The organism is Streptomyces sp. NPDC024632, from assembly GCF_055559175.1.
On sequence record NZ_JBVHLD010000021.1, the window covers coordinates 1 to 57,336 of the forward strand.

Here is a 57,336-nt window from a genome sequence, read left to right on the forward strand (position 1 = left end):
GACTTTTGGCACGCTGTTGAGTTCTCAAGGAACGGAAGCTTCCTTCAGACCGTTTCACCGGCCCTCCGGGCTTTCCCTTCGTCGTGTCTCCGACTTTAGCAGAAGCTATTCGGTCGGAATTACCAACCCCGTTCCGAGCACACACGTTTCCGCGGGTCTCGTCGAGGCGGTTGTGCCAACGTACTGGACTCCCCCGCTCGGAGCAAATCGACCGCGGCCGTTGCGGTCGCGGTGACAGTCACGGTGGCTGAGGGTGGCCGGATGACAGACTTCCGATCGGGAAGGGTCATCATGTGGTCGCTTCCGCTCGGGCGGAATCCATACTTGACATGACTTAGGCTGCTCTCGCGGCCTCGCCGTCCGGTGACAGGCAGTGACGGCGTCTTGAGCTCCGCATATAGGAGGCTTCCCATGACGACCGTTTCTTCTCCGCTGGCCGGACGGGCCATCGGGCTCGCGGCAGTGCCCGACCCCGTGTTCTCCGGCGCCATGGTGGGACCGGGTACGGCCATCGACCCCGTGCGCGAGTCGACGGTGGCGGTGTCCCCGGTGGACGGAGTCGTTGTTTCTCTGCACCCGCACGCGTTCGTCGTCGTGGACGACGAAGGGCACGGAGTACTGACGCACCTCGGCATCGACACCGTTCAGCTCAATGGCGAGGGATTCGAGTTGCTGGTGTCCAAGGGCGACACCGTCAGCCGCGGCCAGGAGGTCGTCCGGTGGAATCCGGCGGCCGTCGAGGAGGCCGGGAAGTCGCCGGTGTGCCCCGTGGTCGCGCTCGAGGCCACGGTGGAAGCGCTCGGCGAGGTCGCGGAGAGCGGCGAGATCGAAGCGGGCGGCACTCTCTTCACCTGGAAGTAGTCCCGCGCTCCGCCAGGAGTCAGGCCAGCGGGGGCACGCAACCTAAGCGGCGGCGTCATCGACCCGCCGCATCGACCGGAGACGGGTGAGATGGAGACAACGCTGCGAGGCGTCGGTGTCAGCCACGGTGTGGCGATCGGCGAGGTACGGCACATGGGCACCGCTGTTCTGGAGCCGCCCGCCAAGCAGATCCCGGCGGACGACGCTCCGCGCGAGCAGGGCCGGGCGCGGCAGGCCGTCGAGGCGGTGGCCGCCGATCTGACCGCGCGTGGACATCTCGCGGGCGGCGAGGCGCAGGCGGTGCTTGAGGCGCAGGCGCTGATGGCGCAGGACCCGGAGCTGCTGGCCGACGCCGAGCGCCGGATCGCGGTGGGGAGTACGGCCGAGCGCGCGGTGTACGACGCTTTCGCCTCCTACCGGGCGCTGTTGGCGGGCGCTGGTGAGTATCTGGCCGGTCGGGTCGCGGATCTGGACGACGTGCGGAACCGGATCGTCGCGCGGCTGCTGGGTGTGCCGATGCCAGGTGTGCCGGACAGCGACGAGCCGTATGTGCTGATCGCGCGTGATCTGGCGCCTGCGGACACGGCGCTGCTCGACCCTGCGTTGGTGCTCGGTTTCGTCACCGAGGAGGGCGGGCCGACCAGTCACAGCGCGATTCTGGCGCGGGCGCTCGGGGTGCCGGCCGTGGTGGCGCTGCCTGGTGCGGGTGAGCTGGCCGAGGGGACGCTGATCGCGGTCGACGGCAGCACCGGTGAGGTGTTCGTCGAGCCGGACCAGGAGAAGCGGACCGCGCTGTCCGAGGCGGCGGCGGCCCGGAAGGCGGCGCTGTCGGCGTCGTCGGGTCCTGGTGCGACGTCGGACGGGCACAAGGTGCCGTTGCTGGCGAATGTCGGCGGGCCGGCCGATGTGCCCGCGGCGGTGGCGGCGGGGGCGGAGGGCGTGGGTCTGTTCCGTACGGAGTTCCTGTTCCTGGACGACTCCTCGAAGGCGCCGACGGAGGACAAGCAGGTTCAGGCGTACCGCCAGGTGCTCGAGGCGTTCCCCGAGGGCCGGGTGGTGGTGCGCGTGCTCGACGCGGGCGCCGACAAGCCGCTGGAGTTCCTGACGCCCGCGGACGAGCCCAACCCGGCGCTGGGTGTGCGGGGGCTGCGGTCGCTGCTCGACCACCCGGAGGTGCTGCGGACGCAGCTCACCGCGCTGGCGAAGGCGTCGGAGGGGCTTCCGGTGTATCTGGAGGTCATGGCGCCGATGGTGGCGGACCGTCAGGACGCGAAGGCGTTCGCGGACGCGTGCCGTGCGGCGGGGCTGCGGGCGAAGTTCGGCGCGATGGTGGAGATTCCGTCGGCTGCGCTGCGGGCGCGGTCGATTCTCCAGGAGGTCGAGTTCCTGTCGCTCGGCACCAATGACCTGGCGCAGTACACCTTCGCGGCGGACCGGCAGGTCGGTGCGGTGTCGCGGCTTCAGGACCCGTGGCAGCCCGCGCTGCTCGACCTGGTGGCGGCGTCCGCGGACGCGGCTCGGGCCGAGGGCAAGAGCTGTGGTGTGTGCGGTGAGGCGGCGGCGGATCCGCTGCTCGCGTGTGTGCTGACGGGTCTGGGTGTCACCAGCCTTTCGATGGGTGCGGCGTCGATTCCTTATGTGCGGGCGACGTTGGCGAAGTACACGCTGGCGCAGTGCGAGCGTGCGGCTGCCGCGGCTCGGGCGACCGACAGCGCCGATGATGCGCGGCGGGCGGCGCAGGGCGTGCTGTCCGGCGAGTGAGCCGACGACGGCTACGACGGCGGTCGGGCCGGTTGGCGGAGGGCGTTCCACCCGTGCGGGGTGGGGCGCCCTCCGCCGTTTTGTCATCGGCCCGGTGTTCCGCGCTAGCCGGTCCCGTACTGCGGCCTCTCCCTCATGTGAGGGGTCCGAAGGGACCCGTCGGGCCGATGCGGTCGACGGGCGGTGGCGGCAGGGGGAGTCCCGCGCGGTAGACGACGCCGTGCTCGGGCGGTACGGGGTCGCCGGTGGCGGCGTCGGTGCAGTAGGCGTTGAAGACCTCCGCTTCGGTGAGCGGGTGGAGGTGGCCGTCGCGCAGGGACCAGCCGCGTACGGTGTCGGGCCGTTCGTCGTCGTGGGTGGTGCGCAGGACGACGCCTCCGGTCCGGCCGGTGGCGGTGCTGGCGGCCATGACGGTGCAGAGCACGAGGGCGTCGTTCTCCGCGAGTTCGATCGTGTCGTCGGTGTCGGCGTGTACGTGGACGGCGGCGAGCAGTGGGCCGTCGTCGGCGGGGAGGCTGCACACGACGTGGTGGGTGCCGGGGCCGACGGTCTCGATGAGGCGCAGCAGGGTGTCGGAGGCGCGGTCGAAGGCGCAGTGGGCGAGGTCCTGTCCGCAGTCGGGGCAGGTGCCGGCCCGGGTGAGGGCGTCGGTGGCGCTCTCCCAGGTGGCGCGGCGGTCGGCTTCGTGGGCGAGTTGGGCGCGCAGCAGGGTGAGGGACTGGCGGGTGTAGGCGATGGAGGGGCCCGCGGCGGTCGCCTCCGCGGTGTAGTGGGTGCGGGTGGTGGCGCTGTCCGGGGGCTGGCGGGTGGTGGTGCAGTAGTCGGCGTAGGCGTCGGGGTCGAAGAGTGTGACGGCGATGTGGTGGCCCTGGGCGTGCAGGTGGCGGAGGAAGGCGTCGACGGCGTGCAGATACTGTGCGTAGTTGTCGAAGGCGAAGCTGCGGTGGTCGGTCAGGGCCGCGAAGTCCTCGTCGTCCAGGAGCAGGGCGACGACGGTGGGGGCTTCGCGGCGCAGCGCCCTGCGGTGGGCCGCGCGGTGCCGGGGCGGGCGTTGTGCCTGGTCGGCGCGGGCGTGGCGGTTCTTGCGGTGGGTGGTGCGGTTCTTGGTGCTGGACATGCTTCCCCCTCGGTGTGGCACCGGGGTCCCGATGACCCCTAGTGCTCACTCACCGTAACCGGGGGCACTGACAACGGCGGTTCTGCGGCGGTCGGGTGCGGTCGGTCGAGGCGGCGCAGGACCAGGCGGCGTTGCAGGAGCGCTGCGGCGGCGAGTACGGCGCCGAGCGCGATCCAGCCGGTCGGTCCTGTGGCGATGACGACGGAGGTCATGAGCAGCGGGCCGACGCAGCGTGAGGTGGACTGGGCGAGGCCGTGCACGCCGACGTAGCTGCCCTGTGCGTCGTCGGGTGCGAGGGCGACGGACAGTTCCCAGGAGATGGCGGACTGGATCATCTCGACGACGGTGAAGGCGATGGCGGCGGCGAGGATCGCGGCGGTCGCGGCCCATCGCGTGTGGACGACGGCGACGGCCGTGGCGGCTCCGGAGAGCAGGAACCATACGGCGACCCGGCGCAGGGAGTCGGCGGCGACGCGTGGGGTCCTGCCGTGCCGGGAGAGCCGGACCTGGAAGGCGACCACGATGACGGTGTTGACGACGAAGATGGCGGCTGCGAGGCCGTGCGGGGCGTCGGTGCGGGTGATGATCCACAGCGGCATGCCGACGCTGAGCGCGCAGCCGTACAGGAACATCGCCGAGTCGAGGGCGGCGTAGAGGAGGTATCCGCGGTCCCGCCAGGGGTTCGAGGGGGCGCCGACTTCGCGGTGCGGGAGGGAGGTTGTGGCCGTGGTGGCGGTCGGGGCGGTGTGGGCGGCGACGGTTCTGCTGGCCGAGGGGGGTTCGGCGCAGCGGGCGACCAGGGCGGCGACGAGGACGAAGGACAGGGCGTCGCCGAGGAGCAGGCCGCGGTAGACCGCGCTGGTGCCGATGGCCAGGGCGGCGGAGGCGCCGAGGCCGCCGACGGTGTAGCCGACGTTGACGACGGTGCGCTGTACGGCCTGGTAGCGGGCGCGGTCGGGTCCCGCGACGCGGGCGGCGAAGAGTTTGGTGAGGACGGAGGCGGAGCGTTCGCCGAAGCTGCCGAGGGCGACCAGGGGCAGCAGTTGCCAGAAGCCGTGGGCGAGCAGGAGCAGCAGGCTGGAGGCGCCGCGCAGGAGTTGGACGGCGAACAGCACGCGGGTGAGCGGCACGCGGTCGGCCAGGCGGCCCGCGACGGGCGCGCCCGCGATGCCGGCGGCGCCGCCGAGGCCGAGCAGCAGTCCGGCCTGGCCGGTGCTGAGTCCGCCGATGAGGACGAAGTAGAGGGCGGTGACGGCGACCCAGAGTCCTGAGCCGGTCTTGTCGATGAGGTTGATCCAGAGCATCCGCCGCCCGTCCGGGCCTCCTGGTATCGGCGGTATCCGCATCGTGTCCGCTCCCCCTCGTCACCGGGTTCGTTCGCCGCTCGTCCGCCACGTACTCGCTTGCCGTACGGCTTTGTATTGGTACATACTCATGTATGTGGCAACACAATATGCGATCAGCGGTGCGACGGCCAGGGAGATTGCCGCGTCGGCCGAACGGGCGGTGACCGAAGGGCGGTTGCGCCCGGGGGACGCGCTGCCGCCGGTGCGGACGCTGGCGGACGGACTCGGCGTCAGTCCGGGGACGGTGGCGACGGCGTACAAGGAGCTGCGGCGGCGCGGGATCGTGGTGACGCGCGGGCGCGGCGGGACGGTGGTCGCGTCGGCGCCCTCGGTGGCCTCGCGGCGTCCGCCCCGGGTGCCAGAGGGGCTGCGGGATCTGGCGGGCGGCCATCCGGACCCGGCCTTCCTGCCGGATCTGGTGCCGCCGGGACGGCTGTCGCCCGGCGCGCGTTCGCACCGCGCCTCGCCCCGGCTGCCGCAGTTGGAGGAGCTGGCGCGGGCGTGGTTCCGCCGGGACGGGGTGCCCGACGGGCAGGTGACCTTCGCGCACGGCGCGCTGGACTGCGTCGCGCGGCTGCTGTCGGTGGAGCTGCGACCCGGCGACGCGGTGGCCGTCGAGGACCCCGGCTTCCACCATCTGCTCGATCTCGTACCGGCGTTGGGGCTGCGGACGCTCGCGGTGGCGGTGGACGACGAGGGGATGCGGCCGGAAGCGCTGCGGTCGGCGCTGCGGGCCGGCGCGCGGGCGGTGGTGCTGTGTCCGCGCGCGCAGAATCCGTACGGGTCGCGGGTGTCGGAGGCGCGCCGGGAGGAGTTGCTCGCGGTGCTGGCGGGGTCGCCCGAGGTGCTGGTCGTCGAGGACGACCACAGCGCGGACACGGCGGGCGGTCCGCTGCACTCGCTCACCACGGCGGGGGCGCGGGGTCCGGGGCGATGGGCGCAGATCCGTACGGTCTCCAAGCATCTGGGCACCGATCTGCGGTGGACAGCGATGGCCTGCGACCCCGTCACGCTCGCCCGGCACGACGGCCGGATGCTGCTGACGTCGGGCTGGGTCAGCCATGTGCTCCAGGAGACGGTGGTCCGGCTGATGACCGATCCGGCGACGGCGGAACGGGTCGCCGCGGCGGGGACGGCGTACACCGAGCGCCGCGAGGCGCTGATCGCGGCGCTCGCGGAGCACGGGATCACCGGGGCCGCGGTGAGCGGTCTGAATGTGTGGGTGCCGGTGCGCGACGAGGCCGCGGTCGTCAACGGCCTGCGATCGCAGGGCTGGTGGGTGGCGGGCGGGTCGCGGTTCCGGATCGGTGCGGGTCCGGGCGTACGGATCACCGTCGCGGACCTGCGGGTGCCGGAAGCGGCCGTGCTGGCCGCCGACTTCGGTCGCGTGCTCGCCGACTCCGCGAGCACGTACGGGGGTTGAGGCACCGCACCGTGACGGGGGTGGTCAGTGAGGTGCCAGCGGCGCTATTGACGGGGGCGGCGCCGGTCAAGTATCCAGATCCTGGGCGGCATTGGTACAGACCAAATGGGAGTCCGGCATGCGAAGATCCCTCACACTCCTCCTCGCGCTCTTCGGCACGCTCGTCCTGTTCCTCGTTCCTCCCGCCTCGGCGGCCGGCGGCGTCGGCGCGGCCTTCGCCAAGACCTCGGACTGGGGCAGCGGCTACCAGGCGCAGTACACGATCACCAACGGCAGCGGTTCCGCGATCAGTTCCTGGAAGGTCGAGTTCGACCTGGCCTCCGGCAGCAGCGTCGGCAGCTACTGGGACGCGCTGCTGACCCAGTCCGCCACGTCCGGCGGCACGCACTACACGTTCACCAACCGCGACTACAACGGGACGCTCGCGCCGGGCGCCTCGGCCGTCTTCGGCTGGGTGGGTTCGGGAACCGCCACCCCGGCCAACTGCAAGCTCAACGGGGCTTCTTGCGACGCGGGCGGCGGTGGCGGCGGTTCCGACACCACGCCTCCGACCGTGCCCGGCGGCGTCACCGTGGGCTCGCCGACCAGCTCCTCGCTGACGGTGAAGTGGAACGCCTCGACCGACAACTCCGGTTCCGTGGCCGGTTACGAGGTCTCACGCAACGGCGGCACGCCGGTCGCCGTGACCGGCACCTCGTACACCGCGACGGGTCTCGCGGCGTCCACCGCGTACTCCTTCCAGGTCCGCGCCAAGGACGCGGCGGGCAACTACTCGGCGTACAGCGCGGCCGTCAGCGGCGCCACGAGCGCGACCGGTGGCGGCGGGAATCCGAGCCCCGGCGTGATCCGTACCGCGCCGTACGTGGACATGGGCGCCTGGCCGACGCCGAGTCTCACGGCGATGTCCCAGGCGAGCGGCGTGAAGAGCTTCACGCTCGCCTTCGTGACCTCGGCGGGCTGCAAGGCGTCGTGGTTCAACGCCTATGACCCGCGCCAGGCGTGGGCGAAGGACCAGATCGACGCCATCAGGGCGGCCGGCGGGGACGTGAAGGTCTCCTTCGGCGGCGCGAGCGGCATCGAGCTGGCCCAGGCGTGCGGTTCGGCCAGTGCGCTGGCCACCGAGTACGGCGCCGTGGTCGACGCGTACAACCTGTCCTACGTCGACTTCGACATCGAGGGCTCGGCGGTCGCGGAACCCGCGTCGATCGCCCTGCGCTCACAGGCGTTGGCGCTGCTCCAGCAGTCCCACCCGAATCTGCGGATCTCGCTGACCCTGCCCGTGCTGCCCAACGGTCTCGACGCGAACGGGCTGAACGTGGTCACCTCCGCGAAGAACGCGGGCGTCAACCTGGACATGGTCAATGTGATGGCCATGGACTACTACCAGAGCGTCGACTACGGCGACGCGGCGGTCCAGGCCGCCAACAGCCTGTTCGGACAGCTCAAGCCCCTCTATCCGACCAAGTCCGACGCGCAGCTCTGGGCGATGGTCGGCGTGACGCCGATGCTCGGCCAGAACGACGACGGACACGTCTACGACCAGGCCGACGCCCGTCAGCTCGTCGCCTTCGCGCAGAGCAAGCACCTGGGCATGCTCTCGTTCTGGGAGGAGGGCCGGGACGCAAACGCGTGCACCGGCGCCACCTACAAGTGCACCAACATCTCGCAGACGCCGTACGAGTTCTCGAAGATCTTCGCGGCGTACACCGGATGACGGCGGCGCGGACGTGACCGTCGGCACCTGAAGTGACCTTCTACGAGCGGCCCTTCGCGCGTTCGGCGGCGAGCCGCTCGTAGAAGCGCAGCACCCCGAGGTCGTCCACCGAACCCGGGTTGACGGCCTTGTCGAGGGCGGTGCCCTGGAGGAGCCGTTTGACGGGGACCTCGATGCGCTTGCCGGTGAGGGTGTGGGGGACGCCGGGGACGGCGATGACCTCGTCGGGTACGTGGCGCGGCGAGAGCTGGGCGCGGATCGCGGTGCGGATCCGGTCGCGCAGCGCGTCGTTCAGTTCCGCGCCGTCGGCGAGCTGCACGAACAGCGGCATCCAGTAGCCGCCGTCGGGCTGTTCGATCCCGATGACCAGCGACTCGCGGATCTCCGGCAGGCGTTCGACGACCTCGTAGATGTCGGAGGAACCCATGCGGACGCCCTGGCGGTTGAGGGTGGAGTCGGAGCGGCCGTGGATGACGACCGTGCCGCGCGAGGTGAGGGTGATCCAGTCGCCGTGCCGCCACACGCCGGGGAACATCTCGAAGTAGCTCTCGCGGTAGCGGGCGCCGTCCGGGTCGTTCCAGAACCTGATGGGCATGGACGGCATGGGGTTGGTGACGACCAGCTCGCCGACCTCGTCGACGACCGGGCGGCCCTGCGCGTCCCACGCCTGCAAGTCGGTCCCCAGGCACGGCGCTTGGAGCTCACCGATGTGCACGGGGAGGGTGGGGACACCGCCCGCGAAGCAACTGCACACATCGGTGCCGCCGCTGACCGACGCGATCCACAGGTCTTCCTTGACCTCGTCGTGCAGCCAGCGGAAGCCGTCGGGCGGCAGCGGCGAGCCGGTGGTGGCCACGCACTTGACGGCCGACAGGTCGACGTCACGGCCGGGGTGGATGTCCGCCTTGCGGCAGGCGATCACATACGCGGCGGAGGTGCCGAAGACGGTGGTGCCGGTCTGTTCCGCCACCCGCCACTGGGCGGCGACGTCGGGGTAGCCGGGGCTGCCGTCGTAGAGCACGACGGTGGAACCGGCCAGGAGCCCGGAGACCAGGAAATTCCACATCATCCAGCCGGTGGAGGTGTACCAGAAGAAGCGGTCGTCCGGGCCGAGGTCAAGGTGGAGGCCGGTCTGCTTGAGGTGTTCGAGCAGGATGCCGCCCTGGGACTGCACGATGGCCTTGGGCAGTCCCGTGGTGCCGGAGGAGTAGAGCACCCACAGCGGGTGGTCGAAGGGCACGGCCTCGTACGCGGGCGCGGTGTCATCGGCGGTCAGATCCGCCCAGTCCAGGGCGCCTTCGGGGGCGGGCGTGCCGAGCAGCGGGATGTGCACGGTGGCGCGCAACGAGGGCAGCCCTGCGCGCAGTTCGGTGACGACGTCGGTCCGTTCGTGCCGCTTGCCGCCGTAGCGGTAGCCGTCCACGGTGAACAGCACGACGGGCTCGACCTGTTGGAAGCGGTCGAGGACGCTGCGGGCACCGAAGTCCGGGGCGCAGGAGGTCCATACGCCGCCGACGGCCGCGGTGGCGAGCAGCGCGACGACGGCCTGCGGGATGTTGGGGAGGTAGCCGCTGACGCGGTCGCCGGGGGTGACGCCGAGGCGGCGCAGGGCCGCGGCGAGCGAGGCGACCTGGAGGCTGAGTTCGGCCCAGCTCACCGTGCCGGTCTCATGGCTCTCGTCCAGGTGCAGCAGGGCGGGGGTGTCCGCGCGGGCCGGGTCGAGGGCCGGGCGCAGCGCGTGCTCCGCGTAGTTGAGGGTCCCGCCGGGGAACCAGCGGGCGCCGGGCATCGAGGCGTCGGCGAGCACCGTCTCGTACGGGGTGCTGAAGCGGACGTCGTACCACTCGGTGATCGCGCGCCAGAAGGCGTCGGGGTCGCGGACCGACCAGGCGTGCAGCGCGTGGTAGCTCGCGGCGGGGTCGCCGGGCACGGCTGCCGGGGCGCCGTACCGCTCGGCCGTCCAGTCCTGGAACCGGGTCACCTGCGCGCGGGCGATCCGCTCGGGTCCCGGCGTCCACAGGGGCTCCGGGCTGTCGGCGGGCTCGGGCGTGGTGCTCATATGGGCGGCTCCCCGGACGGTACGCGTCGTCGCGTATCTGCGGCTGGTCCCCTGCGGGCGGAATGTCCCGCCCCGGGCCTGGGCAGGACGATGCCATGTGATCGTCTTCGGCGCCAGGGCGGGGTGGCCCACGGGTCGCGCGGCGGGGGTCGGCGGGGGCTCTGACGAGGGGTTCCGAGGGGGTGGTCCGGGCGGCGGGGCGGCGACGGGGTGGCTCTGTTTCCGGCTCCCGCCGGGGTTCCCGCCAAGATCCCTGGGAAGATCACTCACCGGGCCCGCGCGGGCCCGGCCCCGCCGCCGGGAGGGCACGGGCGCGGGGTGCGGTCCGGGTCGGCGGCGCCGGCGACCGGCGCGGGTCGCGCACCGCCCCCTCCAGGTGAACGGTGGCTGAACGAGCGGCGCGACCGGCGGTTTCGATGGAAGGGTGGGGGCATGGACGCTCGGGACCTGCTGCGGTCGGTGCGGACGGCGGGTTCCGCCGAGGGCCGGCGTGCCACACGCTCGGCCTGGCGGCGGCAGCGCACGGACGCGCGGGATCTGCCGCGGCGCGGCGCCGAGCGCGCCCGGGTGCCGGGCGCCGCGCAGGAGGTGGAGCCGCTGCCCGGCGGCGGCCGGGTGCGGTTCGCGCGCTCCGTGCTGCGGGTACGGGTGGCGATCGGCGGCGCTGTCTTCTGCGGCTGGGACGGCGCGGATCCCGACCCGTCGTACGCGCTGGCCGGCGGGCGGCCCGAGGCGGATCTGCGGGCGATCCTCGAACCGGACAAGGACGGCTGGCGGGTGGTGTCCGAGCGCGTCACCGTCCTGGTGTCGCGGCACGGCGCGGTGGAGATCCGCACGCCCGGCGGCGTGCTGCTGCGCAGGGAGCTGCCGCCGCGCTGGTGGGAGCCGACCGGCGGTGAGCCGGGGGTGGGCGCGCGCTGGGTGCAGCGCTCGGAGACCCCGGCCGACGCGCGGGTGTACGGGCTCGGCGGTCGGGCCGTGGGACCGCGGCTGCCCGCGGGCGGCTACCGGCTGTGGAACACCGACCCCGACGGCTCCTTCGAGCCGGGCGACGACCCGCTGTACATCACCATGCCGGTGCAGCTCGTGGTCGCCGACGCGGGCTGCCACCTGGTCTTCCACGACAACACGTGGGACGGCAGGGTGACGCTGCGGGACGGTGAGGAGGGCGCGGGCTCGGGCCACGACCGGCCGGGCGGCTGCGAGCTGCGGATGGACGGCGGGCCGCTGCGCTACTGGGTGATCACCGGTACACCGTCGCGGGTGCTCAACGGCTGGACGGCGCTGACCGGCAGGCCCGCGCTGCCGCCGAGCTGGGCGCTGGGCCACCACCACTCGCGCTGGGGCTTCGGCAGCGAGCGGGAGGTGCGGCGGGTCGTGGCGGGCTACCGCGAGCGGGAACTGCCCCTGTCGGTGCTGCATCTGGACATCGACCACTTCGACGGCCACCAGGTCTTCACCGTCGACAAGGGCCGGTTTCCCGATCTGCCCGGTCTGGCCGCGGAGTTGGCCGAGTCCGGGATCCGGATGGTGTCGATCGTGGACCCGGCGGTGAAGGCGGAGCCCGGTGTGGCGGTCTACGACAGCGGCACCGAGGAAGGCGCGTTCGTGCGGGACGCGCGGGGCCGGGAGGTCAACGGCGTGGTCTGGCCGGGCGATGCGGCCTTCCCCGACTTCACCGACCCCCAGGTGCGGGCGTGGTGGGGCCGGTTGTACGCCGAGCGCCTCGATCAGGGCTTCTCCGGGGTCTGGCACGACATGAACGAGCCGGTGTCCTTCGTGTCCTTCGGCGAGAACACCCTGCCGCGCTCGGCGCGGCACTCTTTGGAGGGCCGAGGCGGCGACCACCGCGAGGCGCACAATGTGTACGGCCTGACGATGGCCCGCGCGGGCTACGAAGGGCTGCGCGAACTGCGCCCCGAACAGCGGCCGTTCCTCTTCTCGCGCTCCGGCTGGGCGGGCATGCAACGGTACGGCGGCACCTGGTCGGGCGATGTGGCGACCGGCTGGCCGGGGCTGCGCGCGTCCCTGTCGCTGGTCCTCGGGCTCGGCCTGTGCGGGGTGCCGTACTCGGGCCCCGACGTGGGCGGCTTCACCGGTTCACCGTCGCCCGAGCTGTATCTGCGCTGGTTCCAACTCGCCGCGTATCTGCCGTTCTTCCGCACCCATTCGGCGATCGACGCGGGGCGGCGCGAGCCGTGGGAGTTCGGCCCCGAGGTGCTGGAGCACGCGCGGGCCGCGCTGACCGAGCGGGTGCGGCTGCTGCCGTATCTGGAGTCGCTGGCGCACGTCGCGCACCGCACCGGCGCCCCGTACGTCCGCCCGCTGTGGTGGAACGCGCCGGGTGACCGGGCGTTGCGCGAGTGCGGTGACGCTTTCCTGCTGGGCGACGCGCTGTTGGTGGCTCCGGTGCTCGAACCGGGTTCGCTGACGCGGGCGATACGGCTGCCGCGCGGCCTGTGGTACGACACCGCGACCGGTACCGCGCACCGCGGGCCCGGTCAGGTGCTGCTCGACGCGCCGCTGGGCCGGATTCCGGTACTGGCTCGGGCGGGTGCGATCGTGCCGGTGGCCGGGGCGGACGGCGAGGTCGAACTGGAGGTGTGGGCACCGCGACTCGGCCGTACCGGGAGCGGTGTCGTCTTCAGCGGCGACCCGGAGGGCTGGGGCACGGCGCGGATGGAACGGTTCACCTCTCGGTGGGCGGACGGCGAGGTCGTGGTGGAGCGGGACGGCGCGGACGCCGGGGAGCCGGTCGGCTACCGGGTGCGGGTGCGCGGCACGGCGTCGTAGGGGCCGACCGGTTACCGGGTGTGCGGCGGCGTGTCGTAAGCGCCGTCGAACCAGCGGCGGGCGGCCAGGGTGTGCAGGGGGAAGCCCAACTCGGCCGGGCGCGGCAGGATCTGGTGCCCGTCGGTCTCGTCGGTCGGTACGGACGGCGGCAGTTCGGCCGCGTCGCGCTCCGGCAGCAGGCCGAACAGCAGCAGATATCCGCCGTCCTCGTCGGTGAGCGCGTCGGCGAGGGTGACGTCCGCCGCCGAGGCAAGGATGCCGGTCTCCTCCGACAGCTCCCGGACGACGGCCTGTTCCCAGCTCTCGCCGAAGTCGATGAAGCCTCCGGGCAGGGCGAGTCGGCCCAGGCGCGGCTCGATCGTCCGGCGGATCACGACGAGCCCCGTGCCGTCGGTGTGCCGTACCGGGAGCAGGGCGACGGCGACGGGCAGCGGGTTGCGGTAGCTGACGGCCCCGCAGTTCCCGCAGGTGCGCGGCCATCCGGGGTCGGCGCCGAAGGGCGCGCCGCATGACGAGCAGTGAGAGTCCTTGGCCACGGCGGGACCCTATCGGAGAGCGGTCGTGCGGGTGGGGTGCCGGGCCGCTTCAGAGGCGGCCTTGCGGGTCGGGCCGGCTTCGGGGCCGCGGGGCGGCTTGCGCAGGACCTGGCGGGTCGGGGACGAGGACTCCAGCAGGACGGGGGCGCCCAGGGCCGCGCCGATCGCGTCCGACCAGCGGCGCGGGTCGCGTCCGGGCGTGTCCCACAGGGCCGGGCGGGCGCGCTGGAGGCGCGCGGTGAGGGCGGCCTGGCGGGCCAGGTCGCCGGGCGGACCCGGCGGGAGGCGTTCGACGAGGGTGCCGTCGATGCCGTAGGCGCGGCAGATGCGCAGGCCGCGGGCGCGGGCGGGCGCGTCGAGGTGGGTGACGGCGAGGGCGTCCACTCCCCCGCAGACCTCCACGGCGTACGCGTGCGCGACGGCGTCGAAGTGGCCGGTGCGGAAGGCGCCTTGCCAGCGGCCGTGGCCGTTGTGCGGCTCGGGCAGCAGCGGTGTCAGCTCCGGGTCCTCGGTGACGAGCGGGCCCGGCCCGTGCCGGGTGGTGTAGGTGCGCACGACGCCCAGCCGCCGTGCCTCGCCCGGTGTACCCGCCTCGGCCAGCAGCGTCTCGGCGTTGGCGAAGGTGGTGGTGGACCAGGTGGTGTACGGGTGGAAGCCGTGCCATTCGTCCAGCAGGACGCCCTGGGCGCCCTCGAAGACCACCGGGCCCCGCCGCAGGAGGTCGTGCAGCGCGGCCCCGTCGGTCAGGGTGACCGTACGGGCGAAGGCGGCGAGGACTTCCGCGCAGTCCTCGACCGGCGGCGCGGGAAGCGGGCCCAACTCGTCCGCCAACCGGTCGCGCAGCAGGCGCAGTTGGCGCAGCAGCCGGGGGCGTGACGCGCAGTCGCCGACGGTCGGCGCGTCGCCGGGGTGGGCGAGCGCGTACGCGGCGGCCTCGCCCACGCCCATCCCGCAGGAGCCGTGCCGGTCGGCGCCGCGCGCCTGCTCCCGCAGCCGGTTGGCGGCGGCGTGGTACGGGGTGGCGATCGGCGCCGCGCGGTCGACGGACAGCAGGGCGTACGGGTCGGGGACGCCGACCGTGCGCAGGTGGTCGGCCTCGGCGGCCAGCGCGAGCGGGTCGACGGTCATGAACCGCGACAGGTGGGTGCGGACCCCGCGCAGCGTGCCGGCGCCGAACTGCGCGAAGGTGTGGTGGCGGCCGTCGGCGGTGACGACGTTGTGCGCGGCCTGGGCGCCGCCGTTGAACCGGACGACCGCCTGGACCGTACCGTCCTGGCAGAGCCGGTCCACGGCGGCGCCCTTGCCCGCGTCCCCGAATCCGAGGTCGACGACGATGGTGTGCACTACAGCCTCGTGGTGGTGGCGGGACCCGCGTCGCCGTCGGTGAGGGGCGCGTCGGAGACGGCGAGGGCGCTGCCGCGGGCCGCGCCGTCCCTGCCGCGGTCGAGTCCGGCGAGCGCCTTGCTGACGCTGTCGCCCGCCGCCGAGCCGACGTCGGCCAGGTCGGCCAGGCCCGCGGCGAGGTCGATCGCCTCCTCGCCGAGGCCGACGGTCAGCGCGATGGTCTCGCAGACCGCGTCGAGGTCGTCCAGCTCGATGACGTTCTGGCCGAGCAACTTCCGCCAGATGCCGAGCACTTCGGTGTTGCCGACGTAGGAGGAGCCCGCCGGGAGGATGTAGTGGACGTGGTAGGTGCGCTGGAGTTCGGCGACGATGTCGGTGATCGGGATGTCCTGCGGGATGCGCTCGCCGAGGACGTCCCACACCTCGCGCGCCTTGACCTTGCCGTACGGCATCTCGTCGCCGATCAGGAACAGGTAGCCGCGCCGCCCGCGCTTCTCGTGGCAGTCCAGCGCGGTGTGCCGGGCCATCGTGTAGAGCGCGAGTTCGTACGACTCGCTCATCTGGCCGCCGCCCCCGCCCTCCAGGAGGATGTTGCCGAGGTCGTCGTCCATCCGGTTGTCGGACTCGAACTGCCCGATCTGGAGGGGCACCCGGTCGCAGGTGGCGTCGCCGACCGCGCCGAACATCACCTGCGGGTGCTCGGTGTAGCCCTTGCGCAGCAGCAGGCCGAACAGTTCGGGGAGCTTGGTCTGGAGCACCTGCGGCACGGTGCGCATCGAGCCGGTGACGTCGAAGAGCACGGCGATGGCGAGCGAGGTGGGGTGTTCCGCGGAGTCGCGGCTCTCCCGCAGGGTGATGTTCTTGGGGTCGAGTGACGGGTGGGCCGCCCAACTGCTGCGCGGGGACGAGCCGGTGACGTGGTCGCTGTAGGCGAAGGCGCCGGAGCCGGACGCGGCGCGGTAGCGCGCGGCGGCGTCGTAGACATTGGTGGACCAGCTTCCGCTGCCCATGGTGGTTCCCCCTTGTGTCGTGGTGGTGGTGTCGCGGTTGTCAGATGTGCGGCATGGCGAACGGGCGGAAGGTGCGCGGCCCGTAGAGCCGTTCCAGCAGGTCGTCCAGCTCGCCGAGGAGCTGCCAGGCGTCCTGCGGGCGGGCGTTCTGCGAGGGCAGGACGCACGCGCGCAGGAAGGCGCGCATCGGCGCCGGTGCCCGGTCGCCCATGAGCTGCCGCACGCAGAGCGCGGCGAGGTGGATGTCGGTGGCCGGGGAGGCCGGTCGGCGCTCCGGGACCTCGGGCGGATAGGCGTCCCTGTGCCGGTCGACGAGGACCGGCACATGGGTGTCGAAGGCGGTCGCGTAGCACCAGTCGACCAGGACCAGGCCGTGCAACTCGGGGTGGATGAGGACGTGTTCGGGGAAGACGGCGCCGTGCACCAGCCGGGCGCGGTGGGCCCAGCCGAGCGCGGTCAGCAGGCGGCGCCACATCCAGGCCGCGTCGCGCGGGTCGAGGCCGCCGGGGTGGGCGGCGGCGACCTCGGCGAGCGTGTGGAAGCCGGTGAGCGGTACGAGCGCGTTGACGTGCCGCTCGACGCCGTCGGTGTCGCGGTGCCTGAAGCTCTCGATCAGTTGCGGGGCGTACGCGCGGTGCCGCCGTTCGCCGACGGTGTCGAGGCGGCGCAGCACGTCGGCCTCGTGCTCCAACAGGTCGTTGTCGCGGGGCCGTTGCGGGATCTTAAGTACGGCCTCGCGCCGGTCGCCGTTCTCGTCGTAGTGGGCGGTCCGCAGGACGGCGAGGTCGCCGGTGGCCAGGACCGGGCCGAGGACGTAGCGGCGGTCCGCGGTGGTGACGGTGGGAGCGGTGGCCCTTTCGTCGGTGTGGTGGTGGCGGGCGGACAGCCGGGCGAAGGCCGCGGCGGCCTCCGCGGTGCGGCCGGGCGGTGCGGCGTCGGGGTGCAGCAGCCGGGCGAGCCGCCGGTAGTGGCGGACCGCGTCGTGGGCGTCGGCCGGGAAGTCGGCGTCGAGGGCGGCGAGGGCGTCCTCGAAGGTGCGTATCGGTGCGCCCGCCGGGTCGTTGCCGGGGTCGCCGAGGGGTCCGCGACTCGCGCCACGCGTCGGGCCGTTGGTCCGGTCACCGGCCGGGTCATCGAGCGGATTCGTGGTGGCGGTCATCGGACGTCGTCCTCCCGGTCGGGGCGGAGCAGCGCCGGGTGCAGCAACCGGGCATCGCCTGCCCGGTAGAGACGGGCGCGCGGACCGCCCTTGCTGCCGGGGCGGCTGTCGGTCTCGCCGGTGGACTCCACGAAGCCCGGCACGGAGAGCACTTTGCGGTGGAAGTTGCCCGCGTGCAGCGGCGCGCCCCACACCGTCTCGTAGACCGCGCGCAATTCGCTGATGGTGAAGGTCTCGCCGAGGAAAGCCGTGGCCAGCGGGGTGTACTCGATCTTTCCGCGGGCGCGTTCCAGACCGTCCGCGAGGATGCGGTCGTGGTCGAAGGCGAGCCGGGGAGCGCTCCCGTGAGAAGCGGGCCGGCGGCCGGTACCACCCCCGTAGATTCCGGTCCGCCGACCCTGCTCGAAGGGACGCGGCGGCGCCGTGTCCGGTTGCCCTTTCGGGAGGATTGCTTCGACGGGGATCCAGGCGGCGCCCGCGGCGTCGCTCCCCGGCGTGGCATCGGGCAGTCCCGGCGCGAAGGCGAGGTACGCGATCGAGACCACGTGCATGCGCGGGTCGCGGTCGGGGACGCCGTAGGAGCCGAGCTGTTCGAGGTGGACCCGGCCGAGCGCCGTGGCGTCCAGGCCGGTCTCCTCGGCCAACTCCCGCGCCGCCGCGTCGTCCAGGGACTCGCGTCCCGCGCGGACGAATCCGCCCGGCAGTGCCCGCTCCCCCGCGAACGGCGGTCCGCCCCGCTCGACGGCCAGTACGTGCAGCCGGTCGGCGCGCAGGGTCAGCGCGACGATGTCGACGGTCACGGCGATCGGGTCGAAGGCGCGCGGATCGTAGGAGTCGAGGAAGTCCCGCTCCCGCCGCGCCGCCGACTCCCCCGCCGTCTCCGGCGTGTTCACCGCGTCCGTCATGATCGCCCCCGTCTCGCGCCGAGCCCACCCCGCATGTTGTTCTCAAGGTGAGTCATTCTCAATACGAGAAGACCATAGCACCGACCCCTGACACCGTCCAGCGGCGGCGCTACTCTGCGGTAATGACGAAGCAGACGTTCAGCACTTTCGAGGAGTTCTGGCCGTACTACGTGGCGATGCACTCGAAGGCCGCCACCCGCTGGGTGCACCTGGCGGGCACGCTCACCGGTCTCGCGGTCACCGGGTACGGCCTGGCGCGGGGCCGCAAGCGGTACGCGGCGGCGCTGCCGCTGATCGGGTACGGAACGGCGTGGCCCGCCCACTTCCTGATCGAGAAGAACAATCCGGCGACCTTCGGGCACCCGGCGTGGTCGCTGCGCGGCGACGTCAAGATGATCACCACCATGCTCGCCGGACGGGACGCCGAACTGGCCGAGACGGCGGACAAGTGGCTGGCGGAGCAGGGCGGCACGGGCGACGACGCTTGACACCGCCTCGCACCGGCCCTTCCGGCCCGCCGACGTCGCGCGGTCCGGCGCTGTTCCGCCGGCGGGCCGCCCGTGGCACACTTCTGACGATCCGTCAGATGACGAGCCGGGGAGGCCGCGTGGAGCAGCACAGGCGCACACCGCCGGTGGTCGAGGGCTGGTTCACCGAGGGGACGGGACCCGACTTCCGGCTGCTCGGCACCCGGTGCCGCGACTGCGGAAGCGTGTTCTTCCCCCGTGAGGACTCCTTCTGCCGCAACCCCGCGTGCGCGGGTGCCGACTTGGACGAGTTCCCGCTGTCCAGGACCGGGCACGTCTGGTCGTACACCGACGCCCGCTACCGGACGCCGCCGCCGTATCCCTCGGACCCCGGGCGCGCGTGGCAGCCGTACACCCTGGTCGCCGTCGAGCTGGCGGACGAGCGGATGGTCGTGCTGGGACAGGCGGCACCCGGGGTGACCCCGGCCGATCTCGCGGTCGGGATGCCGGTCGAGCTGGTGCCCGGGGTGCTCGGGGAGACGGCAGCCGACAGTACGGGCGGCGCCGGCAACGGGCGCGGCACCTGGAACTGGCGGCCCGTGGGCGGTGCCCGATGACCGCCGACATCGCGGTGCTCGGCGCCGGCATGCACCCCTGGGGCAAGTGGGGGCGGCCGTTCACCGAGTACGGGGTCGCCGCCGCCCGCGAGGCCCTCGCGGACGCGGGCCTCGACTGGCGCGAGGTGCGGTCGGTGGTGGGCGCCGACACCGTACGCGGCGGCTATCCCGGATACGTCGCGGGCGCGACCTTCGCGCGGGCGCTCGGCTGGCAGGGCGCCCGCGTCACCAGCGTCTACGCCGCGTGCGCCTCCGGGGCGCAGGCCATCGCGACCGCCCGCGCGCAGATCCTGGCGGGCCTCACCGACGTGGCGCTCGTGGTCGGCGCCGACTCCGCGCCCAAGGGCTTCTTCGCCCCCGCGGGCGGCGAGCGGCCCGACGACCCCGACTGGCTGCGCTTCCGGGTCCTCGGCGCCACCAACCCCGGCTACTTCGGCCTGTACGCGCGCCGCAGGATGGCCGTGCACGGTGACACACTCGACGACTTCGCGCAGGTCAAGGTCAAGAACTCCCGTGCGGGCGCGGCCAATCCACTGGCCCGCTACCGCGAGCCGGTCAGCGCCGAAGAGATCGCGGCCTCCGCGGTCGTCGCCGATCCGCTGCGGCTGCTGGACATCTGCGCCACCTCGGACGGCGGCGCCGCGCTCGTGCTGTCGAGCATGGACTTCGCCCGGCGGCACACCTCCGCCCCGGTACGGATCCGCGCGGTCTCCACCGTGACGCCCCAATACCCGCGCACCGTACCGGACTTGCCGGACATCGCGAGTGACTCCGCCGTCGCCGTGTCCCCGCCCGGACGGGAGCCGCGCGCCTCGATCGCGGCGGCGGCGTACGAGGAAGCCGGGATCGCGCCGAGAGACCTCGACCTGGCGGAGGTCTACGACCTGTCGACCGCCCTGGAACTCCAGTGGTACGAGGATCTGGGCCTGTGCGCGGCGGGTGAGGGCGCCAAGCTGCTGCGGTCGGGGGCGACCGCGCTGGGCGGCGCCATCCCGGTCAACACCAGCGGCGGCCTGGCGTCCTTCGGCGAGGCCGTACCCGCCCAGGCCATCGCGCAGGTCTGCGAGCTGGTCCGCCAGATCCGCGGCCGGGCGGAAGGGCGGCAGGTCGCGGGCGCGCGGCTCGGAATCACCGCCAACCAGGGGCTGTTCGGGCACGGCTCCGCGGTGGTCGTGGTGAAGTGACCGGGCACCGGGGGGCGCGTAGCGGATCGTACGGGCCAGGCGGACGCGCACCGGGCCGGACCGTACCGACGCGTGTCGGGTCAAACGGTGGGGATCGGTCCCGGCCTCGTCGTGAAGTGACCTGATCGGTCAGGCTTCTTGACGCTCCGTCACCGAGATCTGGGCGAAGACGCAGGCCGTGGCGGCGGGCGCGCTCGCCAGGGCCGGGCTGCGCCCCGACCAGCTCAGCGCCCTCGGGATCGCCAACCAGCGCGAGACGACGGTGCTCTGGGACCGCTCGACCGGACGCCCGGTGCACAACGCGCTGGTCTGGCAGGACACCCGCACCTCGGCGCTGTGCGCCGAACTCGGCGGCCCCTACGGCCAGGACAGGTTCCGCGACGCCACCGGGCTGCCGCTGGCGCCGTACTTCTCCGGACCCAAGGTGGCCTGGCTGCTCGACCATGTGCCGGGGCTGCGGCGGCGCGCGGAGAACGGCGAGATTGCCTTCGGCACCGTCGACTCCTGGCTGGTGTGGAATCTGACCGGCGGCGTCCACGGCGGCGTCCATGTCACCGACGTCACCAACGCCTCCCGCACCCTGCTGATGGACCTCGACACGCTGGACTGGGACCCGGCGATCCTGGCCGCCATGGACATCCCCGAGACCGTCCTGCCGGAGATACGGTCCTCCGCCGAGGTCTACGGCACCGCCGTCGGACGGCTCGCGGGCGTGCCGGTGGCCGCCGCGCTCGGCGACCAGCAGGGCCGCGCTCTTCGGACAGACCTGCTTCGAGACCGGCGAGGCCAAGAACACCTACGGCGCGGGCAGCTTCCTGCTGATGAGCACCGGGGCACGGCCGGTGCCGTCCAAGAGCGGTCTGCTCACCACCGTCGGCTACCGGCTCGGCGGCGACCGGCCCGCGTACTGCCTGGAGGGCTCGATCGCCGTCACCGGGGCCCTCGTCCACTGGCTGCGCGACCAACTCGGCCTCATCCGCAGCGTGGACGAGATCGAGCCGCTGGCCGCGAGCGTGCCCGACAACGGCGGCGCCTACGTCGTGCCGGCCTTCTCCGGGCTGTTCGCGCCCTATTGGCGGTCCGACGCGCGCGGTGTGATCACCGGGCTCACCGGCTTCGTCACCAAGGCGCACCTGGCGCGGGCCGTGCTGGAGGCCACGAGTTGGCAGACCCGCGAGGTGGTCGACGCGATGCAGGAGGACTCCGGGGTACGCATCGCCCAACTGCGCGTGGACGGCGGCATGACCGTCAACAGCCTGCTGATGCAGCATCAGGCTGACGTGCTGGGCGTGCCGGTGGTCCGGCCGGTCGTCGCCGAGACCACCAGCCTCGGCGCGGCCTACGCGGCGGGTCTGGCGACCGGCGTGTGGGACGGCCTCGACACGCTCAGGGCGCAGTGGGAGCGCGACACCGAGTGGAGGCCGCGCATGGCCGAGCCGCGACGTGAACTCGGCTACCGGCGTTGGAAGATGGCCGTCGAGCGGAGCTTCGGCTGGCTGGAGGAGGACGGCGAGGACGGCTCCGCCGGATAGCGTCCGGCTCTGAACGGCGGCCGGTTGGCCGTCTCGCAGAAGAACCGGACTCAGGCGGCGGCCGGGCTGCGGAAGCGTCCGAGGCGGCGTCCGGTCTGCGGAAGAGTCCGACCCCAGGCAGCCGCCGGGCTCAGGTGGCGGCGGGCTCCTTGCGCCCCGTCGCCATCTGCGCCGCGTGTTCCACCACGGTGATCAGGACGTTCTTCGCCGAGTCCCGCTCGCGCGCGTCGCACATCACCACCGGCACCGAGGCGTCCAGGTCGAGGGCGTCGCGCACGATGTCCGGCGCGTGCAGCTCAGCGCCGTCGAAGCAGTTGACGGCGACCGTGAAGGGGATGCCGCGCCGCTCGAAGTAGTCGACGGCCGCGAAGCAGTCCTCCAGGCGGCGGGTGTCGGCGAGCACGACCGCGCCGAGCGCGCCCTGCGCCAACTCGTCCCACAGGAACCAGAACCGGTCCTGTCCTGGCGTGCCGAACAGATACAGCACCAGGTTGTCCCTGAGCGTGATCCGCCCGAAGTCCATGGCGACGGTGGTGGTGCGCTTGCCCTCCACGCCCTCGATGTCGTCCACCGGGCGGCCCGCCTCGCTGAGCGACTCCTCGGTGCGCAGCGGCCTGATCTCGCTGACCGCGCCCACCAGCGTGGTCTTGCCCACGCCGAAGCCGCCCGCCACCAGCAGCTTGAGCGCCACCGGCTCGTCGGCGGACGGCTTGCGGCGGCGATCCGATCGCGCGAAAGCCATGTTGTGTCTACTTCCCTGCCGGCGTTGTCAGTTGTACGTCGATCTGTACGTCGGTTGCGCTTCGTCGTACGTCTGCGGAGAGCCTAGTCCTGTTCGAACATGACCGGCACGCCGCAGTGGATCACGATCCACTACAGCGCGCGCAGCCCGTTGATGACCTCGCGCAGGATGTTCTCGTCCACCAACTCGGCCGGTGGGACCGGCTGGTGGAGTTGTACGTGCGACGCCTCCAGCAGGTCCCCGACCAGGACGCGGACCACCCCGACCGGCAGGTCGAGGTCGGCGGCCAGCTCCGCGACGGAGACGGCCTGGACCTGACAGCGTTCGACGATGTCGAGGTGCTCGGGTGACAGCGTGTGGTCGTCCTGCGCGCCTCCGTCGTCCCCGGCCTCGGTCTCCGTGATCACCAGGGCGATCAGGTCGATCTTCGTCTCAGCGGCGTTGCTGGTGCGGCCCCTTGTCATCGCATAGGGCCGCACCACCGGTCCTGCCGCGTCGTCGTACCACCGGTCCGAATCAGAAGTCATGACACCCGTCACCCCGTTGTCAGATCATCCGGTCAGCCGCTGAGTGCCGCGCCGCCGTCGTTCCGAGCCGCGGTGCCCAGGTGGGCACCGACCCGCTTGACCAGTAGCGCCATCTCGTACGCGACCTGGCCGACATCGGATTCGGCCGCGCTGAGTACGGCCAGGCAGCTTCCGTCGCCCGCCGCCGTCACGAAGAGGAAGGCGTCGTCCAGTTCGACCATGGTCTGCCGGACGCGTCCGGCCTCGAAGTGCCGTCCTACGCCCTTGGCGAGGCTGTGGAAGCCGGATGCGACGGCGGCGAGGTGCTCGGAGTCCTCGCGGGTCAGTCCGTCCGACGCGCCGATGGCCAGGCCGTCGCCGGAGAGGACCAGGGCCTTGCGGATGCTGGCCACGCGCGAGACCAGATCGTCAAGGAGCCAGCTCAGCTCGCGTGTCGGGCTCGATGGTGCGGTCATCGACCGTTCCCCTCAGGTGTCGTTCTCGGTGCGGATGCCGACGGGTCGTCTTGCGTGCCGTCGTTCTCGGTCACTTCCCGGCCGCGCTGCCAGCCGCGCTGGAGTGCCGCCATCCGGTCGCGGACCTCGTCCGCCGACCGCTCGCGGCCGGCGCCCTCGCCGGTCGCGCCGCCGCTGTCGTGGGCGGTGGTCTCCACCCTCAACTGCGGTGCCAGATTGGCCTGCCTGACCCGGCGGGGCAGTGCGCTGCCGCTCGCGCCGGACGCGGTCGTCTTCTTCGCGGCCGTCAAAGGCGGGGACCCGGACGGGGGTTCGGGCGTGGGTTCGGACGCGGGCCGAGACGGGGACCGGCGCGCGGGCAGCGGCTGGGGCTCCGCCGGAGCCGGTGCCTGCGCCGGGGTCTGCGCCTGCGGCTGGCCCTGTGGGTACAGCTCGCCGCGGGCCTGCGCCTGCGCCACGGCCCGCTCCGCGGCCTGTTCCAGCGCTCCCCGGTCGGCCTGCGAGGTCTGCGCGGAGGGTCCGCCGACCGGTCGGCCGCGGTCGGAGACCAGTACGGGCGCGGTACGGCGGCGGCGCGGCAACGGCAGCGGCCCGTCGAGTTCCGGGTCGCCCGCCTCGCCGACCGGCGCGCCGACGGGTTCGTCCGCCGGGTGCGCCTCGTGCTCCTTCTGCGTCTCGCCGCCGATACCGTCAAGGCCCCACTGCCGGAAGGTGTGCTCGGTGTCGGAGGGCACCCGCGCCGGGCGGGACTCGGTGAGGTCACCGATCTTGGTCGCGCCGGTGTCGTCGCCGGTCTCGGTGAGCAGATTCGCCGGGATGAGGACGACGGCGGTGGTGCCGCCGTACGGGGACTGCCGCAGCGAGACCCTGACGCCCTGGCGCTGCGCGAGGCGGCTGACCACGAACAGGCCGAGCCGGTCGGTGTCCGACAGTTCGAATTCCGGGGTCTCGGCCAGCCGGAGGTTGGACTCCAGCAGCGCGTCGGGCGTCAGGCCGAGGCCGCGGTCGTCGATCTCCAGCACGAAGCCGTTGGCGACCGGCTCGCCGTGCAGCCGTACCGCGGTGTGCGGCGGCGAGAACACGGCGGCATTCTCGATGAGTTCGGCGAGCAGGTGGGTGAGGTCGCCGACCGCGGAGCCGGTGACGGCCAGCCGGGGCAGACGCCGTACCTCGATCCGCTCGTAGTCCTCGACCTCGGCGACGGCGGCGCGGACCACGTCCATGAGCTGGACGGGCTTGCGCCACTGCCGGGAGGGGGCGACACCGGAGAGGATGACCAGGCCCTCGGCGTGCCGCCGCATGCGGGTGGTCATGTGGTCGAGGCGGAAGAGGTCGGCCAGTTCCTCGGCGTTCTCGGTGCGGCGCTCCATCGCGTCCAGCAAGGTGAGCTGGCGGTGCAGCAGGACCTGGCTGCGGCGGGCGAGGTTGACGAAGACCTCGGAGACGCCCTTGCGCATGTCGGCCTGGCGGACGGCGGCCTCGACGGCGGCCCGCTGGAGGGTGTTGAGCGCCTTGCCGACCTGTCCGATCTCGTCGTCGGAGTACTGGAGGCGCGGCACCTCGGTCTCGACGTCGACCTGTTCGCCCGCGGCCAGCCGCCGCATGACGCGGGGCAGCCGGGTGCCGGAGACCTCCTGGGCCTCGCGGCGCAGCCCGGACAGGTCGCGGATCAGGCTGCGGCCGATCCGTACCGACACGATCAGCGAGGCGATCACCGCGACCAGACCGAGGACACCGATGACGGCGGCTTCGACGACCAGCGTGGTGGACAGCGGCCTGGCCTGCTTGCTGAACTTCGCGATGGCCTCGCCGTCGAGCTTGCCGAGGTCGGTCATCACGGTGGCGGCGGTCGCGGGCCACGCCTTCTGGGCGGCCACGACCGGCGCCTCCTCCACGCCCGCGACGATGATCGCGTTCTCGGCGGCCCGCAGCGCCTTGCCGCTGGCGCTCTGCCAGTACGTGTCGAAGGGCGCGCGGGCCTCGTCGGTGAGGGTCTTGAGGTCGACGGCGTAGTAGTTGCGCTGCTCGGCGACCGCGAAGGTGAAGGAGCGCAGTTCGTCCTTGCTGGTGTGGCCGGTGCTGATCGCGGCGGCCATCAGCGCGTCCTCGCGGCTGACCTCCTCCTGCGCCCGGTAGAGGCCGATCACCGCACGCCGCTGGCTGTCCAGCGTGACGTCGCTGAGCGGGAGGTACTCCTCGAAGAGGTCGAAGGTGGGGTCGACCAGCGAGTTGTACGCCTGGTAGGCGTCGTCGCGGGTGATCCGCTGGTTGTCGATCCGCTGGCGGAGCGAGGTGAGGCCCTCGACGGTGTTGAGGAGGTCGTCGAGGCGGTCGCGGGACCGCGCGTTGAGGTCGTCGCGGACGCCGGACGCGTCGATGGTCGTCCGCATCTTGGCGATGGACGCGTCGGTGGCGTGTTCCTGCTTGTCGTAGGCGATCCGCGCCTCGGAGTCACGGGTGTTGGCCAGAAAGACCAGAGCGACCCTGCGCTCCTGCTGAAGGTTCCGAACCGCGTCGTCGGCGGGATAGCCGACATTGTCGACTATTCGCTGGATGTCCGGCCGTCCGAACACCTCGCGCCCGGTGATGGTGGCGGCGAAGGCCCAGATGAGGGTGAGGGACACCAGTGGGATCAGCAGCAGCGCCACGATCTTCCGGCGGATCGTCGTACCGCGAAAGCGCATGGCCTCCCCAACGTCTTCCCCGGTATGGGGATCGTCTGTCGCGTTTAAACGGCGTGAGCCTACTACTGCCGATGCGGTAACTCGAAAGCCAGTGCGTAGGGTTGGGCAGGTCTGGCCGGATACGTACCCCGGAATGCATCGTGAAGATTCGGGGCAGGCACCTTGTATGGACTTCGAACAAGGGCGGGTGTGGACCGAGGACCCGGTCGGCACTCCCCGAATGCCCGATCCGGTACGAGCGGCGGCGGTGCGGGCGGTGCTGATCGTGGCCGTCGCGCTGATCCTCGCGGTGATGGCCGTACTGCTGGCCGCCGGACACTCCTGGCTGTCGGCGCCCGCGCTGATCTCCGCCGTCTTCACCAGCGTCGTCGCCACGTGGGCGGTGTTGGACGTGTGGGTGACGCGACAGGTGTGGAACCAGCGCAACGGGGTGCTCTCCAGCCCGAGCAGCGCGGCCCGTGCCCTGCGCAGGGAGCGGCGCAGAAGGCACCGTGCGGCGCGGTCGGCCGCGCGCGGCAGGCCGACGCGGCGGGTGCACATACCGCGCCATCTGCCCTGGCACCTCGGGGTCTGACTCCGGCCGCTCGCGGTCTGCCGTCGGTACCTGGTGGTCGGGCGACGGTCCGGGAGCTGATCGCGGTCCGTACCCAGCGGCGGCCGGTAGCAGCGGCGGCCACCGCCGGCGGCGGTCCGGACTAGCCTCTGTCCGGCTGGAGTTCCCTGCCCGGTCCGGGCACGGCGGCGCGCGCGGACCCGGAAACGGGCACATCCGATTCCCCGTCTCCCCCGTCCCGCTCCGGCTCGGGCGGCCGTCGGTACATCCGGGTGGCGGTGATCTCGCCGTGCACCTGCTCGCCCTGCGGGTCGGGGACCGGAAGTCCCGGCCGCAGGTGCTCCTCGACGCTGATGTATTTCAGGCCCGCCCGCAGATCCGCGTCATTGCGGAGCCTGACCACCAGCGGGAATTCGGCGAGTGCCGTGGTGTCGAACAGTCCCGTGGTGTAAATGAGCTGTACGCCCAAGGCGTCGGCCACCGCGCGCTGCAATTCCAGGAGATAGGTGGCGTTGGCGCGACCGATGGGATTGTCGAGGAACAAGGTGCCCGCGTGCCGCTGCTTGTCCCGGCCCCGGTCGTTGCTGCGCAGCGCGGCCATCGTGCAATAGAGGGCGATGGCGGCGGTGAGGAGCTGCCCGCCGGAGAACACGTCGCCCATCTGTCCGACCGGCACCCGCTCGGCGCGCAGCACCGCGTCCGGTTTGAGGATCTCCACGGCGATGCCGCGCGGTTCGAGCGCGGACCCGACGCCGCGCAGCAGCAGCGACATCCCGTCCCGCCGCAGGTCCGAATTCTTGCGTACGGCGGCCCTGGTGGCCTCGTCGATGACCTCGCCGAGGCGTTCGGTGAGAACGGACTGGTCCGGGTCCTCGAAGCGGATCCGCAGGAACTCCTGGCCCGACCATTCGCCGAGCCCTTCCGGCAGCCGTGACAGGCGCTGCGCCGAGCGCAGGGTGGCGAGCGAGGACTCGACCAGGCCGCGCAGCCGGTCCACGATGCTGTCGCGGTTGCGCTCCAGCTGGGTCAGCTCGTCGGTCAGCACGCGCAGCCGCGGGGCGAAGGCGGTCGCCCAGGCCGCGGCGTGCTCGGGCAGCGCGGCGGCGGGCAGTTCCCTGATCTGCTGGCGCGCGGGCGTCCTGACCTGCTCGTAGCGCACCGCGTTGGCGTGCCGGACCAGGACGTCGGAGGCCTCGCGGAGCTGGGTCTCCGCGGTGGACAGGTCGGCCGCGCAGCCGCGCAGACCGCGCCGGGCCTCCGCCGCGGCCTGCCGGGCCTCCTCGGTGCTGCCGGGGTACGGCTCCGGCTCGTCCTCGTCCTGCTGTCCCGGCGCGTTGTCCCGCAGCAGGTCGCGCAGCATCGCGGCGATCTCGTCGAAGCCGCCCGCCGCGTCCTCGGCGGCGCGGTGAGCGTGGACCATGTCGGTGTGGGCGGCCCTCGCCTGCTCCAACGCGTCGGTGCGGGAAGCCAGTTCGGCGTTGGCGGCGCGCAGCAGCTCCTGCGCGTGCTCGGCGTCGCGCGGCAGCAGTCCGTCGGGCAGGTCGGTGTGCCGGTCGCCGTCCGCGGGCGCGAGCCGTTCCGCCTCGCCGCGCAGCCGCCCCAACTGCTCGCTGGCGGTGGAGGCGCGCGACTCCAGGGTCTGTACGAGCTGTTCCGCGCGGGCCGCCGCGGCCTGCCGGGAGGGGCCGTCAGCGCCGTCCGGGCCTTCGAGCAACTGGGCGGCGCGGCTGCGGACCTTGTTGGTGAGCCGGTCCAGTTCGACCAGGGCCGCGTTCTCGGTGCTCTCCGCGCGGGCCTGCTCGGCGCGCAGGTCGGCGCCGACACCGACCTTCTCGTACACCTGGGAGGCCGAGTGGTACGCCTCGCGGAGCGCGGGCAGCGACTCGGTGGCCGCGGGGGCCTGCGCCCGGTCCTGCGCGCTCTCGTCGGGGGCTCCGGCGATCTCGGACCGCTCGGCGCGCAGGACGCGTGCGGTGCGGCGGGCGTCGTCGGAGGCGCGCTGGGCGGCGCGGCGGTCCTCGTCCGCGGCGCGGGCCTGCGCCAGGCAGGTCTCGGCGCGGGTCTCCGCCTCGGCCGCGTCGGCGGCCAACTCCCGTGCCCTGCGCTGCCAGTTGGCGCGCTCGCGGAGCCGGTGGGCGAGACCGGCGAGCGCGTCGGCGCGGCGCCGGGCCTGCTCGGCGGCGGCGCGGCGGGCGTCGTTGTCCCGCGCGCTCTCGGCGGCGGCGGCCTCGGCCTCCGCGCGTTCGGCGCGCAGCGCGGCCAGCTCCGCGCGGGCCTGCTCCGCGCTCTGCCGCGCGGCGGTGACCTCCGCCTCCAGCTCGGCGAGGCGGTCCGGCGGGCAAGAGGCGCGCCACGAGGCGAGGCGGGCCGACAGCGTCCGGTCGTGCGCGAGCCGGGCCGCGAGCGTCCTGATGTCCTCCTCGCGGGCGGTGGCGCGGGCCCGCAGCTCCTGGCGTTCGCCGTCGGCGGCCAGTTCGTCGTGCATCGCCGGGTTCGGCGGGACCAGGAACACGTCCTGGTCCGCGCTGCCCGCCGCCGTCGCGGGCGGCGGCGCGAGCAGCGCCGCCGCGGTGCCGACCGCGACCGTCGAGCGCGGCAGCAGCGCGGCCTGCGCCAGCACGTCCCTGGCCCGCTGGTACGAGCCGGGTTCCGTGACCACGACGCCGTCGACCAGCTCGGGGCGGGAGGCCAGCACGACCGCGTGGTCCACCGGGTCCACGGCCTGTGCGAGGTAGCGCCAGCCGGGCAGCGCCGGAATGCCGTGCTCCCCCAGGAATTCGACGGTCGCCAGGACGTCGGGGCCCGGCGGCAGCAGGCCGCCGTCGCCGAGCGCGGCGAGGATGCGCGCGTCGTCGGCCGCCGCGGTGCGGAGCTCGAAGAGTTTGCGCTCGGCGGAGGCGACGGCGCTGTCCAGCAGTTCCCGCAGCGGCTCGGCGAAGCCGTCGAGCTCCGCGGCGGTGAGGGGACCGTCCGCGGACGGGCGCGCGGCGGCGGGGCGGAGGGGCGACGCGCCCGCGCCGTCCCGGTCCGAGGCTCCCGAGCCCTGGCCGGTGCGGCCCGCGGCCGTATCCGCGGCGCCGGAGCCCGTACCGCCGTGCCGTCCTGCCGAGCCCTCCCGGGCGTCACGGCCCGTACCGCCGTGCGGCCCGGTCGCGCTGTCACCGGCCGAGGCGTCGGAGATTCTGCCGGCGCGGGCGCCGACCGGGTGTCCGGCGTCCTGGCCCGCCGCGGAATCCGTGCCGTCGCGCGGGCCCGGCACGCTCAGGAGGGCGGCCAGGCGGGGGTCGGCGGCGAGCGCGGTGGCCGCCACGGTCGCGGCGGTTCTGGCGGCTTCCGCGGTGGTGAGGGCGTCGGCGGCGCGGGCGGCGGCCAGGTCGGCGCGGGCCTCGGCGGAGGCGGCCTCGCGGGCGCGGGCGGCGGCGCTGTGGGCGGTGTCGGTGGCGGAACGGGCCAGGGCCGCCGCGGTCTGTTCCGCGTCGGAGGCGGCGAGGGCCGCGCGGGCCGGGTCGGCGTCGGGTGCGGTGTCGTCGAGCCAGCCCGCGCTGACCGCCTCGGCGGTCTCCTGCTCGACCTCGGCGAGCCGCTGCCCGAGGTGTCCGCTCTCGCTGCGGGCCCGCTGCGCCTCGGTGGCGGCGGCGGTCGCGTCGCGGTGCGCGGCCTCGGACTCCGCCTGGAGCGCGGCGGACCGCTCCTCCTCGGCGTCGGCCTGCTGCTCGGCGCGTGCGGCGGCGGCGTGCAGGGCGCGTACGAGATCGGCGGCGGCGCGGGTGCGGGCGGCCAGCGCGGGGGCCGCGTCGCGTTCGGCCTCGCGGATCGCGGCGGTGACGCGGGTCAGCCGGTCGCCCGCGGCGCGCTGTCGCAGTACGGTCTCGGCCGCCTGCCAGGCGGCGTGCAGCGTACGGGCGTCGCCCAGCTCGCGGCGGAGTCCCGCGGCGCTCTTGTCCGCGGCGGCCAGCGCCAACGAGGCGTGGCGGTAGGCAAGTTCGGCGGCGATCAGGGCGCTGCCGCCGCGGGCCTGGTCGGCGTCGGTGACGCTGTGCGCGGCGCGCGCCATGTGCTCGGCCAGTTCGGTGGTCCTGCCGCGCTCCTGCTGGGCGCGGGCGGACAGGCGACGGGCGAGGGCGCGGGTGCGGCGTTCGGACTGGGCGTGGACGCCGCGGGCCTGGTCGCGAGTGGCGGCGGCCTCGACGATCCGCTCCAGCAGGTCGAGCGAGCCCGCGGTGAAGTCGCGTTCCGCGGTGAGTTCCGCGCGGCGGCCGAGCTTGTTGGCGAAGCCGTGCACGAGGTCGGCGAGGCCGTCGGTGTCACGGGTGTCGGTGACGGCGCGCAGCAGGAGGTCGGTGAAGTCGGAGTCCTTCTTGACGGCGAACAGGCCCGCGGCCTCGCCCTCGTCGGCGTTCATCTCCCGCTGGTAGCGGAAGAGTTCGGGGTCGAGGCCGAGGTCGCCGAGGTGTTCGTTCCACCGGTCGTGGATCTCCTCCCACACCACTTCCAGGTGCGGGTACGCCTTGCCCGCCTCGGTGACCGCGTCCCGGAAGCCCTTCATGGTGCGGCGCCTGCCGCGCGCGCCGGACATGCCCTCGACCGGCGGCCGTACGCTGGCGGCCTCGGCGACCGGCAGCGAGTCCAGGCTGAGGCCGGGTCCCGGCCGGAACGAATACCACGCCTCGGCGAATTTCCGCGGGTCGGTGGAGACCTGGCGGCCTCGCCACTCGCTGACCTTGCCGACCACTACCAGCTCGCCGGTCACGGTGTGCTGCCACTCCAGGGCGACGTGGCCGCAGTCCTCGGCCAGCAGGAATTTCCGCAGGACGCCGGAGCTGGCGCCACCCAGGGTGTTGCGGTGGCCGGGCAGCATCACCGAGAAGATCAGCTTGAGCAGGACCGACTTGCCGCCGCCGTTCTCCAGGAAGAGCACGCCCGCGGGCGCCGGGCGGCGCGGCGGTCCTGCGGGCTCGTCGGCGAAGAACTCGCCCTGCGCGGGAGCGGGTTGCGGCACCGGCTCGCCGACGCCCCGCAGGTCCAGGACGGTGTCGGCGTAGCGCGCGCCCGCGGGCCCGATGGAGTAGAGGCGGAGTCGGGAAAGCTCGTACATGCGGCGGACTCTCGTGGCTCGTGGTTCAGGTCGGAAGTCGACTGGAGGTCGGGGGCGAGTGGGGGGGTCGGGGGCGAGTGGGAGGCGGTGGCGGTGGCGGGTGGGAGGCGGGCCCCGGTCAGGTGTGGGCGTGGAACGGCAGACCGGCGTCCGCGGCCAGGTCGAGGCCGCTGTCGTCGGCGGCGGCCGGGACGAGGCTGGCGCTGCCGTCGCCGACCGGGACGATGCCGAGGTCGAGCAGTTCGGCCATGGCGGCGCTGCCCGCCATGTCGCGGACCTGCAACTGGTAGCGGGCGGTGGTGCGGTAGGTGCCGCCCGACTCGTCCCCGGTGCGCTGGAGGAAGCCGGAGTCGACGAGGAAGGCGACGGCCTTGCCGATGATGCCGGTGGTGGAACTGGCCAGCCTGCGGGCGTCCTTGGTGGCGCCGGTCGCGCTGCGCCGGGTGTAGACCCGCCAGGCGGCTTCCAGTCCCGGTGCGTCGCTGGCCGGGTCGGTGTTCTCACCGGTCTCGTCGGCCTGTTCCTCCAGGCGGCGGCAGGCCTGGCGGATGAAGGCGTCGATGCCGTTGACGGTGATCCGGCCGATGTAGCCGTCGTCGGCGAGGTCCTCGGGGCGCGGGAAGGCGAGCGCCGCCGCGGCGAGGTGGGCCAGGCCGTGCAGGAAGCGGTCACCGGAGTCGGAGGCGGCGCGGCGGGCGTAGTCGCCCATCCGGACGGCGAACACCGAGTCCTCGCCCGCCGCCAGGGCCATTCCGGCGCGGGGCGAGACCTCCAGCACGATCAGGCCGAGTCCGGCCGCGACCGCGTCGGCCAGGCGCGCGAAGGGGGGGTCCTCGCGGTGGCGGCGGATCAGTTCCGCGTACTCCGCGTCGCGGGCGGGCAGCAGCTTGGGCTGGAGCCCGAAGCCCACGAGGCGGGCGGCGTCCGCCGCGTCGCCGGGCGTCACTCCCCCGGTGCGCGCCGGTCCGGTGCTCCCGGCCTCATACGCCGCGGCCTCGGGCGTGTCAGCCGCCGTCTCCCGGTACTCGCTCACTTCTCGCTCTCCTCGGTCCAGGCGATGACGCCGGTCGGCACCGTCGCGTCCGCCGTACGTGGTCGCCCGCCGCCGGGTCGGAAACGGCGGGCGGCCGCCGTGCCGGGCCTCACGCGGGCTCCGCGCGCGCGGCCGTCATCGCCGCCGCGTCCAGCCGCGCGGTGCCGACGATAAGGTCGGCGCCGCCGAATTCGTGGTCGTCCAGCGGCGTGCCGTCGTCCACCGCGAAAAGCAGGCGCTGTTCGCCCTGGCGGTAGGCGGTGCCGACCGGCGGGGAGGCGGCGTGGATCGCCAGCAGGGCCAGCAGATAGGGCAGTTCGGGGTCGCGGCGGCGGGCGTCGGCCAGGAGCCCCGACAGGCGGCGCGGCGCGTCGTGCGGCAGGTCGAGCAGATCGAGCGCGGATTCGAGCTGTTCCTCGCTGAACCGGCTGTCGTCCGGGGTGGCGACCAGGTCGGGCTCCGGCATCTCCGCGCCCAGGTGCTCCCGCTCCAGCGGCGGGGTGAGCAGCAGTTCGACCAGGTCGGTGACGCGTACGGCGGGCGGGGTGCGCAGGCCCGCGCCGCGGGCGAAGAACGCGTCGGTGACCCGCGACGCGCGCTCGACCGGGATCGGCAGCAGGGGCGCGACGAGCTGCCCGTACAGGTCGAGTCCGGCGCGCGCGGGGGGCGCGGCGAACGCCTGCCGGTCCTGCTCGGCGCGGAACAGCGGTCCGGCCTCCAGCAGCCTGGACTGGAGCTGGGTGTGGCGCCGGATGCAGTCCTTGACGATGTCGACCAGTTCGGCGGCGCGGCGCTTGTGCTCCGGCTCCTCCGCCTCGTCGCGCGCCTTGCGGATGTTGGTGAGGATCGCGTTCTCGTGCCGGTAGCGGTCGGCGACGTGGTCGAGGGCCTCGGCGATCATGTCGGGGACGGTCCGCAGCCAGTCGACCGCCCGGACGTTGCGCCGGGTGGCCTCCAGGGTGCGGCGCAGCGTCTCCGCGTACTGCACGGTGCGGTACCTGGCCTGTTCCGCGGCGAGTTGGGCGTCGGCGAGCCTGCCGCGGCTGATCAGCACCTCCAGCTTGACCTCGGCGGCGATCTGCGCGCTGGTGACGTCGGTGTCGAGCGCGCCGACCAGGACGTTGACCGCCTCGTCGGTGGTGCGCAGGTAGACGCTGCCGCCGGGGCCCGGCACTTCCTCGATCAGCTTGAAGTCGTAGTCCCGCCGCACATATCCGCCGTCGGCGCCGAACGTGCCGTAGACGGCGCGGAATCCGCGGTCGGCGCTGCCGACGTTGATCAGATTCTCCAGCACCCAGCGGGCGACGCGCTCGTGCTCGGCCTGGCCGCGGACGGGGGCCTGCGCGGCGACGCGGGGCAGCAGTCTGGCCACTATCTGGTCGTGGTCCGCGCCCGTGTCGAAGTCCATGTTGAGCGTGACCAGGTCGATCGCGGCCAGCGCGATCTCCGCCATCGCGTACACCGAGTACTCGCCCGCGAGGTTGGCCTTGCGGGTGTCGAGGTCGTGCAGCGGCGCCGTGCAGGCGAGCGCCTTGAGCCTGCGGGCCAGGCCCTCGTCGGCGGCCGGGCCCGGGGCGGGCCGGGCGGCGCCCGGCAGCGAGTACGGGATCGTGGTGGTCACGCCCCACACATTAGGCGGTGGCACCGACAACGAACGAAACGGCACGGATCGCCACGGGGCGGGCACCCGGCGCGTCGGCCCGCGGGAGTGCCATGATCGGTCCCGCGACAGGTACGGCACGGGCACGGAAGACTCGCGGGCGGCGCGCGGAGCACCTTCGGCGCCGTTCGTAGGCGGATACGAGGATACGAGGACGGGCTGATCATCATGGCGGACGCGGTCACCGGGGCGGCACCCGGCACGGCTCCTCGGACACCTCCCGGCGCGGCACCCGACACCGACCCCGGCGCGGTCATCGATCTCAACGCCGACCTCGGCGAGGGCTTCGGCCGCTGGCGGCTGACCGACGACGAGGCGCTGCTGTCCGTCGTCACCAGCGCGAATGTCGCGTGCGGCTTCCACGCGGGCGACCCGTCGACGATGTGGCGGGTGTGCGAACTGGCGGCGGAGCGGGGCGTACGGATCGGCGCGCAGGTCTCCTACCGCGACCTCGCCGGTTTCGGCCGGCGCTCGATGGACGTGCCTCCGGAGGAACTGGCCGCCGAAGTCGCCTATCAGATCGGCGCGTTGGAGGTCTTCGCCCGCGCGGCGGGCACCACTGTGGCGTACGTCAAGCCGCACGGCGCCCTCTACAACCGGGCGGTGCACGACGCCGAGCAGGCGGTGGCCGTCGTCGCGGGCGTGCGGCTCGCGGGGGAACTGCCCGTACTCGGCCTGCCCGGCTCGCAGTTGCTGCTCGCGGCGGCCCGCGAAGGGCTGCCCACGGTCCACGAGGCGTTCGCCGACCGCGCCTACACCTCGGGCGGCACGCTGGTCCCGCGCCGCGAGCCGGGCGCGGTCCTGGAGTCGGAGGACGAGGTGGTGGCCCGCTCGGTGGGCATCGCCCGCGACGGGCGGGTGACGGCGATCAGCGGCGAAAGGGTGCCGGTCGCGGCGCGGTCCTTGTGCGTGCACGGCGACACACCGGGCGCGGCCCGGCTGGCGGCCCGCGTCCGGGAGTCGCTGGAGGCGTCGGGTCTGCGGATCGCGGCCTTCGCGTGAGCCGGGCGGGTTCCGGGCCGGGTTCCGGGGCGGGCACGGGGCCGCGGGTGCTGCGCGCCGGGGCGGACGCCGTACTGGTGGAGTCCGCGACCGGCGAGGAGACGGAGGCGCTGCACGCCGAGTTGCTGCGCAGGCGGGCGGCCGGGGAACTGGCCGGGGTGACGGAGATCGTGCCGGCCGCCCGTACCGTGCTGGTGTGCGGGCTCGCCGATCCGCGGGCCTTCGCTGCCGAGGTGGCCGCGTGGGACGTGCCCGCGGTGCCGCGTGGGCGGGGCGCGGCCGTGGAGATCGCGGTGCGCTTCGACGGGCCCGACCTCGCGGAGGTGGCCGGGCTGTGGCGGGTCTCCCCCGAGGAGGTGGTAGGGACTGTGACCTCGACGCCCTTCCGTGTGGCCTTCTGCGGCTTCGCGCCCGGCTTCGGCTATCTGACCGGACTGCCCGAGCACCTGCGCGTACCGCGCCGGGCCGAGCCCCGTACCGCCGTACCGCCCGGCTCCGTCGCGCTGGCCGGACCGTACGCGGGGGTGTATCCGCGCTCCTCGCCCGGCGGTTGGCAACTGGTCGGCACGACGGACGCCGTGCTCTGGGACCCCGAGCGGGAGCCCGCGGCGCTGCTGAGCCCCGGCACCGAGGTGCGGTTCACGGAGGTGCGGGGGTGAGGGAAACGGCGGCAGGGCAGGCCGAGTTGGCCGTCGTACGGGCGGGGGCGCTCACCACCGTGCAGGACCTCGGGCGGCCGGGCCACGCGCATCTGGGGGTGCCGCGGTCCGGCGCGCTGGACGGTCCGGCGCTGCGGGCGGCGAACCGGCTGGTCGGCAATCCGGCGGAGGCCGCCGGTCTGGAGACGACGGTCGACGGCTGCGCGCTGCGGGCCTCGCACGCGGTGCTGGTGGCGGTGACGGGTGCGCCGTGCGCGGTGCGGGTCGACGGGCGTCCCGCGGCGTGGGGCGCGCCGGTACGGGTGCCGGGCGGGGCGGTGCTCGACGTGGGGCGGGCGGAGCCGGGGCTGCGCAGCTATCTGGCGGTGTCCGGCGGTGTGGCCGTACGGCCGGTGCTGGGCAGCAGGTCGACGGACCTGCTGTCGGGGCTCGGTCCCGCGCCGCTCGCGAGGGGTGACGTGCTGCCTGTCGGCGGCCGGTCCGGGGACGTCATCAGGGGCTCCGGCGTGAGCTCTGACAGAGACTTCGTCAGTCTCTTCGGCGAGGGCGATGTGGTGGCACTGCCCGGTCCCGGAGCCGAGTTGGTCCTTCCGTTGGCGCGCGGGCCGCGTGACGACTGGTTCGCGCCGGACGCCTTCCGTACGTTGTTCGGCGGCGGTTACACCGTCTCACCCGCGTCCAACCGGATCGGGCTGCGCACGCGGGGCCCGGCGCTGCGCCGGGCCCGCGGCGGTGAACTGCCCAGTGAGGGCATGGTGCTCGGCGCTGTGCAGGTGCCTCCGGACGGCTGTCCTGTGGTCTTTCTCGCCGACCATCCGACCACCGGCGGCTATCCGGTCATCGGCGTGGTCCCCGAGGGTTCGCTGCCGGCCGCCGCCCAGTCACCGCCGGGGACGCCGGTCCGCTTCGTGCCGCTCAGCACGCGCTGACCCCGCGCCGGTGGGCGCGGCGGGGTATACGGCCGCGCCGCCGGGCCCGGCGGGACCTTGAGCGCGGCGAGCGCCGCGACCGTGGCGCGCCGCGCGTCCTCCTCCAACACCGCTGTGTCGCCCTGCCGGTGGTGGCGCAGTTCGGTGCCCGCCAGCCGGATCAGGTCGGGCAGCAGGTCGATGCAGCGGTCGGCGATCCAGCGCGTGCCGCGGGTGGCCATCCACCACGCGGCGGCCCGGCGGCCGGGCGGCGCGCCGTCCGGCTCGGGGCGGGGCGCGGGCCCCTGGGCGAGGCCCGCGGCGGTGAGCAGGGCGTGGAAGTCGCGGGCGAGCAGCCGGTGTCCGGTCTCGCTGGGGTGCAGCCGGTCGGCGCTCAGCGCTCCCGGCATGGTCGCCCAGTGGCGCTCCGCGGCGTGGAGGTGGTGCGCGCCGTGGTGCGCGGACAGGGCGTGCACGGTGTCGTTGAGCGCGCGCATCCTGCGGCCCAGTGGCCGGGCCAGCGGCCACGGCAGCCCGAGCACGGTTCCGGGGTCCGGCAGGCACGCGGTGAGCACGTCGCAGCCCTCGGCGCGCAACGCGCCCATCACGAGGTGCAGTTCGGCGGCCACCGCCTGGATGTCGAAGCCGCCGCGCAGCGTGTCGTTCCCGCCGACCAGCACGGACGCGAGGTCCGGCCGGTGCCGCAGCGCCGCTTCGAGCTGCGGACCCGCCACGTCGCCCGAACGGGCCCCGCTCCGGGCGAGGTTGAGCGTCCGGGTGTCGTACGGGGCCGCCGCGAGCCCGTCGGCGAGCAGCGCCGCCCAGCCGCGCCACCCGCCGTCGGGCAGCGGGTCGCCGACGCCTTCGCTGAGCGAGTCGCCGAGTACGGCGAAGCGCACGGCGCCGGTCACGGCCTGACCCCGCCGGACTCCGGTGCGGTCCGGCGGCGCGCGGACGGTGCGGCGGCGCCGACGGCGGCCCGGTGCGCGGTGAGGAAGGCGTTGACGGCGGCGGGCCAGGTGTACAGCTCGGCGCGGGTGCGGGCCATGGCGCGGCGCCCCTCCTCGGGCGCGGCGAGGATTCGCTGTACGGCGGCGGCGTACTCGGCGGGTGTGTCGGCGCAGCCGCCCGCCGGTCCGATGAGGGTGGGCAGCGCGGAGCGGGAGCTGGCCACCACGGGGGTGCCGCACGCGAGGGCTTCGAGGGCGGCCAGACCGAAGGTCTCGACGGGTCCCGGTGCCAGTGCCACGTCGGCGGTGGCGAGCAGCGCGGCGAGGTCGGCGCGCCGCGGCACATGGCCGAGGAAGGTGACCGGCAGCCGGGCGGCCCTGGCCTGGGCGGTGAGCCGGGGCCGCAGGGGTCCCTCGCCCGCGACCACCAGCGCCGCGTCGACGCCGGAGCCGCGCAGGTGGGCCAGGGTCTCCAGCGCCATGCCCGGCCGCTTCTCGGGCGAGAGCCGCGAGCAGAGCACCAGCAGCACGGCGGCGCCGTGCCCGTGCGTCTCGCGCAGCCGCGGGTTCCGGGCACCGGGGTGGCAGCCTTCGAGGTCGACGCCGAGCGGGGCGCGTACGACGTTGCGGGCGCCGATCCGCTCGAATTCGGCGGCGGCCCAGGCCGTGGTGCACACCACACGCGTGTAGGCCAGCGCGGTACGGCGGTTGAGGGCGTCGGCGGCGCGGCGGGCGGGGCCCGAGGGCAGACCCCAGGTGCCGAGCACACCGTCGGCGCTCTCGTGGGACACCATCAGGGAGGGGACGCGGTGCCGCCTGGCCCACTCCCCCGTCCAGCGCAGGGTGGTGCGGTCGGAGACCTCGATCCGGTCGGGGGCGAGCGAGGCGAGTACGGCCTCCACGGGGGCGCGGCGGGCCAGTACGCGGTAGCCGCCGGTGCCGGGGATCTCAGGGCCCGGCAGGGTGATCACCCGCCCCTGCGGGGTGAGTTCGTCGGAGGCGGTGGCGCCGGGGACGATCAGCACGGGTTCGTGGCCCGCCGCCGCGTAGCCCTCGCCGAGGTGGCGCAGCGCGGTGCGCAGGCCGCCGGAGACGGGCGTGACGAAGTTGGCGAGCCGCACGATGCGCAGGGCCGACTCGGGGTCGCGGTCGAGGGGGTGCGGGGCGGTGCGGGCGCCGCCGTCGGGTGACGCGAGGTCGTCCTGGCCGTACATGACGTCGTCCCTGCCGTCGGTGGGGTCGGTGCCGAAGTCCGTGACGGCGCCGGTTCGCGCGCCGCTCGCCGTACCGGCCGTTCGCGTACCGGTGGTCATGCGGTCGCCCGCACCGCTCATACCGTCGCCGTTGACGCCGCCGCTCATGTCGGTGGTCATGCCGCTGCCGCCTCGCGCTCGCCGAGCACCTGGTCGTAGTGGCCGAGGAGTTGGTCGCCGACGGCCTCCCACGTACGGTCGGCGACCGCTGTGCGAGCCGCGCTCCCGTAGCGCTCGCGCAGCCCGTCGTCGCCGAGCAGGAACTGGACGGCCGAGCGGACGGCCGCCGGGTCGAGCGGCCGCACCAGCAGGCCGGTGCGGCCGTGCTGGACGAGGTCGAGGGGGCCGCCGGCCGCCGGGGCGACGACGGGGACTCCGCTGGCCATCGCCTCCTGCACGGTCTGGCAGAAGGTCTCGAACGGCCCTGTGTGGCAGAAGACGTCGAAGGAGGCGTGGATGCGGGCGAGTTCGGTGCCGGTCCTGCGGCCCATGAAGACCGCGCCCGGCAGGGCGGTGCGCAGGCTCGGCGCGCTGGGGCCGTCGCCGACGACGACCACGCGCACACCGGGCAGTTCGCAGAGCCCGGCGAGCAGTTCGACGTGCTTCTCCGGCGCGAGCCTGCCGACGTATCCGACGATCAGCTCGCCGTTCGGGGCCAGTTCGCGGCGCAGCGACCCGTCGCGGCGCGCGGGGTGGAAGCGGTCGGAGTCGACGCCGCGCGGCCACAAGTGGACGCGCGGCACGCCCTGTTCCGCCAGCGCGCTGACGGACGCGGAGGAGGGGGCCAGGGTGCGGGCAGCGGCGGAGTGCACCGCGCGGATCCGGCGCCAGGCGGCGGACTCGCCCGCGTTCAGATACGTCCTGGCGTATCCGGCGAGGTCGGTCTGGTAGACGGCGACGGCGGGGATACGCAACCGAGTGGCGGCGGCCAGGCCGCGCGCGCCGAGCACGAAGGGACTGGCCAGGTGGACCAGCTCCGTCCGGTGCGCGGCGATGGCGGCGGCGGTACGGCGGCCCGGCAGCGCGACCCGCACCTGCGGGTAGCCGGGCAGCGGGAGGGAGGGGACACGGATGACGGGACAGGGGTCGGGACCGGGGTCCTGGTCGGCCGGGCCCGCGGGCGCGACCACGAGCGGTTCGTGGCCGCGCCGGGCGAGGTGCTCGGCCGTGCGCAGGGCGCAGTGGGCCACTCCGTTGACGTCGGGTGGGAAGGACTCTGTGACGATGGCGACACGCATACCGTGGTTGTCGCCGCATTGAGCGTTGTCAGGGCCACGTGGATCTTTCCCGAAGTGGAACGCCCCATGAGCGTTAGGGCCCGCCCCGCGGATCATGGGCGGTCCGGGTGCCGAAGGGGCCGTTCGTGATCCGCCGGACACGCCCTGAGACCCGCGCCGGGTTCTCCGTGGTCCGCCCGCGGGTCGGCCGCCTACCTGGACGTACCGCCGGAACTGAGCCGGCCGCGGACGGCGGTCTGTACTTCGGCCTCTTCCGCGGGGTCCGCGGCCAGTCTGCGCAGCTGTGCCAGGACCCTCACGTCACCGGACGTCGCGCGGTGCGCGGCCAGCTCGCGGGTGCTCTCCTCGCAGTCCCACAGGCACTCGACGGCGAAACCGGCGGCGAAACCGGGGTCGGTGACGGCGAGCGCGACGGCGGCGGTGCCGCGGAGCTGGGAGGACGACGTCTCCCGGTAGATGTGCCGCAGGACGGGTGCGGCCAGGCAGGCGGAGAGCCGGCCGACTCCCTCGACGAGCGCGTCGAGCCCTTCGGCGTCCGCGCCGCCGGTCTGTACGGTCCTGCGCAGCGCGCCCAGCACGTGCTCGGCGTCCTGCGGTCCGCCGTGGCGGGCGAGCAGCCGGGCGGCGGCGGAGCCGAGCGGGTCGGTGCGGGCGGCCCAGACGCGGGCGCGGGCCATCGCCTCGTCGTCCCTGAGCCGTTCCAGGGATTCGAGGGCGGCGCGTACGACAAGGTCGTCGGTGGAGACCGCGGCCGTCTCGATCAGGTCCAGGCGCCGGGGGTCGCAGCGGTCGGTGAGGTGGCGCAGCGCGGCGGCGCGGGCGGCTGAGGGGCCGTGCAGGGCCGCTTCCAGCAGTTCCGCGTGGTCCTCGGGGCCCGCGACGGCGGCCAGGCAGCGGGCGGCGGGCTGGTCGCGTTCGAGGCGGGGGTGGCGGGTCAGTCCCTGCTGCGCCCATTCGAGGACGGCGGTGACGCTCCAGCCGGGGGTCGGGCCCGCGGAGCGCATCTGGCGCTGCCAGCGGTCGAACGAGACCTGTTCCGCGGCCTTGGCCACGCGGGTCGCGGTGGCCGGTTGCGAGGCGTCTTCGGCCCAGAGCTGCCACGGGCGGGGTTCGTAGGCCTCGCGGACGGCGCGGGCCAGTTCCGCGTCGCCTTCGGGGGTGTGCGGGAAGCGGGCGACGACGGCGGGGCCCAGCGCGCGCAGTCCCGCCTCGTCGTCGCGGACCGCCAGCTCGTCGAGCGCCCATTCCCAGCAGCCGCCGGTGGCCGCGTACCGCCGCAGCAGGTGCAGCGCGTCGCGGCGGCCGTATCCGGCGAGGTGGCCGAGGACGGACAGGGCGAGGCCGCAGCGGTGCTCGTCCGGGGCGACCAGGTCGTCCGGGTGGAAGAGGTGGTGTTCGATCCCGTCGAGCGGGCTCTCCAGGTCCGAGTAGAGGCGCGCGTAATACAAGGAGCGCGACTCGACCCGCCAGTCGAGCCGGGGATCGCGCAGCACGCACTGCTCCAAAGCGGCGAGGGCTTCCGTCCGCGGCGCCGCCAGGGCATGCAGGGGCCCGTCTCCGCGTCCTCGCTGGAGGAGGCCGAGAAGGGATCCACTGGGCGCTATGTCTGGGTCGAACATGAGGTCAGCATCCGGTGCGGGGGGTTCCATGGCAACGGGATTTCCGCTACCGGTGCCCGGCATCCTTACCGGCCGTCGTCGGTTTCATGCCGGACGGGAACGGGGGATTCCGTGGGGACGGGCGGCGGAAGCCTACCGACTCGGGGTGCGCCGTGTCGCTTCCGGGCGGCGGGCGGGTGTCGAACGGGTGGCGCGGGAACGGCCGGTGGGGTGGCGCGGAGGGTGGCGTTATGCCGCTGGGCTGGTGGCATATGCCAGAAGCACCACCGTATCGGGTATCGCGGAAACCCTTACGGCCGATCGCTCCCTGTGCAACAGTCGTTACCGGTCCTTCCGTCCGCGACGGCCGTTCAGCGCCTGCCAGCAGACACGTTCGGAGTGTGTCATGCCGTTCCCCACGCACGCGGAGCACAACTCCGCGCAGCCACCGGATCCCGGTGCGGTGGACGCCCTGATCTCTCAGGCGCGTCGCCTCAGGACCCAGGTGGATTCGGTGCTGCGCGAGAGCGCCGCCGCCGCCGAGGACCCCCAGTTGCGCTGGCAGCGCGCCCTGTGCGATCTGGCCGTGCACCAGCTCGACGACGTGGACACCCACCTCGGCCAGCTCAGGGACGGCCTGGACACCGGGTATCCGGGCGGCGACCCGCTGACCGCCGACCTGCTGGTGGACCTGCCGTCGCAGACGTCCCTGCCGCCGGGGCCCGACGCGGTCAGCGCGCTGGGCCGGGCGGGCAGCGCGGAGTGGGACCTGCTCACCGATGACGCGCAGTGGTCGGACGAGCTGTACCGGATCTTCGGCCGGGAGTCCGCCGACGGTCCGCTGACCCTGGACGAGCTGCCCTCGTGGCTGTTCTCCGAGGACCAGCAGATCCTCACCGAGATGGTGACCGGCTGCCTGGTCGACGGCCGTCCGATCGACGGCGAATTCCGTATCGTGCGCGCGGACGGGTCCGTGCGTACGGTGCACATGGTCGGCGAGCCGGTACTCGGCGCCGACGGGGACACCGTGTCCATGTGGGCGGTGTTGCGGGACGTCAGCGACCTGCGGCGCAGCCAGCGCACGCTCCGGGAGACCCGTGACTCCCTCCAGCGGCAGCGGCAGATCGCGCAGACCGAGCGTCGGCTGGCGGTTGAGCTGCAGGAGGCCGTGCTGCCGCCCTGGCGCGGCACCCTGCGGTTCCCGCAGGACGGGGGGCCCACCACGATGGACCTGGCAGCGCATTATCTGCCGTCCGGCACCAGCGCCCTCATCGGCGGCGACTGGTACGACGCGATGCAGTTGCCCGACGGGTCCTCCTTACTCACGGTCGGCGACCTCACCGGACACGGGGTGGCCGCCACCTCCGGCATGGCGATGCTGCTGGGCGCGCTGCGCGGCATGGCCGTCGCGGGCCTCCAGCCCGGCCCCCTGATGGGCTGGCTCAACGAACTGCTCGACACCTCGGCGCAGCCCGCGCTCGGCAGCGCCCTGTGCTGCCGGTACGAGCCGTCGACCCGGCTGCTGCGCTGGGCCCAGGCGGGCCACCCCGCCCCGCTGCTGTTCCGCGACGGAGCGGGGCGGGTGCTCGAATCCCCCGAGGGCGTCCTGCTCGGAGCGACCTCCGGTGCCCTGTACGGGCAGGCCGACGAGCAACTGGCCGCCGGTGATCTGCTGGTGCTGCACACCGACGGCCTCGTGCCGCGCCGTTCCGCGCTGGACACCGACACCGAGAGCGGCTCGGGACGACTCCTGGCGATGGCACCGCTGTTCGCCCGCGCCCGGACCGCACAGGACTGCGTGCGGATCGTCGCCGAGGAGTTCGGCACCCCAGAGCGCGAGGACGACGCCTGTGTGCTGATCGCCAGGATCGCCTGAGCCTTCTTTCCTGCTTCCTTTCCCGTGGACACGTTCCGCGGACAGGTCGCGCGCACGAATTCCGTACAGCATTCCGTACGGGCATTCCGCGCGTGCGCTCCGCGGGTGAATCGCGGTCTTCTTTTTCGAGACCCTCGAGAGCCCGGCAGGGATCTCATCCGTGCTGTCGTACGAGCTGTCCGACCCGTTCGGCGGCAGGCCGGCCGGCCGCTGTTACACGGAGCGGGTCTTCCCGGTGGTTCCCTTCCCCTTGGATTTCGGCAGTGCCGTCTCGATCTCGGTGCGCAGATCCTGGATCTTGGTGTAGCCGGAATACCGGCCGGTGAGCCGGTACATCTCGCGCAGCCGGTCCCAGGTGCGGTGCGAGGAGGTCTCCCCGATGGTGAGCAGCGCCATCCGGGCGTAGCGGTCGGCCTCCTCCGGGTCGTCGGCGATGAAGCAGGCCGACGCCAGCGACAGATAGTCGAAGATCATCGACCGCTCGTGGCCGCCGCCCCGCAGCACCAGCGCCTTCTTGGCGTGGAGTTGCGCCTCGGCCGCGGCCGACGGGTCGTGGTCGGCCAGGGTGCGGAAGGCGAGCGCCTGCATCCCGTGCAGGTCGGCCTCGTCGAAATTCTGCATCCAACTGGGCGCGGGTACATCGCCCTTGTCGGACACGAACAGGTCCTCGGCCTCGCCGAGGGTCCGCCGCATCGCCTGGCCACGGCCCATGGACGCCTGCGCCCACGCCTCGATGGTGCGCAGCATGGCGCGGGTGCGCGGCAGCGCGGACTCGCCGGAACCGGACTTGGCGAGCTTCATCAGGTCCAGCGCGTCGTCCGGCCGCCCCAGGTGCACCATCTGGCGGGCGGCCCTGGACAGCGCCTCGCCGGCCCTGGGCCGGTCGCCGCCCTCCCGCGCGGCGTGTGCGGCGATCACGAAGTACTTCTGGGCGGTGGGTTCCAGGCCCACGTCGTGCGACATCCAGCCCGCCAGCACCGCGAGGTTGGCGGCCACGCCCCACAACCGGCGCTGGAGATGCGCGGGGTGGGCGTAGGAGAGCATGCCGCCCACCTCGTTGAGCTGGCCGACCACGGCCTTGCGCTGGAGGCCGCCGCCGCGTGAGGCGTCCCAGGCGCGGAACACCTCGACCGAGCGTTCCAGCGACTCGATCTCCTGGGAGCCGACCGGTACCGCCTCGTACTGGTCGTAGGCGGCGGGGTCGGCGTCGAGCGGATCGTCGAGGACTGGCGCGTCGGCCGCGAGGGCCGGGTCGGTGTGCAGCCAGTCGTGCATGGCGGTGCTGAGTACGGAACCGGTGGCGAGCGCGGCGCCCGCGCCCACCAGACCGCGTCGGTTGAGCATGAGGTCCATTCCCGTGAATTCGGTGAGGACCGCGGCGGTTCGTTCCGGCGGCCACGGGAGGCCGTCTCCGGTCTGTCTTCTTCCCGTCTTCCGGCGCCGGTCGAACCCGAGATCCTCGATGGTCACGACACGGCCGAGACGCTCGGTGAACAGCGCGGCCAACACCTTCGGCACGGGATCGCGCGGCGACTCACCGGTCTCGATCCAACGGCGTACGCGCGATGTGTCGGTCGACAACTGCGGATGGCCCATGGCCGCCGCCTGCCGGTTGACCAACCGTGCGAGTTCGCCCTTGGACCATCCGGTGAGGCCGAACAGGTCCGCGAGTCGGGTGTTGGCTTCATTGGCCACGTCAAGCCCCCAGGTTCCTCGGCTGAATTGACACTATTCCCCCTGACAATGGCCTCGCGACTATTCGCCAGGGTTCGCCAGGGTCCGCTACGTGGTGTGCCACCCGCGGCCGGGTGTCAGGTAGGAACGCGCCACCCCGGTCCGTCTCCGCATTCCCCAGGGTGCGGTACCGGACCGGCCGTGGCGCCCCTGAACCGTTGGCACACGAAGGGATCTGCTTCTCCTCATGTATTCGGCATCGTCCTCCGTGTCCGCACCGCCCCGGCCGTCGTACCCCGCCGTCGCGGAATCCGCCCTCCGCCCCCGCCAGGCCACCGCCGTACGGCGCGTCGGCCGGCCCGCGGGCAGCTCCCATCCGCTCAGCGGGAGACTCGACTTGACCGGCCCACAGGGCGCCCAGTTGCGCACCGCCGTCGCCGCCGTGCAGCGCATCTGCCCCGAGTTCGCCCCGGTCCAGCTCCTGCGCCGCGGCGGCCGTACCGCGCTGCTGATCGGCACCTCGGGGCGCGCTCCGGCCGTCGCGAAGTGTCTGCTCGACCAGTCCCCCGCCTGGGCGGAGCGTTTCCGCCAGGAGATAGCGGCCTACCGCACGTTCGTCCGGCACCGGCCGCCGGTCCGGGTGCCGCGGCTGATCGCCGCGGACCCCGAGAGCTGTGTGCTGGTGATGGAGCGGATGCCCGGACGGGTGGTGTCGCCGCAGCGGCACCCGGTGCAGCCGCCGACCAAGGGCGATGTGCGGGCGGCGCTCTCGGCGTACTCGCGCGTCAACATGTGGCGCCCGCCCGCCGGTTCCTTCGACGCGCCGATCGACTATCCCGTCCGTATCAACCGCTACCACGAGTTGGGGCTGCTGACCGACCGGGACATGGGCGACCTCCAGCAGCTTCTGCACGGACTGGCCCATGTGCAGGGGCAGTTCTGCCATGGCGACGCGCAGTTGTCGAATGTGCTGCTGTCGCCCGCGGGTCCCTCGCTGGTCGACTGGGAGCACTCGGGCTGGTATCTGCCGGGGTACGACCTGGCGGTGCTGTGGTCGGTGCTCGGCGACGACCCGGCGGCGCGGCGGCAGATCAGCCAGCAGGCGCAGGCGCAGGGTCCGGCGGCGCGGGACTCCTTCCTGGTCAATCTGATGCTGGTGCTGACCCGGGAGATCCGCACCTACGAGACGGCCGTCCAGCGCACGATGCGGGCCGTGGGACCCGTGGCGCCCGGCGCGGCCGAGGCGGGCGAGGAGCAGCGGCTGCTGCTGCGCCGCCTGCACGACGACTGCGGCATGGCCCGCAGGGCGGTGCGCGCCGCGGTCGGCACCCGGTAGGAGCGGACCGGACGGGTACACCGTGACCGCGGCCGGCCACGAGTTCCGCGCGCCGTCCCGCGCGCCCCACTGGTCCACACCACTGACGAGGAGCAGGCCAGCACGCCGCAGCGGGGAAACTTCCGAAATACGCCGCTGACGTGCGAAGACGGCCTCGTGTCCGGATGCCTGACGGATGGTTGACGGATGTTCCGGCAGCCGATACCTCTGTGGTGCCGATCGTTCGGCATCTCTTGGAGGAGGCTGCTTTGCGAGGATCCGCTCCCCCGTCCGAAAGACGCCGTGGACGGCGCGCGCTGCGTATGGCCACGGCCGCCGCGGCTGCCGCCGCTCTGCTCCCGGTGTTCGGTGTCGCCCACGCGGCCGAGCCCGGCCCGAGTGCCGCGGGCTCGCTGCAACAGGCGTTCACGGACGCCGCCAAGGCGTACCACGTGCCGCAGAGCGTGCTGCTGGGCGTGTCGTATCTGGAGTCCCGCTGGGACGGCCACCAGGGCATGCCGAGTGTGACCGGCGGCTACGGGCCGATGCATCTGACCGACACCCGTACCGCCCTCGCGGACTTCCCGAGCAAGGGCATGGGGGACGGCGCGGACGACGGGCGCGGGGACGACACCCGGCCGATGATCAGTACGGCGACCGCGCAGGCGCCCGATCTGGCCGCGCTGCCCGCCTCGTACACCACGCTGGACCGCGCGGCGACGCTGACCGGGCTGTCGGCCGGTGCGCTGCGCGAGGACGCGGCGACGAATGTGGCGGGCGGCGCGGCGCTGCTCGCCGACACCCAGAAGTCGCTGGGCGAGCCGCTGAGTTCGAATCCCGCGGACTGGTACGCGGCGGTCGCCCGCTACTCCGGCGCCGACGACACGGCGACGGCCGCGGCCTTCGCCGACGACGTCTTCGACGTCCTGAAGCAGGGGCAGACACGGACCACCGACGCCGGGCAGCGGGTCACTCTGGCCGCGGCTCCCGCGGTGAGGCCCGCGGCGGGCCAGGCCGCCAGGATCGGCCTGAAGCAGGTCAACGCGGCGGGGACGGAGTGCCCGAGCGGCCTGGGCTGCGAGTGGATCCCGGCGCCGTACGAGGACACCGGCGGCGGGGACTACGGCAACTACGACAAGGCCGACCGGCCGAACACCGAGAAGATCGACACGATCGTCATCCACGACACCGAGGGCTACTGGGACACCGCCCTCCAGCTCGTCCAGGACCCGACGTATCTGGCCTGGCACTACACCGTGCGCTCCTCCGACGGGCACATCGCCCAGCACCTGAACACCAAGGACGTCGGCTGGCACGCGGGCAACTGGTACACCAACTCCAAGTCCGTCGGCATCGAGCACGAGGGTTTCCTGACCGATCCGGGCACCTGGTACACGGAGTCGATGTACCGCACGTCCGCGCGGCTGGTGAAGTACCTGGCGGCGAAGTACCACATCCCGCTGGACCGGCAGCACATCCTCGGGCACGACAATGTGCCGGGCCCGACCGCCTCGTACATCTCGGGAATGCACACCGACCCGGGACCGTACTGGGACTGGGGTCACTACATGGCGCTGATGGGCGCCCCCCTGCGCGCGACCGCCGGCGCCTGGGGCGGCGTGGTCACCATCGCCCCCGACTACGACACCAACCAGCCGGTCTACACCGGCTGTGTGACGGCCGCGGCGGTCTGTCCCGCGCACGGCTCCGACGCGGTCCGGCTGTACACGGCGCCGAGCGAGGACGCGCCGCTGGTCAAGGACATCGGGCTGCACGGCGCGACCGGCGCGAGCACCACGGGCGTCAACGACGTGGGCGCGCGGGCCTCCGCGGGCCAGCAGTTCGCGGTGGCCGAGCGGCAGGGCGACTGGACGGCGGTGTGGTACCTCGGCCAGAAGGCGTGGTTCCACAACCCGGCGTCGCGGCCGACGGCCGTCAACTCGATCGGCCTGGTGATCACCCCGAAGAAGGGGCTGGCGAGCATCCCGGTCTACGGCCGCGCGTACCCGGAGGCGGCGGCGTATCCGGCGGACGTGCCGGTGCAGGGCATCTTCCCGATGCCGTACGCGATCCCGGCCGGACAGCGGTACGTGGTCGGCAATGTGGTGCCGGGCGAGTACTTCTACTCGACCTCCTTCGACACCAGCAACCAGAAGGTGGTGCGCGGGAAGCAGCTCTACTACGAGATCCAGCTCGGCCACCGGGTGGAGTACGTGATGGCCTCCGACGTGACCTTGCTGCCGTCGGTGCTGGGCGCTCCGCGCTGAGTCCGCCGGGCCCGCGGCGGCGGGCCCGAGAGTAGCGGGGCGAAGGGCGGCACCGGGATTCCGGTGCCGCCCTTCGCCGTGTCCTGTCGCGCCCGTGTCGCGAAGCGTGCGCGTGCCGAAGCGTGCGTGTCCCGAAGCGTGCGTGTGCCGAAGCGTGCGTGTCCTGGGCGTCCTGTCGCGTCCGCGTCCTGAGCGTCCGCCCCGCGGAAGGTGTGTGTCCGCCGGGTCTCAGCCCGCCTGGAACATCTCCGCGGGCAGCGGCTTCAGAAGCTGGTACAGATCGTCGGTGATCGGCCGGTCCCAGGTGGCGATGGTGACCTGGACGCCGTCGCTGCGGTCGAACTGGGCGCAGGCGACCCGCGACTCGGAGATCTTGATCCGGCGCACGATCAGCAGGCTGTCGCCGTGCATCACGGGGGTGTCCTCGATCCCGGTGACCTCGGCCGGTTCGTCGTTGCCGAGCGCCGCGAGGAGCTGGGCCACCTCGAAGGGCACCTGGCCGTCGTCCAGCTCGCGGGCGGGCGAGCCGACCGGGAGGTTGCCGATCAGCATCGCGGGGCCGCGTCCGCCGAACAGGTCGTAGCGCAGATAGATGCCCTGGCAACTGCCGTCGGGGCCGGGCAGCAGCCCGGCGCCGAGGTCACCGGGCCAGTCCCCCGGGTCCATCGCGAGGACGTCGAAGTCCGGCCCGGTGGGCGTGGCTGCGCTACGGCGGCGGAGGAAGGACATGCCGCCATCGTACGGGTAGCGACCGCCGCCGGGGACCGGGCCCGCGCCCCTTCCGTGCCCTGGTCGCGTGCCGCCCCGGCCGGTGCGATCCCGTACGGCGGCCCACCCCCGGACAGCTCCCCCGGCCGTCAGCGGCCGTAGGCGTCGTCGTCCGGCGGCGCAGGCGCCGCGGGGATTTTGCGCAGGGCTTCCGGCAGCCCGGTGGGGTCGGTGCCGAGCTTGCGGTAGACGGCGTTCAGGGTGCGGACGACGTCGCGCTCGCCGGCGCCGAGGGCGGCGGCGATCCGGCGGTGGTCCTCGCCCTGTGCGGCGCGCAGGGCGGCGGCGTGCTCGCGGGCGGTGAGGGCGTCGGAGTCGGCCGAGTGCGGGTGCCGCGGGCGCAGCCCGGCCAGCTCCAGCTCCTGGCCGGCCCGGTCGGCCAGGCCGTCCGCGCCGCACGTCCGGGCGGTGTCGAGTCCGCGGTGGAGCTGTTCCGCGGCCCGCTCTGGCTGTCCCGCCCGGCGCAGCGCGGCGCCGTGGGCGACGAGCGAGCAGGCGAGCTGGTGCGCGGAGGGCGACTCCTCCAGCCGGTCGACGGACTCCTCCAGCAGTTTCAGCCCGTCCGGGCCGCCGGTGACCTCGGCGGCGACCCGCAGCGCGTGGCCGACGGCGGAGGCGGCGCCGAATTGGCGGGCGCGGGCGACGGCGTCCAGCGCGGTCGCCCTGGCCCGCTCGGGGGTGTCGTGCGCCTCGGCGAGCGCGAGGTGCAGTTGCCAGGGGCTCCAGGCGGGGTTGCGCATCCCCCGCGGGTCGAGCCTGCCGCCGACGCCGGTCAGTTCGGCGACGGCTTCTTTGTACCGCCCCTGGGCGAGCAGCAGTTCGCCGTGCACGGCCTGGGCGTCGGGGAAGGTGACGGCCGCGGGGAACGGCTCCCGGAAGTCGTACGCGGCGGCGAGCGCGACGGCTTCCTCGGTCCGGCCGCGGGCCAGCAGGATCTCGATGAGGACGGCCACCGAGTACCACTGGACGGGGGTGCCGCGGCCGACCCGCTCGGCCAGCCGCAGCCCGTCGCGGGCGAAGTCCTCGGCCTCCGCGAGCCGCCCGCGGCGGTAGCGCAGGTAGCCGAGCAGCAGATAGCCGAAGGACAGGTGGGCGCCGCGCCAGCCGTGCCGCTCGAAGCCCGCGATGCCGGTGGTGAACAGCTCCTCGGCGCGGCCCGGCTGGTCGGCGTACATGTAGGTCATGGCGACCAGGACGGGGACCTCGAAGCCCCACCCCTCGTTGGCCCAGGGCAGGCCGCCGTCCAGGGCGCGGCCCGCGTGGTGCAGGACGGTGGTCGTGGGCTCGCCGCGCAAGGTGGCGTCCCAGGCGCGCAGGCCGATGATGTACCGCTCGGTGAGGTCGCGGCCGGTGAGCCGGTCGGCGAGCCTGGCCAGCCGCCGGGAGCGGCTGGGCGAGTCGGGTTCGTCGGCGCGGAAGGCGTCCCACATGAACTGTTCCGCTTGCATCCGCAGCCTGGTGCGGGCACCGGTGGCGGTACGGGCGGCGTGCGCGACGACGTCGGCGGCCTCGCCGAGCCGGTCGCTGTGGGCGAGGGACTGGGAGAGCCGGAAGACGATGCCGTCGCGCAGTTCGGGGTCGGTGATCGGCTCTTCGAGCGCGGCCCGCAGGTGGTTGACGGTGACCGAGGGCTCCAGGAGCTGGGAGGCGGAGCCCAGTTCGTAGAGCACGGCGGCCCGGTCCTCGGGCGGCGGGGGTTCGCGCAGGGCGCGGCCCAGGTACGCGCGGGCCGCCTCGGGGGCGCCCGCGCGCAGCGTCTCCCGTGCGGCGGCGCGCAGTTGGGCGACCACCCAGGGGTCGCCCTCGGGGTGGGTCTCCAGCAGATGGCGGGCCGCGGCGGCCGGGCCGAGGCCCTCGTCGACCACCGACCAGGCGGCCTGACCGTGCAGGGCGACGCGTACGGCGTCCGGGATCGCCCGGTAGACGGCGGTGGCGATCAGCGGGTGGACGAACTCCAGGGTGCCGCTGCCGGTGACGATACGGGCGTCGCGCAGCCGGTCGGCGCAGTCGGCGGCCTCCTCGCGGCCGAGTCCCGCGACGGTGGCGGCCAGCGTCGGGGAGATCTCCGTGCCGAGGACGGCGGCGGCCCAGGCGAGGCGGACGGTGGAGGGGCCCAGGCGTTCGAGCCGCGCGATCAGACCGCTGCCCTTGGCCGCGGCGGCCAGGTCGCGCAGCAGGTGGGCGCTGGACTCGTCGGGGCGCAGCCCCCGGTCGCGGACCTTCTCGGCCAACTCGACGGCTTCGAAGGGGTTTCCGGCGGTGACCGCCCAGCACTCGCGGCAGAACGCCTCGTCGGCGTGCGCTCCGACCGACTCCCTGATCAGGTGGCGGATGGCGGTCGCGGTGAGCGGTTCGAGGCCGATCGGGCGGTGTCCCGCCCGGCCGGGCAGGCCGCGGAACGACTCGGCGCCCGGCGGGAGTTCGTCCGGCCGGTAGGCGACGACGATGAGCAGCGCCAGTTCGTCGGCGCGCGGCGCGAAGGCGGCGAGCCAGTTGAGCGACTGCGGGTCGGCCCAGTGCGCGTCGTCCAACACCAGCACGACGGGCGCGCGTTGGACGGCGATGTGGGTGAGGACCCAGTCCAGGCCGTCGCGCAGACCCTGCGGGTCGGGGGCGGCGCCTTCCGCCGTGCACAGTCCGAGGGCCGGGCCGACGATGCCGTACCAACTGCCGAGCCTGGCGCGGATTTCCGTCTCCGGGGCTCCGACGAGCTGGGGTTGCAGCAGTTGCCGCGCGACGTGGAAGGCGACCTGCTGCTCCTGGTCGCCGCCGCGCGCGGACAGTACGGTGCAGCCGCGTTCCGCGGCCCTGCGGCGTACTTCGGTGAGCAGTGTGGTCTTGCCGAGGCCGGCGGACGCGGCGAAGGCGATGAGCCCGCCGTGCCGTTCGGCGGGGCGCGCGGCGGTGCCCGCGTCCGTACCGGCGTCGTCGGCACCTAAGCCGGTGAGATCGCTCAACGCCTCGTCCACGGCGACGAGTTCGGCGTCTCGTTCGAGCAGCGCGCGCCGGTTGCGCGAGTGGCGCTGCGACATGGTCAACCCCCCTGCCTGCCGGTGGTGTGCGCCCGGCGCACGACATGCGGGGACGTGCAGGACGGACAGCCGACCGGTGGCCTCACAGCGTACGCCGTCGGCTCCGCTGTGTAAGGGGGACGGCCGTGCCGGTTCGCCACTGGCAGGGGACGTGACCGGCACGGCGGGAGCGGCGGCGACCTGGGAGATCTTCCCGCCGCCCAGCACGGGCGAGACTGCCACGCGAGACGGTCGTCCCACCAGGCACCGCAGTCCCCGCACCGCACTGGAGCACCCGTGCGCCCCATGTGCGCCCCCCTTACCCGCCGTAACGCGCCGTCTCGTCCGCGGGTCCTGCCGTACGCCCCTCGTGCGCGCGTCAGCCCCCGCGGGATGTCGGCGCCTCTCGCTCATCGGCTCGCCGCGCACCTCAATCCGACGCGGGCCCCAACTCGTCCCGCGCCTCAGCTCGACGCGGGCCTCGACTCGAGCGGGCCTCGACTCGGCGCGCACACCGGCTCGATCCGCGCGTCACCCCCTCGCTCCGGTCAACTCCCCTGCCCAGCCCGCTCCTCGCGCTGCCGCGCGTGATGGCGGGCGACGCGGGCGCGGTTGCCGCAGGACGGTTTGCACCACTCCTGGCGGGCGTGCTCCTTGACGAAGTAGCGGACGCAGCGCGGGGCGGGGCAGGCGCGCAGCAGCGCGCGCTCGGGTCCGGCGAGGAAGGCGATGGCGGCGCGGGCGAGGGCGGCGGCCAGCCGGTCGGCCGGAGCCGCGTCGGCGGACACGGTGTGAGCCGCCGCGGGTTCCGCGCCGTCCGGCCAGTCCAGGCGCGGGGCGACGGGGACCAGGGCGGACGCGGTGTTCAGCCGGTCCAGCGCCTGCCGGGCCGACGGCAGTCGTCCGGCGTCCGCGCGGCTGGGCGGACCGGGCAGCACGGCGCGGGCGAAGAGCGCGCGGACCGCCGTACGCACCTCGACGACGGCGGTGCGCGCGGCCTCGTCGGCGGTGAACCGTGCCGCCGAGCCCGGCACTTCACCGAGAACGCCGCTGAGCGCGTCGGCGTGCTCGCGCACCCACCGGGTCAGCCCGGCGGGGTCCGCGAGGTCGTCGGCGACGCCGCCGTGGCCGTCGTGCCGGATGGTGACGGCGAGGTCGAGCGCGAGATGATCACCGGTCATGTCCTAATGCTATCGTCGCCATACGCCATTAACGACTGAGGGGGTACCTGTGTCCGACCTCCGCGAGATCCTGCGCGGTCTCGATGTGTTCGACGGCGACCTGCCGCCTTTCGACATCGCGGAACTGCCCGCGGATCCGCATGAGTTGTTCATCGAGTGGCTGCTGGCGGCCGTCGCGGCCGGGGTCCGCGAGCCGCACGCCATGACGGTCTCCACGCTGGGCGCCGACGGCGACCCCGCCGCCCGCGTGCTCATCGTCAAGAACGTGTCGGCGGCGGGCTGGGAGTTCGCCTCCGACACCGGCAGCCGCAAGGGCCGCGAACTGGCCGCCCACCCCGCGGCGGCGCTCACCTTCTACTGGTCGCCGCTCGCCCGCCAGGTGCGGATTCGCGGCCGGGTCGAGACCGCGGGCCCCGAGGCGAGCGCGGCGGACTTCCTGGCCCGCTCCCCCGGCGCCCGCGCCGAAGCGCTGCTCGGCCGCCAGAGCGCACCCCTGACCGACCTCGCCACCCGCGACGCGGCCGTGCGGGAGGCCGCGGGGCGGATCGAGCGCGAGCCGGACCTGGTGGCCCCCGGCTGGGCGCTCCACACGCTGCGCGCGGACAGTGTCGAGTTCTGGCAGGGCGACCGCGACCGCAGACACACCAGAGTCAACTACGTCCGCACCGAAGGTGGTTGGGAGCGAGGTCTGCTGTGGCCGTGACCGGACCCACGACCGGCCCGACGGCCGGAGGACCCGCGCTCGCGGCCGTGCTCGACGCGGGGCAGACCCGGCTGCGCACACTGCTCGACGGTCTCGACGACGCCGCCGTCCGCGCCCCCAGCGCGCTGCCCGGCTGGACCCGCGGCCATGTCCTGACGCATATCGAGGGCGTCGGCCTCGCGCTGGCCCGGCAGGCGCGCTACGCGCTGCGCGGCAAGCTGATCGAGGTGTACGACGGCGGTCGCAGCGGCCGGGACGCGGCCATCGAGGCCGGGCAAGGCCGCTCCGCACCGGTGCTGACCGCCGCGCTCGGCGACGCGCTGGACGAGATCGAGGCGTCCTGGGCCGCGGTCGGCCCGGACGACTGGGACCGGCAAGTGAGCTACCGCGACGGCACGGTGACCACGGCGGGGCTCGCCTGGTGGCGCGAGCTGGAGATCCACACGGCGGACGCGCTGCTCGGCCCGACCCCGGCGGACTGGTCCCCCGAGTTGTGTACGCACCTGGTCGACTTCCTGTCCGCGCGGGTGCCGGATGGGATACGGCTCACGCTCGGCACACCGGGGGACGCGGCGGACGACACCTGGTCGTTCACGCGGGGCCAGGGCACACCCGTGCTCGTACGGGGTCGGCTGACCGACCTGGCGGCCTGGCTGGCCGGACGGGTGCCGCCGCGGGCGCTGACCGGCGATCCGCTGCCGACGCTGGGCAGTTGGCCGTAGCGGGCCCGCTGACCACGGTGACCCGCGGCGGGCGGCGGAAGCCTCCCGGCCGCGGGTGGGCGGCGGCCGATGCCGTCCGCCCGTGCTGCGCTCAGGTGAGGTCGAACTCGCCGTCCCGCGCGCCCAGTACGAAGGCGCGCCACTCGGCGGGGGTGAAGATCAGGGCGGGCCCGTCGGGGTTGCGCCCGTCCCGCATCGCGATGTAGCCCTCGACAAAGGCGATCTGTACGTCGCCGGTGCCCTGGCTGCTGGAAAGCCACTCCGCGTCCGTCAAGTCGACCTGCGGCTTCTTCCCGTTGGCCAACGGCTGTCCGATGGTGCTTTCGGCCACGTCCGCTCTCCTCCTACGTCGTCGTCCGTCCTCCAGCCTATCCACCGGATCCGGAGCCCGCACAAGTCCGCGGAAACCACCCGGCGCACGGTGTACTTCAGGTAGTGGGGGGCTCGCTGCCCACCACCCACATGGAGAAGAACTGCGACCCGCCGCCGTAGGCGTGTCCCAGGGCCCGCCTGGCGCCGGGGACCTGGTGCTCCCCGGCCTCGCCGCGTACCTGAAGGGCAGCTTCGGCGAAGCGGATCATGCCGGACGCGCCGATCGGGTTGGTGGACAGCACGCCGCCCGAGGGGTTGACCGGCAGGTCGCCGCCCAGCTCCGTGACGCCGGACTCGGTGAGTTTCCAGCCCTCGCCCTCGTCGGCGAAGCCCAGATTCTCCAGCCACATCGGCTCGTACCAGGAGAAGGGCACGTACATCTCGACGGCGTCGATCTCGCGGCGCGGCGCGGTGATCCCGGCCTGCCGGAAGACGTCGGCCGCGCAGTCCCGGCCGGCCCGCGGGCTGACGTAGTCCTTGCCCGCGAACATCGTGGGTTCGCTGCGCATGGCGCCGCCGTGCATCCAGGCGGCCGGTCGCGGCGCCCGGTCCGCGCCCGCGGTGTCGGTGAGCACCATCGCGCAGGCGCCGTCGGAGGACGGGCAGGTCTCGGAGTAGCGGATCGGGTCCCAGAGCATCGGCGAGGAGCGCACCTTCTCCAGGGTGATGTCGGTCTCGTGCAGGTGCGCGTAGGGGTTGAGCAGGGCGTTGCGGCGGTCCTTGTAGGCGACCAGCGAGCCGACGGCGGCGGGCGCTCCGGTACGGCGCATGTAGGCGCGCACGTGCGGTGCGAAGAAGCCGCCCGCGCCCGCCAGCAGCGGCTGCTGGAAGGGGATCGGCAGCGACAGGCCCCACATGGCGTTGGACTCCGACTGCTTCTCGAACGCGACGGTCAGCACGGTGCGGTGGACGCGTGCGGCGACCAGTCCTGCGGCGACCAGCGCGGTGGAACCGCCGACCGAACCCGCGGTGTGCACCCGCAGCATCGGTTTGCCGACCGCGCCGAGCGCGTCGGCCAGATACAGCTCCGGCATCATGACGCCCTCGAAGAAGTCGGGCGCCTTGCCGATCACGACGGCGTCGACGTCCGCCCAGTCCAGTTCGGCGTCGTCGAGCGCGCGGCGGGCGGCCTCGCGGACGAGTCCCGCGATGGACACGTCGTGGCGCGCGGCGACGTGTTTGGTCTGGCCGACGCCGACGACGGCCACGGGCTCCTTGGGCATGGGTTACTCCCCTTCCAGGACGGCCACGAGATTCTGCTG

At 73.7% G+C, this 57,336-nt stretch carries 43 protein-coding genes and 1 pseudogene (1 of these 44 only partly in view); 18 read left to right on the top strand and 26 right to left on the bottom strand.

Annotation, left to right across the window (positions count from 1 at the left end):
• Positions 1-411: 411 nt before the first annotated feature.
• Positions 412-861: a PTS sugar transporter subunit IIA gene (locus ACZ37P_RS32805; RefSeq protein ID WP_355344104.1), complete on the top strand. Its 450-nt coding sequence runs from the start codon at positions 412-414 to the stop codon at positions 859-861.
• A 90-nt stretch (positions 862-951) separates the two neighbouring features.
• Positions 952-2,622, top strand: a complete 1,671-nt coding sequence (gene ptsP / locus ACZ37P_RS32810) for a phosphoenolpyruvate--protein phosphotransferase (protein ID WP_355344101.1) — start codon at positions 952-954, stop codon at positions 2,620-2,622.
• A gap of 133 nt (positions 2,623-2,755) precedes the next feature.
• Here the strand turns inward: ptsP and ACZ37P_RS32815 are convergent, their stop codons facing one another.
• Positions 2,756-3,739 carry a hypothetical protein gene (locus ACZ37P_RS32815; RefSeq protein ID WP_467350013.1) on the bottom strand — a complete coding sequence of 328 codons (984 nt, stop codon included), beginning with the start codon at positions 3,737-3,739 and terminating at the stop codon, positions 2,756-2,758.
• Positions 3,740-3,777: 38 nt separating this feature from the next.
• Positions 3,778-5,085, bottom strand: coding sequence for an MFS transporter (locus ACZ37P_RS32820; RefSeq protein WP_401724817.1), 1,308 nt, complete (start codon positions 5,083-5,085; stop codon positions 3,778-3,780).
• Between the two features lie 94 nt (positions 5,086-5,179).
• Between ACZ37P_RS32820 and ACZ37P_RS32825 the strand changes: the two genes are divergently transcribed.
• On the top strand, positions 5,180-6,508 hold the full coding sequence (locus ACZ37P_RS32825) for an aminotransferase class I/II-fold pyridoxal phosphate-dependent enzyme (protein WP_467350016.1): 1,329 nt from the start codon (positions 5,180-5,182) through the stop codon (positions 6,506-6,508).
• Positions 6,509-6,626: 118 nt separating this feature from the next.
• A complete protein-coding gene (locus ACZ37P_RS32830; RefSeq protein ID WP_401313889.1) occupies positions 6,627-8,222 on the top strand; it encodes a cellulose binding domain-containing protein in 1,596 nt (531 codons plus the stop codon).
• A gap of 40 nt (positions 8,223-8,262) precedes the next feature.
• Here the strand turns inward: ACZ37P_RS32830 and ACZ37P_RS32835 are convergent, their stop codons facing one another.
• A complete protein-coding gene (locus ACZ37P_RS32835; protein WP_467350019.1) occupies positions 8,263-10,281 on the bottom strand; it encodes an acetoacetate--CoA ligase in 2,019 nt (672 codons plus the stop codon).
• Positions 10,282-10,713: 432 nt separating this feature from the next.
• On the opposite strand from ACZ37P_RS32835, the gene ACZ37P_RS32840 reads away from it, so the two are divergent.
• Positions 10,714-13,074: a glycoside hydrolase family 31 protein gene (locus tag ACZ37P_RS32840; RefSeq protein WP_467350021.1), complete on the top strand. Its 2,361-nt coding sequence runs from the start codon at positions 10,714-10,716 to the stop codon at positions 13,072-13,074.
• An 11-nt stretch (positions 13,075-13,085) separates the two neighbouring features.
• Here ACZ37P_RS32840 and ACZ37P_RS32845 read toward each other — a convergent pair whose 3' ends face one another.
• Genes ACZ37P_RS32845 through ACZ37P_RS32865 form a run of 5 tightly spaced genes read right to left on the bottom strand, consistent with a single transcriptional unit; the run spans position 13,086 to position 18,028 of the window.
• A complete protein-coding gene (locus ACZ37P_RS32845; RefSeq protein ID WP_467350023.1) occupies positions 13,086-13,610 on the bottom strand; it encodes an NUDIX domain-containing protein in 525 nt (174 codons plus the stop codon).
• Between the two features lie 9 nt (positions 13,611-13,619).
• Complete coding sequence (locus tag ACZ37P_RS32850) at positions 13,620-14,954, bottom strand: adenylosuccinate synthetase (protein ID WP_467350024.1); 1,335 nt, start codon at positions 14,952-14,954, stop codon at positions 13,620-13,622.
• Positions 14,954-15,964, bottom strand: coding sequence for a hypothetical protein (locus ACZ37P_RS32855; RefSeq protein WP_401313898.1), 1,011 nt, complete (start codon positions 15,962-15,964; stop codon positions 14,954-14,956). Before ACZ37P_RS32855 ends, ACZ37P_RS32850 begins: the two co-directional genes overlap by 1 nt.
• 40 nt (positions 15,965-16,004) lie before the next feature.
• Entirely contained in the window at positions 16,005-17,123 is a 1,119-nt protein-coding gene (locus ACZ37P_RS32860; protein ID WP_467350026.1) for a protein kinase family protein, read from the bottom strand.
• The gene (locus tag ACZ37P_RS32865; RefSeq protein ID WP_467350028.1) at positions 17,120-18,028 is read right to left on the bottom strand and encodes an NUDIX hydrolase; all 909 of its coding nucleotides are present in this window, start codon (positions 18,026-18,028) and stop codon (positions 17,120-17,122) included. The genes ACZ37P_RS32860 and ACZ37P_RS32865 overlap by 4 nt, the downstream gene beginning before the upstream one ends.
• A gap of 122 nt (positions 18,029-18,150) precedes the next feature.
• Here ACZ37P_RS32865 and ACZ37P_RS32870 point away from each other — a divergent pair, with 122 nt between their 5' ends.
• The 4 genes and pseudogenes from ACZ37P_RS32870 to glpK all read left to right on the top strand — a co-directional run.
• A complete protein-coding gene (locus ACZ37P_RS32870; protein ID WP_391050082.1) occupies positions 18,151-18,516 on the top strand; it encodes an Mpo1-like protein in 366 nt (121 codons plus the stop codon).
• Between the two features lie 119 nt (positions 18,517-18,635).
• Complete coding sequence (locus ACZ37P_RS32875; protein WP_467350031.1) at positions 18,636-19,112, top strand: Zn-ribbon domain-containing OB-fold protein; 477 nt, start codon at positions 18,636-18,638, stop codon at positions 19,110-19,112.
• Positions 19,109-20,296: a lipid-transfer protein gene (locus ACZ37P_RS32880; protein ID WP_467350033.1), complete on the top strand. Its 1,188-nt coding sequence runs from the start codon at positions 19,109-19,111 to the stop codon at positions 20,294-20,296. Before ACZ37P_RS32875 ends, ACZ37P_RS32880 begins: the two co-directional genes overlap by 4 nt.
• Before the next feature lie 151 nt (positions 20,297-20,447).
• Positions 20,448-21,828: pseudogene (glpK, locus tag ACZ37P_RS32885) on the top strand (glycerol kinase GlpK); the annotation flags it as partial.
• Positions 21,829-21,958: 130 nt separating this feature from the next.
• Here the strand turns inward: glpK and ACZ37P_RS32890 are convergent.
• From ACZ37P_RS32890 to ACZ37P_RS32905, 4 genes are all read right to left on the bottom strand, one after another.
• Positions 21,959-22,570 (bottom strand): GTP-binding protein, encoded by a 612-nt coding sequence (locus ACZ37P_RS32890; protein ID WP_355344059.1) that lies wholly within the window; start codon positions 22,568-22,570, stop codon positions 21,959-21,961.
• A 131-nt stretch (positions 22,571-22,701) separates the two neighbouring features.
• Positions 22,702-23,097, bottom strand: coding sequence for a DUF742 domain-containing protein (locus ACZ37P_RS32895; RefSeq protein ID WP_355344056.1), 396 nt, complete (start codon positions 23,095-23,097; stop codon positions 22,702-22,704).
• 32 nt (positions 23,098-23,129) lie between these two features.
• Entirely contained in the window at positions 23,130-23,552 is a 423-nt protein-coding gene (locus tag ACZ37P_RS32900; protein WP_188286155.1) for a roadblock/LC7 domain-containing protein, read from the bottom strand.
• A complete protein-coding gene (locus ACZ37P_RS32905) occupies positions 23,549-26,236 on the bottom strand; it encodes a nitrate- and nitrite sensing domain-containing protein (protein ID WP_402711306.1) in 2,688 nt (895 codons plus the stop codon). The genes ACZ37P_RS32900 and ACZ37P_RS32905 overlap by 4 nt, the downstream gene beginning before the upstream one ends.
• A 166-nt stretch (positions 26,237-26,402) precedes the next feature.
• Here ACZ37P_RS32905 and ACZ37P_RS32910 point away from each other — a divergent pair, with 166 nt between their 5' ends.
• Positions 26,403-26,810 (top strand): hypothetical protein, encoded by a 408-nt coding sequence (locus ACZ37P_RS32910; RefSeq protein ID WP_391050091.1) that lies wholly within the window; start codon positions 26,403-26,405, stop codon positions 26,808-26,810.
• Between the two features lie 121 nt (positions 26,811-26,931).
• On the opposite strand, the gene ACZ37P_RS32915 is transcribed toward ACZ37P_RS32910, so the two are convergent.
• The 3 genes from ACZ37P_RS32915 to ACZ37P_RS32925 form a co-directional block, all read right to left on the bottom strand.
• Positions 26,932-31,884: a hypothetical protein gene (locus ACZ37P_RS32915; protein WP_467350036.1), complete on the bottom strand. Its 4,953-nt coding sequence runs from the start codon at positions 31,882-31,884 to the stop codon at positions 26,932-26,934.
• A 118-nt stretch (positions 31,885-32,002) separates the two neighbouring features.
• Positions 32,003-32,917: a hypothetical protein gene (locus tag ACZ37P_RS32920; RefSeq protein WP_467350038.1), complete on the bottom strand. Its 915-nt coding sequence runs from the start codon at positions 32,915-32,917 to the stop codon at positions 32,003-32,005.
• 109 nt (positions 32,918-33,026) lie between these two features.
• A complete protein-coding gene (locus ACZ37P_RS32925; protein ID WP_401858535.1) occupies positions 33,027-34,538 on the bottom strand; it encodes a hypothetical protein in 1,512 nt (503 codons plus the stop codon).
• 207 nt (positions 34,539-34,745) lie between these two features.
• Here ACZ37P_RS32925 and ACZ37P_RS32930 point away from each other — a divergent pair, with 207 nt between their 5' ends.
• The 3 genes from ACZ37P_RS32930 to ACZ37P_RS32940 are packed head-to-tail and all read left to right on the top strand — an operon-like array spanning position 34,746 to position 37,167.
• A complete protein-coding gene (locus ACZ37P_RS32930) occupies positions 34,746-35,579 on the top strand; it encodes a LamB/YcsF family protein (RefSeq protein ID WP_467350041.1) in 834 nt (277 codons plus the stop codon).
• 47 nt (positions 35,580-35,626) lie between these two features.
• Positions 35,627-36,238, top strand: coding sequence for a 5-oxoprolinase subunit B family protein (locus ACZ37P_RS32935; protein ID WP_467350043.1), 612 nt, complete (start codon positions 35,627-35,629; stop codon positions 36,236-36,238).
• Complete coding sequence (locus tag ACZ37P_RS32940; RefSeq protein WP_467350044.1) at positions 36,235-37,167, top strand: 5-oxoprolinase subunit C family protein; 933 nt, start codon at positions 36,235-36,237, stop codon at positions 37,165-37,167. Before ACZ37P_RS32935 ends, ACZ37P_RS32940 begins: the two co-directional genes overlap by 4 nt.
• Here the strand turns inward: ACZ37P_RS32940 and ACZ37P_RS32945 are convergent.
• The 4 genes from ACZ37P_RS32945 to ACZ37P_RS32960 all read right to left on the bottom strand — a co-directional run bounded on the left by ACZ37P_RS32945 (position 37,068) and on the right by ACZ37P_RS32960 (position 42,206).
• Positions 37,068-38,057, bottom strand: coding sequence for an SGNH/GDSL hydrolase family protein (locus ACZ37P_RS32945; protein ID WP_467350046.1), 990 nt, complete (start codon positions 38,055-38,057; stop codon positions 37,068-37,070). The two genes, ACZ37P_RS32940 and ACZ37P_RS32945, sit on opposite strands and share 100 nt — an antisense overlap.
• On the bottom strand, positions 38,054-39,469 hold the full coding sequence (locus tag ACZ37P_RS32950) for a glycosyltransferase (RefSeq protein ID WP_467350048.1): 1,416 nt from the start codon (positions 39,467-39,469) through the stop codon (positions 38,054-38,056). The genes ACZ37P_RS32945 and ACZ37P_RS32950 overlap by 4 nt, the downstream gene beginning before the upstream one ends.
• The gene (locus ACZ37P_RS32955; protein WP_467350050.1) at positions 39,466-40,587 is read right to left on the bottom strand and encodes a glycosyltransferase family 4 protein; all 1,122 of its coding nucleotides are present in this window, start codon (positions 40,585-40,587) and stop codon (positions 39,466-39,468) included. The genes ACZ37P_RS32950 and ACZ37P_RS32955 overlap by 4 nt, the downstream gene beginning before the upstream one ends.
• 191 nt (positions 40,588-40,778) lie before the next feature.
• Positions 40,779-42,206, bottom strand: a complete 1,428-nt coding sequence (locus tag ACZ37P_RS32960) for a HEAT repeat domain-containing protein (protein ID WP_391050105.1) — start codon at positions 42,204-42,206, stop codon at positions 40,779-40,781.
• Between the two features lie 385 nt (positions 42,207-42,591).
• Between ACZ37P_RS32960 and ACZ37P_RS32965 the strand changes: the two genes are divergently transcribed.
• On the top strand, positions 42,592-44,061 hold the full coding sequence (locus ACZ37P_RS32965) for a PP2C family protein-serine/threonine phosphatase (RefSeq protein ID WP_391050107.1): 1,470 nt from the start codon (positions 42,592-42,594) through the stop codon (positions 44,059-44,061).
• 213 nt (positions 44,062-44,274) lie between these two features.
• Here the strand turns inward: ACZ37P_RS32965 and ACZ37P_RS32970 are convergent, their stop codons facing one another.
• Positions 44,275-45,756 carry a DNA-binding protein NsdB gene (locus tag ACZ37P_RS32970; protein WP_467350052.1) on the bottom strand — a complete coding sequence of 494 codons (1,482 nt, stop codon included), beginning with the start codon at positions 45,754-45,756 and terminating at the stop codon, positions 44,275-44,277.
• A 226-nt stretch (positions 45,757-45,982) separates the two neighbouring features.
• On the opposite strand from ACZ37P_RS32970, the gene ACZ37P_RS32975 reads away from it, so the two are divergent.
• Together ACZ37P_RS32975 and ACZ37P_RS32980 are read left to right on the top strand one after the other, a co-directional pair.
• Positions 45,983-47,071, top strand: a complete 1,089-nt coding sequence (locus ACZ37P_RS32975) for an aminoglycoside phosphotransferase family protein (protein WP_355344012.1) — start codon at positions 45,983-45,985, stop codon at positions 47,069-47,071.
• Between the two features lie 302 nt (positions 47,072-47,373).
• Positions 47,374-49,317 (top strand): N-acetylmuramoyl-L-alanine amidase, encoded by a 1,944-nt coding sequence (locus tag ACZ37P_RS32980; RefSeq protein ID WP_467350054.1) that lies wholly within the window; start codon positions 47,374-47,376, stop codon positions 49,315-49,317.
• 228 nt (positions 49,318-49,545) lie between these two features.
• Here the strand turns inward: ACZ37P_RS32980 and ACZ37P_RS32985 are convergent, their stop codons facing one another.
• From ACZ37P_RS32985 to ACZ37P_RS32995, 3 genes are all read right to left on the bottom strand, one after another.
• Entirely contained in the window at positions 49,546-50,046 is a 501-nt protein-coding gene (locus ACZ37P_RS32985; RefSeq protein WP_355344009.1) for a hypothetical protein, read from the bottom strand.
• A gap of 128 nt (positions 50,047-50,174) precedes the next feature.
• Positions 50,175-53,117, bottom strand: a complete 2,943-nt coding sequence (locus ACZ37P_RS32990; protein WP_467350056.1) for an ATP-binding protein — start codon at positions 53,115-53,117, stop codon at positions 50,175-50,177.
• Positions 53,118-53,644: 527 nt separating this feature from the next.
• Positions 53,645-54,277: a CGNR zinc finger domain-containing protein gene (locus ACZ37P_RS32995; protein WP_391164176.1), complete on the bottom strand. Its 633-nt coding sequence runs from the start codon at positions 54,275-54,277 to the stop codon at positions 53,645-53,647.
• A 49-nt stretch (positions 54,278-54,326) separates the two neighbouring features.
• On the opposite strand from ACZ37P_RS32995, the gene ACZ37P_RS33000 reads away from it, so the two are divergent.
• Positions 54,327-54,980, top strand: a complete 654-nt coding sequence (locus ACZ37P_RS33000) for a pyridoxine/pyridoxamine 5'-phosphate oxidase (RefSeq protein ID WP_467350058.1) — start codon at positions 54,327-54,329, stop codon at positions 54,978-54,980.
• Positions 54,977-55,702, top strand: coding sequence for a maleylpyruvate isomerase family mycothiol-dependent enzyme (locus ACZ37P_RS33005; protein WP_391164174.1), 726 nt, complete (start codon positions 54,977-54,979; stop codon positions 55,700-55,702). The genes ACZ37P_RS33000 and ACZ37P_RS33005 overlap by 4 nt, the downstream gene beginning before the upstream one ends.
• 91 nt (positions 55,703-55,793) lie before the next feature.
• On the opposite strand, the gene ACZ37P_RS33010 is transcribed toward ACZ37P_RS33005, so the two are convergent.
• From ACZ37P_RS33010 to ACZ37P_RS33020, 3 genes are all read right to left on the bottom strand, one after another.
• Positions 55,794-56,033 carry a DUF397 domain-containing protein gene (locus ACZ37P_RS33010; RefSeq protein WP_093716245.1) on the bottom strand — a complete coding sequence of 80 codons (240 nt, stop codon included), beginning with the start codon at positions 56,031-56,033 and terminating at the stop codon, positions 55,794-55,796.
• Positions 56,034-56,130: 97 nt separating this feature from the next.
• Positions 56,131-57,297 (bottom strand): thiolase domain-containing protein, encoded by a 1,167-nt coding sequence (locus ACZ37P_RS33015; protein WP_391050118.1) that lies wholly within the window; start codon positions 57,295-57,297, stop codon positions 56,131-56,133.
• 3 nt (positions 57,298-57,300) lie between these two features.
• A protein-coding gene (locus ACZ37P_RS33020; protein WP_467350061.1) for a thiolase domain-containing protein crosses the window boundary here: on the bottom strand, positions 57,301-57,336 show its 3' portion. The gene runs 1,008 nt beyond the window's last position; the window shows 36 of its 1,044 coding nt (coding positions 1,009-1,044); its start codon lies off the right edge, out of view; its stop codon occupies positions 57,301-57,303.

Coding starts and splice junctions, on each gene's coding strand:
- ACZ37P_RS32900 (WP_188286155.1), bottom strand. CDS start 23,552: ATGACCGCACCATCGAGCCCGACACGCGAGCTGAGCTGGCTCCTTGAC.
- ACZ37P_RS32910 (WP_391050091.1), top strand. CDS start 26,403: ATGGACTTCGAACAAGGGCGGGTGTGGACCGAGGACCCGGTCGGCACT.
- ACZ37P_RS32985 (WP_355344009.1), bottom strand. CDS start 50,046: ATGTCCTTCCTCCGCCGCCGTAGCGCAGCCACGCCCACCGGGCCGGAC.
- ACZ37P_RS32975 (WP_355344012.1), top strand. CDS start 45,983: ATGTATTCGGCATCGTCCTCCGTGTCCGCACCGCCCCGGCCGTCGTAC.
- ACZ37P_RS32870 (WP_391050082.1), top strand. CDS start 18,151: ATGACGAAGCAGACGTTCAGCACTTTCGAGGAGTTCTGGCCGTACTAC.
- ACZ37P_RS32930 (WP_467350041.1), top strand. CDS start 34,746: ATGGCGGACGCGGTCACCGGGGCGGCACCCGGCACGGCTCCTCGGACA.
- ACZ37P_RS32965 (WP_391050107.1), top strand. CDS start 42,592: ATGCCGTTCCCCACGCACGCGGAGCACAACTCCGCGCAGCCACCGGAT.
- ACZ37P_RS32980 (WP_467350054.1), top strand. CDS start 47,374: ATGGCCACGGCCGCCGCGGCTGCCGCCGCTCTGCTCCCGGTGTTCGGT.
- ACZ37P_RS32915 (WP_467350036.1), bottom strand. CDS start 31,884: ATGTACGAGCTTTCCCGACTCCGCCTCTACTCCATCGGGCCCGCGGGC.
- ACZ37P_RS32805 (WP_355344104.1), top strand. CDS start 412: ATGACGACCGTTTCTTCTCCGCTGGCCGGACGGGCCATCGGGCTCGCG.
- ACZ37P_RS32815 (WP_467350013.1), bottom strand. CDS start 3,739: ATGTCCAGCACCAAGAACCGCACCACCCACCGCAAGAACCGCCACGCC.
- ACZ37P_RS32895 (WP_355344056.1), bottom strand. CDS start 23,097: ATGACTTCTGATTCGGACCGGTGGTACGACGACGCGGCAGGACCGGTG.
- ACZ37P_RS32950 (WP_467350048.1), bottom strand. CDS start 39,469: ATGACCACCGACATGAGCGGCGGCGTCAACGGCGACGGTATGAGCGGT.
- ACZ37P_RS32820 (WP_401724817.1), bottom strand. CDS start 5,085: ATGCGGATACCGCCGATACCAGGAGGCCCGGACGGGCGGCGGATGCTC.
- ACZ37P_RS32880 (WP_467350033.1), top strand. CDS start 19,109: ATGACCGCCGACATCGCGGTGCTCGGCGCCGGCATGCACCCCTGGGGC.
- ACZ37P_RS32830 (WP_401313889.1), top strand. CDS start 6,627: ATGCGAAGATCCCTCACACTCCTCCTCGCGCTCTTCGGCACGCTCGTC.
- ACZ37P_RS32995 (WP_391164176.1), bottom strand. CDS start 54,277: ATGACCGGTGATCATCTCGCGCTCGACCTCGCCGTCACCATCCGGCAC.
- ACZ37P_RS32865 (WP_467350028.1), bottom strand. CDS start 18,028: ATGACGGACGCGGTGAACACGCCGGAGACGGCGGGGGAGTCGGCGGCG.
- ACZ37P_RS32835 (WP_467350019.1), bottom strand. CDS start 10,281: ATGAGCACCACGCCCGAGCCCGCCGACAGCCCGGAGCCCCTGTGGACG.
- ACZ37P_RS33015 (WP_391050118.1), bottom strand. CDS start 57,297: ATGCCCAAGGAGCCCGTGGCCGTCGTCGGCGTCGGCCAGACCAAACAC.
- ACZ37P_RS32860 (WP_467350026.1), bottom strand. CDS start 17,123: ATGACCGCCACCACGAATCCGCTCGATGACCCGGCCGGTGACCGGACC.
- ACZ37P_RS32855 (WP_401313898.1), bottom strand. CDS start 15,964: ATGGGCAGCGGAAGCTGGTCCACCAATGTCTACGACGCCGCCGCGCGC.
- ptsP (WP_355344101.1), top strand. CDS start 952: ATGGAGACAACGCTGCGAGGCGTCGGTGTCAGCCACGGTGTGGCGATC.
- ACZ37P_RS32990 (WP_467350056.1), bottom strand. CDS start 53,117: ATGTCGCAGCGCCACTCGCGCAACCGGCGCGCGCTGCTCGAACGAGAC.
- ACZ37P_RS32840 (WP_467350021.1), top strand. CDS start 10,714: ATGGACGCTCGGGACCTGCTGCGGTCGGTGCGGACGGCGGGTTCCGCC.
- ACZ37P_RS32955 (WP_467350050.1), bottom strand. CDS start 40,587: ATGCGTGTCGCCATCGTCACAGAGTCCTTCCCACCCGACGTCAACGGA.
- ACZ37P_RS32905 (WP_402711306.1), bottom strand. CDS start 26,236: ATGCGCTTTCGCGGTACGACGATCCGCCGGAAGATCGTGGCGCTGCTG.
- ACZ37P_RS32890 (WP_355344059.1), bottom strand. CDS start 22,570: ATGGCTTTCGCGCGATCGGATCGCCGCCGCAAGCCGTCCGCCGACGAG.
- ACZ37P_RS32960 (WP_391050105.1), bottom strand. CDS start 42,206: ATGTTCGACCCAGACATAGCGCCCAGTGGATCCCTTCTCGGCCTCCTC.